Origin of the sequence: Candidatus Defluviibacterium haderslevense (assembly GCA_016712225.1) — a bacterium.
In the GTDB taxonomy this organism is placed as follows: domain Bacteria; phylum Bacteroidota; class Bacteroidia; order Chitinophagales; family Saprospiraceae; genus Vicinibacter; species Vicinibacter haderslevensis.
This window is the reverse complement of the sequence record JADJRL010000003.1, coordinates 1262398-1320068: the sequence shown is the minus strand read 5'-3', so window position 1 is coordinate 1320068 and position 57671 is coordinate 1262398. Positions and strand designations below refer to the sequence as shown.

45 protein-coding genes and 2 tRNA genes (2 of these 47 only partly in view) are annotated in these 57671 nt (G+C 31.5%); 30 read left to right on the top strand and 17 right to left on the bottom strand.

What is annotated here, in order from left to right:
- Positions 1-1076, bottom strand: partial view of a hypothetical protein gene (locus IPK88_05375; GenBank protein MBK8242835.1) — the beginning only. Its footprint begins 2404 nt before the window's first position; 1076 of the gene's 3480 nt are visible here — the first part of the coding sequence; its start codon is at positions 1074-1076; the stop codon falls past the left edge of the window.
- A gap of 111 nt (positions 1077-1187) precedes the next feature.
- Between IPK88_05375 and IPK88_05370 the strand changes: the two genes are divergently transcribed.
- Positions 1188-2171 carry an Omp28-related outer membrane protein gene (locus IPK88_05370; GenBank protein ID MBK8242834.1) on the top strand — a complete coding sequence of 328 codons (984 nt, stop codon included), beginning with the start codon at positions 1188-1190 and terminating at the stop codon, positions 2169-2171.
- A 319-nt stretch (positions 2172-2490) separates the two neighbouring features.
- Positions 2491-4350 carry a molecular chaperone HtpG gene (htpG, locus tag IPK88_05365; protein ID MBK8242833.1) on the top strand — a complete coding sequence of 620 codons (1860 nt, stop codon included), beginning with the start codon at positions 2491-2493 and terminating at the stop codon, positions 4348-4350.
- A 2-nt stretch (positions 4351-4352) separates the two neighbouring features.
- Here htpG and IPK88_05360 read toward each other — a convergent pair whose 3' ends face one another.
- From IPK88_05360 to rsmA, 6 genes are all read right to left on the bottom strand, one after another.
- Positions 4353-5402, bottom strand: coding sequence for a rhodanese-related sulfurtransferase (locus tag IPK88_05360; protein ID MBK8242832.1), 1050 nt, complete (start codon positions 5400-5402; stop codon positions 4353-4355).
- A gap of 28 nt (positions 5403-5430) precedes the next feature.
- Positions 5431-7158 carry a S8 family serine peptidase gene (locus IPK88_05355; protein MBK8242831.1) on the bottom strand — a complete coding sequence of 576 codons (1728 nt, stop codon included), beginning with the start codon at positions 7156-7158 and terminating at the stop codon, positions 5431-5433.
- A gap of 238 nt (positions 7159-7396) precedes the next feature.
- Positions 7397-10948, bottom strand: coding sequence for a T9SS type A sorting domain-containing protein (locus tag IPK88_05350; GenBank protein ID MBK8242830.1), 3552 nt, complete (start codon positions 10946-10948; stop codon positions 7397-7399).
- Positions 10949-11116: 168 nt separating this feature from the next.
- Complete coding sequence (locus IPK88_05345) at positions 11117-13150, bottom strand: oligopeptide transporter, OPT family (GenBank protein MBK8242829.1); 2034 nt, start codon at positions 13148-13150, stop codon at positions 11117-11119.
- Between the two features lie 60 nt (positions 13151-13210).
- On the bottom strand, positions 13211-13666 hold the full coding sequence (locus tag IPK88_05340; GenBank protein ID MBK8242828.1) for a GatB/YqeY domain-containing protein: 456 nt from the start codon (positions 13664-13666) through the stop codon (positions 13211-13213).
- Positions 13667-13693: 27 nt separating this feature from the next.
- Positions 13694-14482, bottom strand: coding sequence for a ribosomal RNA small subunit methyltransferase A (gene rsmA, locus IPK88_05335; protein ID MBK8242827.1), 789 nt, complete (start codon positions 14480-14482; stop codon positions 13694-13696).
- 149 nt (positions 14483-14631) lie between these two features.
- Between rsmA and IPK88_05330 the strand changes: the two genes are divergently transcribed.
- The 4 genes from IPK88_05330 to IPK88_05315 all read left to right on the top strand — a co-directional run bounded on the left by IPK88_05330 (position 14632) and on the right by IPK88_05315 (position 18814).
- A complete protein-coding gene (locus tag IPK88_05330) occupies positions 14632-15633 on the top strand; it encodes a T9SS type A sorting domain-containing protein (protein ID MBK8242826.1) in 1002 nt (333 codons plus the stop codon).
- A 134-nt stretch (positions 15634-15767) separates the two neighbouring features.
- Positions 15768-15841, top strand: a tRNA-Asn gene (locus IPK88_05325).
- 63 nt (positions 15842-15904) lie between these two features.
- Positions 15905-16840, top strand: coding sequence for a sugar kinase (locus tag IPK88_05320; protein ID MBK8242825.1), 936 nt, complete (start codon positions 15905-15907; stop codon positions 16838-16840).
- Positions 16841-17047: 207 nt separating this feature from the next.
- Positions 17048-18814, top strand: coding sequence for a sulfatase-like hydrolase/transferase (locus IPK88_05315; protein ID MBK8242824.1), 1767 nt, complete (start codon positions 17048-17050; stop codon positions 18812-18814).
- Between the two features lies 1 nt (position 18815).
- On the opposite strand, the gene IPK88_05310 is transcribed toward IPK88_05315, so the two are convergent.
- Positions 18816-19616 carry a hypothetical protein gene (locus tag IPK88_05310; GenBank protein MBK8242823.1) on the bottom strand — a complete coding sequence of 267 codons (801 nt, stop codon included), beginning with the start codon at positions 19614-19616 and terminating at the stop codon, positions 18816-18818.
- 91 nt (positions 19617-19707) lie between these two features.
- On the opposite strand from IPK88_05310, the gene IPK88_05305 reads away from it, so the two are divergent.
- Positions 19708-19780, top strand: a tRNA-Phe gene (locus IPK88_05305).
- Positions 19781-19852: 72 nt separating this feature from the next.
- Here IPK88_05305 and IPK88_05300 read toward each other — a convergent pair.
- Positions 19853-20500 (bottom strand): protein-L-isoaspartate(D-aspartate) O-methyltransferase, encoded by a 648-nt coding sequence (locus tag IPK88_05300; GenBank protein MBK8242822.1) that lies wholly within the window; start codon positions 20498-20500, stop codon positions 19853-19855.
- A 189-nt stretch (positions 20501-20689) separates the two neighbouring features.
- Here IPK88_05300 and IPK88_05295 point away from each other — a divergent pair, with 189 nt between their 5' ends.
- Positions 20690-22084, top strand: a complete 1395-nt coding sequence (locus tag IPK88_05295; GenBank protein MBK8242821.1) for a phosphoglucomutase/phosphomannomutase family protein — start codon at positions 20690-20692, stop codon at positions 22082-22084.
- Here the strand turns inward: IPK88_05295 and IPK88_05290 are convergent.
- Positions 22041-22520, bottom strand: a complete 480-nt coding sequence (locus tag IPK88_05290; GenBank protein ID MBK8242820.1) for a GNAT family N-acetyltransferase — start codon at positions 22518-22520, stop codon at positions 22041-22043. The two genes, IPK88_05295 and IPK88_05290, sit on opposite strands and share 44 nt — an antisense overlap.
- 138 nt (positions 22521-22658) lie before the next feature.
- Between IPK88_05290 and IPK88_05285 the strand changes: the two genes are divergently transcribed.
- Positions 22659-25559: an ATP-dependent helicase gene (locus IPK88_05285; protein MBK8242819.1), complete on the top strand. Its 2901-nt coding sequence runs from the start codon at positions 22659-22661 to the stop codon at positions 25557-25559.
- A 63-nt stretch (positions 25560-25622) separates the two neighbouring features.
- Here IPK88_05285 and IPK88_05280 read toward each other — a convergent pair whose 3' ends face one another.
- Positions 25623-26774, bottom strand: a complete 1152-nt coding sequence (locus IPK88_05280; GenBank protein MBK8242818.1) for an FAD-dependent oxidoreductase — start codon at positions 26772-26774, stop codon at positions 25623-25625.
- A 113-nt stretch (positions 26775-26887) separates the two neighbouring features.
- Between IPK88_05280 and IPK88_05275 the strand changes: the two genes are divergently transcribed.
- The 8 genes from IPK88_05275 (at position 26888) to IPK88_05240 (ending at position 36195) form a co-directional block, all read left to right on the top strand.
- Positions 26888-27760: an ABC transporter ATP-binding protein gene (locus tag IPK88_05275; protein MBK8242817.1), complete on the top strand. Its 873-nt coding sequence runs from the start codon at positions 26888-26890 to the stop codon at positions 27758-27760.
- A gap of 20 nt (positions 27761-27780) precedes the next feature.
- Entirely contained in the window at positions 27781-31356 is a 3576-nt protein-coding gene (locus IPK88_05270) for an ABC transporter permease subunit (protein ID MBK8242816.1), read from the top strand.
- A gap of 37 nt (positions 31357-31393) precedes the next feature.
- Positions 31394-31879 (top strand): hypothetical protein, encoded by a 486-nt coding sequence (locus IPK88_05265; GenBank protein ID MBK8242815.1) that lies wholly within the window; start codon positions 31394-31396, stop codon positions 31877-31879.
- A gap of 98 nt (positions 31880-31977) precedes the next feature.
- Positions 31978-34026 carry a S9 family peptidase gene (locus IPK88_05260; protein MBK8242814.1) on the top strand — a complete coding sequence of 683 codons (2049 nt, stop codon included), beginning with the start codon at positions 31978-31980 and terminating at the stop codon, positions 34024-34026.
- Positions 34027-34129: 103 nt separating this feature from the next.
- Complete coding sequence (locus tag IPK88_05255) at positions 34130-34471, top strand: DUF1801 domain-containing protein (protein ID MBK8242813.1); 342 nt, start codon at positions 34130-34132, stop codon at positions 34469-34471.
- A 64-nt stretch (positions 34472-34535) separates the two neighbouring features.
- Entirely contained in the window at positions 34536-34886 is a 351-nt protein-coding gene (locus tag IPK88_05250; GenBank protein ID MBK8242812.1) for a DHCW motif cupin fold protein, read from the top strand.
- A 56-nt stretch (positions 34887-34942) separates the two neighbouring features.
- Positions 34943-35353, top strand: a complete 411-nt coding sequence (locus IPK88_05245; GenBank protein ID MBK8242811.1) for an SRPBCC domain-containing protein — start codon at positions 34943-34945, stop codon at positions 35351-35353.
- A gap of 98 nt (positions 35354-35451) precedes the next feature.
- Positions 35452-36195 (top strand): carbon-nitrogen hydrolase family protein, encoded by a 744-nt coding sequence (locus IPK88_05240; protein MBK8242810.1) that lies wholly within the window; start codon positions 35452-35454, stop codon positions 36193-36195.
- 101 nt (positions 36196-36296) lie between these two features.
- Here the strand turns inward: IPK88_05240 and IPK88_05235 are convergent, their stop codons facing one another.
- Positions 36297-37586 carry an MFS transporter gene (locus IPK88_05235; protein ID MBK8242809.1) on the bottom strand — a complete coding sequence of 430 codons (1290 nt, stop codon included), beginning with the start codon at positions 37584-37586 and terminating at the stop codon, positions 36297-36299.
- A gap of 198 nt (positions 37587-37784) precedes the next feature.
- On the opposite strand from IPK88_05235, the gene IPK88_05230 reads away from it, so the two are divergent.
- The 5 genes from IPK88_05230 (at position 37785) to IPK88_05210 (ending at position 45370) form a co-directional block, all read left to right on the top strand.
- Entirely contained in the window at positions 37785-38675 is an 891-nt protein-coding gene (locus IPK88_05230; GenBank protein ID MBK8242808.1) for a RimK family alpha-L-glutamate ligase, read from the top strand.
- A complete protein-coding gene (locus IPK88_05225) occupies positions 38668-39633 on the top strand; it encodes a succinylglutamate desuccinylase/aspartoacylase family protein (protein MBK8242807.1) in 966 nt (321 codons plus the stop codon). The genes IPK88_05230 and IPK88_05225 overlap by 8 nt, the downstream gene beginning before the upstream one ends.
- The gene (dacB, locus tag IPK88_05220) at positions 39626-41068 is read left to right on the top strand and encodes a D-alanyl-D-alanine carboxypeptidase/D-alanyl-D-alanine-endopeptidase (protein MBK8242806.1); all 1443 of its coding nucleotides are present in this window, start codon (positions 39626-39628) and stop codon (positions 41066-41068) included. The genes IPK88_05225 and dacB overlap by 8 nt, the downstream gene beginning before the upstream one ends.
- A gap of 26 nt (positions 41069-41094) precedes the next feature.
- Complete coding sequence (locus IPK88_05215) at positions 41095-41787, top strand: methyltransferase domain-containing protein (GenBank protein ID MBK8242805.1); 693 nt, start codon at positions 41095-41097, stop codon at positions 41785-41787.
- A 139-nt stretch (positions 41788-41926) separates the two neighbouring features.
- Positions 41927-45370: a T9SS type A sorting domain-containing protein gene (locus IPK88_05210; GenBank protein MBK8242804.1), complete on the top strand. Its 3444-nt coding sequence runs from the start codon at positions 41927-41929 to the stop codon at positions 45368-45370.
- A 113-nt stretch (positions 45371-45483) separates the two neighbouring features.
- Here the strand turns inward: IPK88_05210 and IPK88_05205 are convergent, their stop codons facing one another.
- On the bottom strand, positions 45484-46077 hold the full coding sequence (locus IPK88_05205) for a hypothetical protein (protein MBK8242803.1): 594 nt from the start codon (positions 46075-46077) through the stop codon (positions 45484-45486).
- Positions 46078-46182: 105 nt separating this feature from the next.
- On the opposite strand from IPK88_05205, the gene IPK88_05200 reads away from it, so the two are divergent.
- From IPK88_05200 to IPK88_05190, 3 genes are all read left to right on the top strand, one after another.
- Positions 46183-46638 (top strand): low molecular weight phosphotyrosine protein phosphatase, encoded by a 456-nt coding sequence (locus IPK88_05200; GenBank protein MBK8242802.1) that lies wholly within the window; start codon positions 46183-46185, stop codon positions 46636-46638.
- 238 nt (positions 46639-46876) lie between these two features.
- A complete protein-coding gene (locus IPK88_05195; GenBank protein ID MBK8242801.1) occupies positions 46877-47335 on the top strand; it encodes a T9SS type A sorting domain-containing protein in 459 nt (152 codons plus the stop codon).
- A 17-nt stretch (positions 47336-47352) separates the two neighbouring features.
- On the top strand, positions 47353-48984 hold the full coding sequence (locus IPK88_05190) for a hypothetical protein (GenBank protein ID MBK8242800.1): 1632 nt from the start codon (positions 47353-47355) through the stop codon (positions 48982-48984).
- Positions 48985-49254: 270 nt separating this feature from the next.
- Here IPK88_05190 and IPK88_05185 read toward each other — a convergent pair whose 3' ends face one another.
- Entirely contained in the window at positions 49255-50220 is a 966-nt protein-coding gene (locus IPK88_05185) for an NAD(P)-dependent alcohol dehydrogenase (GenBank protein MBK8242799.1), read from the bottom strand.
- A gap of 1431 nt (positions 50221-51651) precedes the next feature.
- On the opposite strand from IPK88_05185, the gene IPK88_05180 reads away from it, so the two are divergent.
- The 5 genes from IPK88_05180 to IPK88_05160 all read left to right on the top strand — a co-directional run bounded on the left by IPK88_05180 (position 51652) and on the right by IPK88_05160 (position 54959).
- Positions 51652-52341, top strand: a complete 690-nt coding sequence (locus IPK88_05180; GenBank protein ID MBK8242798.1) for a 4'-phosphopantetheinyl transferase superfamily protein — start codon at positions 51652-51654, stop codon at positions 52339-52341.
- Positions 52319-52759: a hypothetical protein gene (locus IPK88_05175; GenBank protein ID MBK8242797.1), complete on the top strand. Its 441-nt coding sequence runs from the start codon at positions 52319-52321 to the stop codon at positions 52757-52759. The genes IPK88_05180 and IPK88_05175 overlap by 23 nt, the downstream gene beginning before the upstream one ends.
- 68 nt (positions 52760-52827) lie before the next feature.
- Positions 52828-53358, top strand: a complete 531-nt coding sequence (locus IPK88_05170) for a 3-hydroxyanthranilate 3,4-dioxygenase (protein MBK8242796.1) — start codon at positions 52828-52830, stop codon at positions 53356-53358.
- A gap of 10 nt (positions 53359-53368) precedes the next feature.
- Positions 53369-54142 carry a UDP-2,3-diacylglucosamine diphosphatase gene (locus IPK88_05165; GenBank protein ID MBK8242795.1) on the top strand — a complete coding sequence of 258 codons (774 nt, stop codon included), beginning with the start codon at positions 53369-53371 and terminating at the stop codon, positions 54140-54142.
- Position 54143: 1 nt separating this feature from the next.
- A complete protein-coding gene (locus IPK88_05160; protein MBK8242794.1) occupies positions 54144-54959 on the top strand; it encodes a hypothetical protein in 816 nt (271 codons plus the stop codon).
- A 58-nt stretch (positions 54960-55017) separates the two neighbouring features.
- Here the strand turns inward: IPK88_05160 and IPK88_05155 are convergent, their stop codons facing one another.
- From IPK88_05155 to IPK88_05145, 3 genes are all read right to left on the bottom strand, one after another.
- The gene (locus IPK88_05155; GenBank protein MBK8242793.1) at positions 55018-55812 is read right to left on the bottom strand and encodes a T9SS type A sorting domain-containing protein; all 795 of its coding nucleotides are present in this window, start codon (positions 55810-55812) and stop codon (positions 55018-55020) included.
- Between the two features lie 61 nt (positions 55813-55873).
- Positions 55874-56602 carry a hypothetical protein gene (locus IPK88_05150; protein ID MBK8242792.1) on the bottom strand — a complete coding sequence of 243 codons (729 nt, stop codon included), beginning with the start codon at positions 56600-56602 and terminating at the stop codon, positions 55874-55876.
- Positions 56603-56627: 25 nt separating this feature from the next.
- On the bottom strand, positions 56628-57671 hold the 3' portion of the coding sequence (locus IPK88_05145; protein ID MBK8242791.1) for a hypothetical protein. It continues 291 nt past the right edge of the window; only the last 1044 of its 1335 coding nucleotides appear in the window; its start codon lies beyond the right edge, outside the window — the gene reads right to left on this strand; it ends in the stop codon at positions 56628-56630.

The window sequence follows — 57671 nt, the reverse complement described above, 5'->3', positions numbered from 1 at the left end:
CCTTGATAGACATAAATTGATCTTAAATAATTTTGATCAGAGTATTCATATTCAATAACAATGCGAGATTGATCGGTGACCAAGCGACGTGTCGTAAATTTTATTTCACCTAGGTTGTAGTCAATAATATAATCTGCATCATCCCCTCTAATCAAGATTTGGCCATCTAGGCTAACCTTCTCAGTTCCGGCAAGAATAATAATAAATGATTCACCATCCCGACCATTGAGTCGATAAGGTCCTTGGTTACCATTCTTTACTTTCAATTCGAAACGATTGAATTTGCCTTTAGAGATTCCGATAGCTGCTTTATGTTTAAATTGGAGCGAATGCTTGGTATGTGCATATTCTAAAAGTCCACCTTTAGAACGTTTATCATAATTTTGAAAATAACCATAAGGTTTGTTGATTTCAATATCACCAGCTGTTAGGGAAAATTGATTTTTTTTAAGTTGAATAAATAACCTATCGAATTCTTGAATTTGACGGGTATTACCTTCTGGTTGAACGGGAATTTGGTTATCAGATATGGCGCCGGTTAGTTTAATACCATCACCTAAATCGCCACTTAGTTGAAGGTTCAAGGATGAATTGAGAACAAGTGATTGATTATTTCCAATTGAGAATCCACGAGAATAATTACCGGAATAATCAATATCTGAATTATCCCACCAATCTCTGCTTCTTTTTAATTCTATGCCTTGCAAAGCATACTCTGGAATTATATTAGATTGGTGAAGGTTGGAATCATATAAGAAATAGGGTTTATTTATACGAACCGGTATCGTTCTAAATTGTACACGTAAGGTATCTACATCCACTAAATTATTGAAATACAATGTATTATCAACAAATTGGTAGTTGCTTTTATTCAAAGGCAAAGTATCTGTATCTTTATAAACTTCTAAATTATCAGAATAGATCCATAGACTGTCTCCTAGAAACAATGTATCTGAAAATGGTATTTTGATGATTTTTTGTGGATTGATTTGTGAGTATACATAGGAATTTAAATTAAAGAGGCAAAGCCCAAGGCCTATCCATTGTATACTAAATTTAGTTAGAAGTCTATTCACAGCGTCAAAGATCAACAACTATTTTATATATTAATAATAAATTATATATGTTAAAATTTATTTTTGCAGATGATTAATGCATACCTTTGTAATTATAAGGAAATTCATATTATGATTAAACGTCTATCACTCCTAATTATACTTGTTTTAAGTGTTCTATTTATTAACGCACAAGCTAAGCGTTATATTTTTATGGAACACTTTACAAATACCTGGTGCAGTATTTGTGGTTCCCAAAACCCTAAGTTTTATTCTGTTTTAAAAAATTATGAAGGTAATTACCATCACATGACTATTCACCCTTCATTTCCATATAATCAGTGCCCGTTGTATAATGCCAATAAGACAGAGAATTCTTTAAGAGCAAATTACTATAGTGTTTCTTCTACGCCAACTATTGTTGTTAATGGATTAACATCAAAATCAGCAAGCTCAGTTAATGCAGCATATTTAAATAGTGAGTTAGGTAAAACTTCTCCAATTCAACTAATTGTTAAAGAAACGGGGACCAGTAATCGTTCAATTTCTGTAGAAGTCCTTACATTGGGGAATAAACCCGCTGGTACTTACAAAATTTATGCAGCTGCCCTTGAAAAGGTTCTCAATTTTAATGCTCAAAATGGAGAAAAAGTGCACCAAAATGTTTTCCGGAAGTTTGTAAGTTCAGCTGATGGAGATGTAATTAATTTGGCCGAGGCAGGTGGAGTGATCAATTTGAATTATAATTTAAACATAGATCCTACTTGGGTGGAATCTCAAATGTATGTGTTAGTATGGGTTCAAAATATTAACACTAAAGAAGTGATGAACTCTGGGAATAAATTCGACATTACAAGTTCTGTAAGTTCGCCAATTTATACTAATTTTCAAATTTTGACTAATCCAGTCAAACAAAATTTGGTGTTGCAATTAGACAGACCAATAACTGGTGAATATATAATATCCAATATTATGGGACAAACCATTGAACATGGATATTTACCTACAAATTCAAACAGACTTGATGTTTTGGTTTCTAATTATAAGAAAGGAATGTATTTAGTAAGAATCCAAAGTGGTAACCTTAAGACGACCAAACGTTGGGTCAAAGATTAGGCGATAGTATTAAGTAAAATATTAAGCCCGATTGTTTACAGTTGGGCTTTTTTTATGTTTAAAACATGGATATTGTGAATGTAGTAATATTCAATGATTTCACTTTAGTTAAGTCCTATTAGAGTCAAATTACTGAAAATCGATAAGATTAAGTCAGATTATTTTATACCAGATTCTATTACAAATCAACTAAAAAAGTAATGGAATGGTAATTATTCATGACAAACTGAGGTAATACCATTCAATCTTTGTCATTATGTCATATATTTCTAGTATGGCACATCCTTTGACTAGCCCTAATAGAATAAAATTATTAGATATGCAATCAGGTAAAATTTCAGTACAGTCAGAAAATATTTTTCCAATTATTAAAAAATTTCTTTATTCTGAACAAGAAATATTTCTAAGAGAGTTAATTTCCAATGCAGTGGATGCCACTACAAAACTCAAAACCCTTTCCAATAGAGGTGAAGTCAAGGGTGAATTGACCAATTTAAACATTGAAATTATCTCGGACACTGAAGCTAAAACATTGACAATTCGTGACCGGGGGATTGGAATGACTGAAGAGGAAGTAAACAAATATTTAAACCAGGTTGCTTTTTCTTCTGCACAAGAATTCATGGATAAATATAAAGATGAGGCTAGTATCATTGGACATTTCGGTTTGGGTTTTTACTCTGCCTTTATGGTATCAGATAAGGTAGAAGTTGTAACTAAATCGTATAAGGAAAATAGTGTTGGGGTAAAGTGGACCTGTAATGGAGAAACGGATTATACTATTGAAAATGTGGAAAAAACGGAACGAGGTACAGATATCATTTTATTCTTAAACGAAGAATGTCAAACGTATTTAGAAAATCAACGGTTGGCAACTTTACTTGAAAAATTTTGTAAATTTTTACCAATACCTATTCAACTTGGAACTACTAAAGAAAAAATAAAAGAAGGCGAGGTAGAACAAGAAATTGAAATTCCAAATATTATTAACAATCCTAATCCACTTTGGAAAAAATCACCAGCTGAAATTTCGGATCAGGAATACAAGGATTTTTATAATGAGTTATATCCATATGCTGGAGATCCGATGTTCTGGATTCATTTAAATATAGATTATCCTTTTAATTTGACAGGAATATTATATTTTCCTAAAATTAAAAATCAATTTGAAATTCAAAAAAATAAAATTCATTTATATTGTAATCAAGTTTTTGTAACTGATGATGTCAAGGAGATCGTACCAGAATTTTTGATGTTGCTCCATGGTGTAATTGACTCACCAGATATTCCTTTGAATGTATCAAGATCCTATTTACAAACCGATTCAAATGTTCGAAAAATTACTGGATACATTACTAAGAAAGTCGCAGAAAAATTAGGTGATTTATTCAAGAATGATAGAGTTGATTTTGAAAAAAAATGGGAAGATATCGGTACGTTTATTAAATATGGAATTATATCTGATGAAAAATTTGCAGAAAAAGCCATTTCATATGCATTAATAAAAAATGTTGATAATCATTTTTTTACCTTAGAAGAGTTCAAAGAAAAAACTAAAACACTTCAAGTAGATAAAAATAACCGACATATTGCTCTTTATACCAATGACCTTAAAAAATATTATTCTGCGCAAGAACAATGTAAAGAAAGATCCTATGAAGTTCTTGTTTTAGATCATATTATTGATAATCATTTCATTCAACATTTGGAGTATAAGTTTGAATTATCCTTCAAGCGAATTGATTCTGATTCTGTTGATTTACTCATTGAGAGAGACGAAAAAATAGAATCGGTTTTATCTGAAGATGACCAAAACAAACTTAAAGAATTATTTAAAGGAATACAATTGAATAAAGCCCAGGATACACAAATTAAAGCCTTGTCACCAAACGACCCACCCGTTCAATTGGTACGCCCCGAATTTATGCGAAGAATGTCTGAGATGCAGCAAATGATGCACATGATGAAGGGAGATGGTGAAGATTTGTTTAAAGAAAGTTATACTGCCATAGTGAATTCAAATAACCCATTGGTAGCCAAGAAATTAATAGATAGTAAAACTGAAGAAGAGAAAAGTGAAATGGCTTCTTATTTATTTCAATTGGCATTATTGGAACAGCACATGTTAAATGGAAACGATTTAACTCAATTTATCAAACAACGATTGAGCCAATTGTAAAATTAATCTAATATCAAGTGGTCATCCTTTCCTAAGGCTTTATATTTTCCTTTTGAAAATTGGGTGCCATTGAATATTAATTTATTTTTTAAGTTTGCTTTTTGTGTAGCATCTAACTGTTCAAATTCCAAACACTTTACAGAGCAACAATGACTATATTTTTCTGCACAAATATCACATTGGATAAATAGAATATGGCATTGATCATTTAAACAATTTACATGACGATCGCTAGGGTTACCACATTGATGGCAAGTACTAATAATGGTTTCAGAGATTCGTTCTCCTAGGCGTTCATCAAAAACAAAATTTTTACCAATAAATTTGTTTTTAATTCCAAGTGATTTTATTTGGTTTGTATACTCTATGATACCACCATCTAACTGGTAGACATTATTAAAGCCAAGATGTTTCATGTATGCCGATGCTTTTTCACATCTTATCCCACCTGTGCAATACATTACTATATGTTGATCCTTTTTATCTTCCAGTATGGCGGCAACTGTTGGTAATGCTTCTCTAAAAGTGGATACATCCGGAGTTAAGGCATTTTCAAATTTTCCCACTTCGCTTTCATAATGATTTCGCATATCAACAACAATGGTATCTAGTTGATCAGTCAATTCGTTAAATTCTATTGCATTTAAATGTTTACCTGATTTAGAGGCATCAAAATGTAAATCGGATAAGCCATCAGCAACAATCTTGTTTCTGACTTTAATTTTAAGTTTAAAAAAACTTTTACCATTGTCTTCAATTGCTATATTCAATCGAATATTTTTTAAATATTCAATTTCATTAAGTTTGTTTTTAAATTCATTGAGACGTTCAGTAGGAACTGAGATTTGACCATTTATTCCTTCATGCGCTAAATAAATTCGACCTAAAACATTTATAGAAGATAATATGGTATAAAAATGATCTCTAAACAACCACGGATTAGGGATATTTACATATCTATAAAAGGATAAAGTGGTACGAAGTTCTTTACTTTGAAGCATGTTTTGAATAAGAACTTCACGATTGATTTTATTGTAAAGAATTTCCGCCATTTTAATTTTGATCAAAAAAGTTTTATAATTATTCTTTAATCCAAACTAATTGTGCATTTGTATTTTTAATTTTAATAACATATGCTGATGGTATTAAATGGGATATATCTAAATTTGTAGTTTCATTAAAAATAGGTTTTTCATAAATTAGGGTACCTAATAAATTGAATATTTGTAATGTTTGTGATTGGTGTTCTTTGGTTGTTTTAATTAAAATATTTTGACGTGCCGGATTAGGCGAAATGCTTAAACCAAATTTAATTTTTTGTTCGTCTTCAGCTTTTAATATTATTGCCCTTCTTACTGCGGCATCAGCTTGAATTTTTCCAAATCCGTAAACATGATTGGGAATGGCGTTATTTTGAAAACTATCACAAGTTGTATTTGACTCTTGATATCTTGCGGTCATTTCTATAATATCTTCGATGACCTCAACTTTGCCTGCAAGTGAAGGATTGGCGCTAATGATTAAGGCTACTAAACCAGCCACATGCGGTCCAGCCATACTTGTACCATTCCAAGCTTGAAAACTTCCATCTAAAACTTGTGAAACTACGTCTGAACCGGGAGCAACCACATTTGGTTTTATTCGATTACTACCATCTATTTTGACCGGGCCAATACTACTAAAGTTACTGATTGTGTCATTTATGGCAAAAGAGCCAACGACAAAACTTTCTTCAAACATTGCGGGTGGATTAGCGATTGTACCACATGATTGACCATCATTTCCGGCAGAAACTACAACGACGATTCCCGCTTTTCTTAAATTGATGATTACTTGTTGCATTAATCTGAAATTTGAGGTATCGCAACCTTCATCTTTACTACAGTACCAACTGTTGTTAATTACATGAGGAGCAAGTTCTGGCTTTGGATTATTTCCATCTAAATCGGTTGGAGCCAAGAAAAATTCAAAACATTCAATATAGGTTGATGGAGCACCATTTCCTCTTTCCATATTACGACATCCAATCCATTTTGCTTTTGGAGCAATGCCATACCATTCGTCGTCTGTTCTGCCTGTCATGGTTCCCATAGTATGAGATCCATGTCCATGATCGTCACACGGCTCTTTCAAACTTAATCCACAAGGATTGAGAGAATCAGAGCTTAGGGGACTTATTTTGTGAACACCATCATGCCAATTGTAGTTGTGGTCCACACTTGTTCCGTTCCAGCCACGATATTTTGATTTTATACCAGGCAAATCCCAGCGATATCCGGTATCTTCTCCAGCAACGGTAACACCTTGACCTTCGTATCCTAAATTCCATACTAAATCTGCACCAATTCTTTGGATCCCCCAAGTAACATTTGGTCCTCTGCTTTGGAGTTGTAAAGCGGTTTGATCCAGAGTAGGTTCAACAGTATAATTTTCATCATATAGTATTCGATCAATTTCGTTCATCCTTGCAAGTTCAATTATCTGTTCTTTATTCAATTGAGTATGTATTGCATTGATAATATAGAATGATTTAAAACTTACACCTAAACTTTTGAGTTTTTCTATAATATTGATTTGATAGGTTTGAGCAGTTTGAATCAATTGTTGATGAACATATTGACCTTTTTGTTCTTTGGACCATTCTGCATTTAGACCTGAAAGATTGGATTGATGCTTTAAATACAACAAAACATCTACTGCATTTTCATTTTTAAGTTTTTCTAAAATTTTTGTAGAAATTTTATGTTCTTGGGCATTTAGTAAAACTAAACTAAAAATAAATATTAGGGGATATTTAAGGACTTTCATGAATTTTTATATTTGATGCAAAGGTATAAATACTATAGAATTATAAAGACTTTTGACTGATTATCTTTTATTCAAAGTAATAGTCTACGGGATCAACCAATTCGCATTCAGAACTTTTATATAAAAAAAGCAGATGGGCCATTTATTCAAAAAAATACGATCTAATCATTAATTGATGTGTCCAGTTAATCCAAAACAAATTTACAGTTTCTATTAAATCTTTACATTTCTAAATCAATTAATTTATTTTCACAATTCTTTTTTGACTAATGAGTTGATTATTTTCATCACTCAATACAATCATATATACCCCTGAATTCAAATGTTCTAAATTGATATTTTTAGTTTTATTACTCAGAATTATAAATTCATGGCTTACTAAATTTCCATTTATATTATAAATTTTGTAAGATATATTTTGAACCAAAGTAGAATAAATACTCAAGTTGTTTTGGAATGGGTTAGGATAAATTTGGATTGTATTTGCATATAATTCTTGATTATTTACAATATTTTCATCAATTAGACCATTGCAATCATTATCAATACTATCTAATTTTTCCTTAGCACCCGGATGTATAGCAGGATTTAAATCATCACAGTCAAGTTCATTTTCAACATATCCATAAATGCCATCTTCAAAACATGTATCAATGAAACTATTTTGAGCACCAAAACCATCTCTATCTTTATCTTGATAATATCTAATTTTTTTCAATAATTCATCAATTGATCCATCACAATCATTATCAAAGCCATCACACAATTCAGATGCTTTAGGAAATATAAATGGATTTAAATCATTGCAATCAGTGCTGTCGTTAACATATCCCGTAATTGGTGAGCTGTTACAAACATCTACAAAATGAATGACATCACCATATCCGTCTTTATCGACATCTTGATAATATCTATAATGCAAAAAAGTTTCATCAACTTCCCCATCACAATTATTGTCCATTCCATCACAAATTTCTGTTGCAATTGGGTTGATGTTTTTGTTTGAATCATCACAATCTGTAAAATCCATAACAAAACCTTGTATAGGTGTATTTACGCAGACATCAAAAAAGATATTTATATTCCCAAACCCATCTCCATCTTTGTCTTGATAAAATCTAAACTGCTGTAAGTTATTGTCTATTTTACGATCACAATTATTATCTATTCCATCACATACTTCAGGACTTCCAGGATTTATTTTGGAATCATTGTCATTACAGTCTAAATCATTTTCAACATATTGTCCAAAAGTATTTGGAGCACAAGTATCAATCAAGAGCATTGGATTTCCATACCCGTCTCCATCTGCATCTAAATAATATCTAAATATTTGCAGTGAATCATCAATCAATCCATCACAATCATTATCAATTAAATCACATTTTTCAATTGCCAATGGGTTAATTAAACTATTATTGTCATCACAATCTGAATGGTCAAAAACAAAACCTTCGAATGGGGGTATTACGCAAGTGTCAAAACCTAATGTGCCATCTCCAAAACCATCATGATCCAAATCTGGATAATAATGGTATATTTTAAGACTATCATCGATCATACCATCGCAATCGTTATCTATACCATCGCAAACTTCAATTGCACCTGGATTAGAATTTGGATTGTTGTCATTACAATCTAAATAGTTTATAACATATCCTGCTAATACCATATTACGACAAGTGTCTACAAATTGACTCAAATCTCCAAATCCATCACCATCAGCATCTTTGAAATATCTATAAAGAGATAAACTATCATCAATCATACCATCGCAATCATTATCTAAGCCGTCACAAATCTCAATAACACCCGGATGAATCTGATCATTATGATCATCACAATCTTCATAACTGTAATATCCATCTTGATCATCATCATTATAAAATAAGTTTTTTGCTTTGATGAATGATTCTTTACTAATTTCCATACCTATAAATCTTCCAGGAATATCATCAACTGGTGGATGAATCCCTCCCCAAATTCTAGAAAGGCTGCATTGGTCAGAGGCATCCCGGTATGTAGCCCATTGCAGTGTTAAATCAACACTAGGGCCATCTTCAAAAACTAAAAATTCATTTTTCTTAACTTGGAATTGGGACATTCCTCCTGGGAAAAAAGGATCACCGGTAAATTCGGTCAAAATTTCAGCTGATGTTCTTGAAAACGTAGAATGTCCTGAAATATAACCTGCAAAAGGTGGTGTTACGAAGGTTGGGCGCTGATATGGGACCCAGTTTTCTGCTAAAATCCAACCCGTTCCAGCTTCATCTGTTAATGGATTAGTTATGAAATTAGATCCTCTCCAAGCATATAACTTTATTTTATTGACATTAATATTATTCGGACCTGCCAAAGAATCTCCTATTTGTACAAGTTCAATGTGGCCAGGGACTAATTTTATTCCACCAGGATGGTACCTAGGCAATAAAGTATCAGAACTTTGACCTAAATCAGACATTTTTCTAATGGAGGAGATGGGTCTAACGTAATCATACCAACCTTTTAAAGCCCAAGCAGTTATTGCGGCATCATGTACGGACCCACCTAAAGTTAAATATCCTTTGATGTCCCATTCTAAATCGGATAAAATTGGCCCTTTACCATTGAAATGTTTTTTAGTGTCCGGATGATCAGATACATAATTGAAGACTGTAAACCAATGACCAGGAGGTGTTTCAGAATTTGGCCCATCTGCCCAGAATTCAGCTAATGCGCGAGTATAGTCTCCTCTTGGAACAATTTGTGGTGTGTATGGCAATCCCGTTTTTGGATTTACTGAATAACCTTTGCCAGGATCTCCTCCTTCGTTAAAATTATAAAAATCTTTATATTCAGAAGGATTGGTAGGATAATGTTGAATATTTCCTGAAGATGCAGGTGAAATATCCCACATTACACTATCCTTGGGGTCCAAGTGGCCTGACCAGGATGCAACCAATCCAAAATTCCATTGATATTCTTCAGATTTAGGAGTTATCATAGATGTGTCGAGGTAAGGAGGAGCTCCAGGATCATGGTAAACGAAATAACCACTGTTATTTCTAACATAACGTTTTCTGGTGTTTAAATCCAATGCAAAAGGGTTTACTTTTCCCCATTCTGGACTTAAAAATCCTGGAGTGTTTCCAGGAATTACATTTCCATTTTGGTCGATGAAAATTTCCAAAGTAAGTGGTTGCCACCTATTTGGATTAGAAATTCTTGGGTTTCCCGGCTGTGCAACGATCAAAGGTGGGTTAGAAACTTGATAGAAAGAATTTGCATAATTATTGACTTCATTAGCACCGTCTTGCATACCGTAATCAATTAGACATTGAGCTATATAATTGCCAAGTGCTGCTGCTGAACCTGTCGAATAGTCCATTGATGTATAAGTAGTATCATAACCTAGGCTATTAAACAAGGCATTGAACTTAAATTTAGTTTCTGTTAAATAATTTGGAGAGCGTTTATATTTTTGGTGTAATAGTTTGTAAGCTGCATAGCTTATAGCTTCATCCCGAGCTTTGTTTATGTCAGTAGGAATGGTGAATCCATTAAAGGGACACTCAAAACCTTGTACATTTTTGCCTAAAAGGTAGGTTTCTGCAATGGTATCAAATACTGCCCATGCATCATACATAGCTACTGAAACATGAAATAAATTTCTTGCCTGAACGGTTGGTCTTCCTAAATCTTTTCTGATGGCAGATAATTGAGCTTCATTCCAAATTCTTGCAACTGAATGTTGAGAATAAAGAGATGATACAAATATCAGTAAGCAAAAAAAACTAATTGTTAGTCTCATTTTTAAAGAAATTTAAATTAATAATCCAGAAATTCAATAAACAATGGAATAATTCATGTGGTAGGTTATACAAAGTTAAACCAAAAACATGAATTTTTATAGAATTACGGATATTGATTTAGTTCGGCTAAATCAAAGGATTATCATGCATTAATAGTTTCTAAAATATTATTTGTCTCTTGTAGCAATCTTATACAAGATCCATCCCATAAATGCAAAAAACAACACGCCTAAAATATGATAACCATTCTGACCAAACGTGTCTACGATACCATGTTCTGCGCTCCAAGGTGCAATAGCGTTAGCAATGCCTTCATTTACCGTTAAAAGTGCTACAATGACTCCAGCTAAAGCCCCACCAGCAACCAATCCAGTTGCGAATAGACTTCCTTTTCCTAATTCAGCATCCTCTGCAGAAACGTTTTTTCGACTAGCTCTCCAATCCACAAGACCCTTTATAGCGCCACCTATAAAAATTGGAAGGGTAGTCGACAATGGTAAGTATAAACCGACTGCAAATGATAACGCTTTGACTTGGCACAATTCAACCACAATAGCAATAAAAACGCCACATAAAACAAAAGTCCAATCCAAGTTAAAAGATAGCAGACCTTTAATTAAAGTTGCCATCAAAGTAGCTTGGGGTGCTGCATATTTTTCACCAATTGCATGTGTAATTCCTCTTGCGGCCATTTCAGCAGTTGGTGTATCAAGGTATTTAACTGTAAAGCCAATAACTATGGATGAAAAAATAGCACCTATAAATAGTGCTAGTTGTTGATAGCGAGGAGTCGCTCCAATTAAATAACCCGTTTTGAGATCTTGTGAAGTAGCTCCGGCATTAGCTGCTGCAATACAAATCATACCTCCAATAACTAAAGCCATTGGTTCATAAACTTTACCGGTCCAACCAACGGCTATGAAGATTAGTGCAGTTCCCATAATTGTTGCAATGGTCATCCCTGAAATTGGATTATTACTTGAACCAATTATTCCTACAATTCTGCTTGATACGGTAACAAAGAAAAATCCGAAAACTATTATTAAAATGCCAATTAGCAGTTTGCTTATGATAGAAGTTCCTGGAATTTGAGGAAGAACAGCCATTAATAAAACAAGCGCTAGCGAACCAAAAAGTACTACTTTGAAGGACAAATCATCTTCGGTTCTAAGCACACCTCCAACCGTTTTTTCTTTCATGGAACTTATGCTTTCTTTAAAAGATGAAACAATTGTTGGTATTGTTTTTAATAGCGTTATAAATCCTCCAGCGGCAACTGCGCCAGCACCAATTTGTCGAATATAGGCGCGGTATACAGCTTCAGCTGTATTTCCCATAGTGTGAGTTACTGGATCCCAACCAAAACGAGCACTTGGTAGTGAAGTATCTAATAAATTTAATTTTGCCAGTTGAGCTGCAATGACATCGGGTGCTACTAAATAAGAAAGCAAAGGAATCAAACCTAAAGAAGCCATAATCCCACCAGCAACAAGAACACCAGCTATTTTTGGACCAATAATATAGCCTACACCCAGATATTCAGGAGTGATTTCACTACTAACTACAGCTGAAGGAAAATATTTATTCATTTGTTGGGTACCCCAAGAAGGAAGTTCGGAAATGATATGAAATACCTTTTGAAAAATAGCATATATCATGGCGAACCCTAATCCATAAAAGGCACTTTTCGCAAAGTCGCCACCTTTTTCCCCGGCAATAAGGACTTGGGCACAGGCTGTTCCTTCGGGATAAGGCAGTGTATCGTGTTCTTTAACAATTAACGACCGCCTTAAAGGAATCATCATTAAAGTTCCAAGAACTCCTCCAAATACAGCTAATGTGAAAATAGTCCAATATTGAAAATGAACAGCGCCAGAATTTGGATCTGAAAGGAATAGAAATGCCGGCAAGGTAAAAACTACTCCCGCGGCAATAGATTCACCTGCAGACCCTGTAGTTTGAATAATATTATTTTCTAGAATGGTAGTTCCTAAGAATCTTTTTCCTAAAGAAATAGCTAAAACAGCTATTGGAATTGAAGCAGATACCGTTAAACCTGCTTTTAAGGCAAGATAGACTGTTGATGCACCAAAAATCACCCCAAAAAGTACACCCAATATGATTGCCTTAACTGTAAATTCAGGCATTGAGATATTAGGATCTACAAAAGGCTTAAACTGTTTAACTGATTGGTTTTCCATATTTTTCTATTGGTCTGTCCGATAAAGATAAAACGAAATAGAAATTTTGGAAATTATTTTTTAGGAGGCAGTTGCTAGTATTTCCTTTACTAATGCTGAAATAGCCTTTCCATCTGCTTTCCCAGCAAGTTTTTGTGTAGCTGCACCCATAACTTTTCCCATATCAGAAGGACTTTTAGCACCTAATTGGTTTATAATTTCTGTAATAACAGTTCTTAATTCTGCTTCGGAAAGTTGGGCAGGAAGATATTTACTAATAACATCAATTTCATCTCGTTCAATTTGAGCTAAATCCTGTCGACCTTGCTTTTCATAAATTTCGAGGGATTCCCGACGCTGTTTGACCAGCTTTTGAACAATCTGAATACCTCTTTCTTCAGTTAAATCCAACCCTGATCCATCAGTATTAGCTAACAAGATGGCAGCTTTGATGGCACGTATACCCCTAAGTCCTGTCTCATTTTTGGCTTTCATGGCCTCTTTTAAATCATTGTTTATGATATCTATAAAACCCATATAAACTTTATTTTATCATTTAAAATATTATTCCAGAATAAGAGAAGAATTCAAATAGGGCTTAATTTGTTCAACCAGTACAAGATAATCTTGGGGTAAAAGGTTTTCAGCACGTTGGTCAAAGAAAGCATCTTCCAGGATGCTTGGGTCTGATATGATTGTTTTTAAGTTATTTCTAAGTGTTTTTCTCCGAGAATGAAATGCAATTTTTACTAAGGTTTTTGTTTTATTAAATAAATCATCACTTATTGATTTTGTATTTCTATGAAGAATTAGAAAGGATGATAGTACTCTTGGCGGAGGTGAAAAATTATTAGGTCCAATATCAAATAATATTTTTCCATGGTACCTTAAGGAAGTTAGAACAGATATAATTCCGTAATCTTTGCTGCCCGGTACAGCCAGTATTCTTTTTGCCATTTCTTTTTGGAACATACCAAGCATAATTGGGATTTGATCAGTATTGTCCAACATTTTGAAGACGATTTGCGACGATATATTGTAAGGAAAATTACCACATAATAAAAAGGCTTGTTGATCAAAAAATTGTTTTAAATCAACTTGAAGAAAATCTGATTGAATAATTTGATCTCTATTATTGGGATAGTTTTGATGTAAATAATCGACCATATCGTGATCCGCATCAATAGCAATAAAATGATCTGTTTTATTCAACAATTGTGATGTAATCGCTCCTTTACCAGGACCAATTTCCATAATTCGTTCAGGTGATTCAGCTAATATAGCAGAGGCTATTCTATCAATTACCTTTTTTTGAATCAGGAAATGTTGCCCATAGGATTTTTTAGCTTTCAATAAGATGCATTTGGAAGTAAAGGTATAAATTGTCCAATGAGTTTTGGCTTTAAAATCAAAATGTGCCTATTTGGCATTTGTTAAATTAAGCTAATTTGTTTTAAAAAACTTGAAATGGTTATATATTGCACCATCTAAAACAAGATATTATGAATAAATTTATACCCTTAATCATTTTATTTGCAGCTATTTCGTTGAAAGCTCAGGTTACATATAACAATTTTCCAAAAATCGGAGATGCTCAAATTTATAAGCAATTAGATCATCAATTGCTTGATTTAAATATGGTCTCTGATACTGGTGCTAATAAAACCTGGGACTTTAGTTTAGCTGATGTTTTTACATTTGGAGCAGATACCAGTTTTGTAATTGATCCAGCTAATGCCCCCCATTCCAATTTATTTAAAAACGCTACATATGCAATCCAAGAAGGATATGAAGAGTTTGCAACATTTGATTTTTTTGAAGTAAAAAATGATAGAATTAATCTTTTAGGAGAAAGTGATTATTCTAATGATCCGCCACTAAAATTTAATTCAGGGTACCTAAGTTTGAAATTGCCACTTATTTATGGAACTTCAGAAGAAGATACAGCGAACTTAAGTTCCTCAAAACAAGATGCAGAATTTAAAGAAGTGCATCACGTTAAAGGTTGGGGAACTATGAAAACACCTACGGGCAGCTTTCCTTGCATTCAGGTCATTAAAAATTCTTTTTATATAATTAGTGAGTCAGGGATACCCGTTATAAATCAAACAGATGTAACTTATGAGTGGTATACTCCTCAGTATAGTTCTCCGATTGCATTTTATAGTAGTACTGAATCCGAAGATTTTTTTGGTAATGTTTCAAATGATACTGTAGCTTTCTTTCTTGAAAAAACCGTAGTTGGAGTAAATAAGGTAGATTTTGTAAATATTGGATTGAGTCCCAATCCAGTGACAGATCGGCTAACAATTACACTAGATAATCCAAGTAAAATTGGGTATAACTGGATGATAATCAATTCAGAAGGTAAAATTACTCAGGAAGGTGTTATGCATTCAGAACAAGAAAGAATTAATCTCGTTTCAAAGGTGAAGGGAGCATATTTGGTTTATATTTATTCCAAGGACAAAACTTGGGGAATTGAAAAATTTGTGATTCAATAACATAATTAAGAAGGTTTAGAAATAATGATAAAGTTATGATTTGCAATTAAATCTTGCTTTTGTAAAAGAAAATTTGGAATTTACTTGTTCATTTCTTTAGGCTTTATATCTTTGCCCTCCGAAATTAAATAGACGCCTCTTTAGCTCAGTTGGTTAGAGCGTCGGACTGTTAATCCGCAGGTCCTTGGTTCGAGCCCAAGAAGAGGCGCATAAAAAGTGAAAGTCTTGCATATTGCAAGACTTTTTTATTGTCATCTAAAAATTTTTATTAATGAGTATACTTACTGTTGGAACCATGGCTTTTGATACCATAGAAACGCCATACGGAAGGGTTGAAAAGGTCATTGGTGGTGCTTGTACCTATATTAGTTGGGCTGCTTCCTATTGGTGTAACAATATAAATTTAGTGTCCATAGTTGGAGATGATTTTCCGGAGTCTGAGGTAAATCAATTACAAAATAGAGGAGTATCTATGGATGGATTGGTTAGAATTCCTGGTAAAAAGTCTTTTTACTGGTCAGGAAGATATCATCACGACATGAATGGTCGTGATACTTTAACCACAGATCTTAATGTTTTAGCAGATTTTAACCCAATATTGCCGGATGCTTATAAATCAAGTCAATATATCATGTTAGGCAATCTTACACCGGATATTCAACTTTCAGTTTTGGATCAATTAACAACTAAACCCAAATTGGTTGTTTTAGATACTATGAATTTTTGGATGGACATTGCACTAGAAAAATTGATGGAAGTTATTGCCAAGGTAGATGTATTAACCATTAATGATGAAGAAGCACGACAATTATCAGGTGAACGATCTTTGGTAAAAGCAGCAGCAAAAATTCATAGTTTTGGCCCGAGATTTTTGATTATTAAGAAAGGAGAACATGGTGCTTTATTATTTCATGATGATAAAATATTTTTTGCTCCAGGTTTGCCTGTTGCAGATGTCATTGACCCAACTGGCGCAGGAGATAGTTTTGCAGGGGGTATGGTAGGATATTTGGCCAGAACAGATGATATTAGTTTTCAAAATATGAAAACTGCAATTATTTACGGATCTACTATGGCTTCATTTTGTGTAGAAGATTTTAGTTTATCCAGACTCAGATCGTTAAGTCAAAATGAAATTCATACACGCATTCGGCAATTCGAATCTATGAGTACATATGATGTTAGAGAATTAGATATCATTTCATAAAAAATAATTTGATTCAGTATTTATGAATTGAATCACTTTGGTAAGGTAAAATCAATTAAAAATTTTTAGATTCATAAAATATTATACATTATTTTATGAATAGAGAATGCTAAAATTATATTGAATTGTTTCGTATAAATTTTTATTGCTAAAATTGTTACAGTGCCTATATATTTATTAAGGTATTCAGCATTGATTTTATTCTACATGAGTTTGTGTAGATTGGTATTTGGTTTTATTCAAATATTGAACACCCAAACAATAACCCCAATACTTTTTTTAAAATCCATCTTTTATGGATTGTATATGGATTTATCTATCTATGGATATTTAATGGTCCCATTATGTTTGATTATTTTAATGGGTCATTTATTAAAATGGATAAATATTAAGAAATGCATTTCATTTTACACCTATTTTGTTATTTTCTTAATGGCTACCATTTATGGAATAGATTCAATTTTATATCAGGAATGGGGATTTAGGATTGACGATACATTTTTTAATTATATAGATAAAAGTAATGAGGCTGGAAAATTTATTTCATCAAATGCAGTTGTTTACTTTTTATTTTATTTTACAATTTTTATTGTAATTGGAATATATATTATTAAGTGGATAAGTGCTTTGAAACCATTTAATCTGTCAATAAAAAATGGATTGATAATCTTGTTATTAATCCCAATGATGATTATTCCAATTAGGGGAGGATTTGGATTGGCCCCAATGAATCCCGGAAAAGTCTATTACAGTAATAACATGTTTGCAAATCATCTGGCAATACATCCATTATGGAATATAATGTACATGTCATTGCAAAATAGAAAAATGGCCACCATACCAAATCATATGACTGAATTGGAAGCAAAAGCTCATTTTGATACCCTTTTATTAAAAAACAGTAACCATACATTTCAATGGCTAAAAACTCAGGAACCGGATATTTTGCTCATTATTTTAGAAAGTTTCACAGCAAATATGTTAGATGCTAAGTACAAAGGAATTGAAATCTTACCAAACCTAAATGTATTAAAGGCACATGGCATTTTTATGAAAAACGCTTATGCAAGTGGTGACAGAACGGATAAGGGATTAGCCGCTATTATAAGTTCATATCCAGCACAGCCTCAAAGTTCGATCATTAAGTACCCATCAAAAGCAGAACAACTTCCATCCATTTATAAACAATTAAAAATGAAAAAATATCGATCATCATTTTATTATGGTGGCGATATTTCATTTGCTAGTATGAAATCATATTTGTTGGGAGCATCAGTGGATCGAATCATTGATAAATACGATTTTGATGCTTCGACTTACAATGCTAAATGGGGTGTGCACGACCACATTTTATTTGAGAAGATGACACAAGATTTGTTGAAAGAGCCTAGACCATTTATTATGACTGGACTATCTTTGAGTAGTCACCCACCCTATGATATTCCGGATGCTGATGTCTGGAATGAAAAGGATGAAACAACACTTTTTGTCAACGCCGCACATTATACAGATAAGGCATTAGGGAAAATGGTTGAACAATTAAAACAATCTGAAAGATGGGATTCCTTGCTAATTATTATTGTTGCAGATCATGGTGGAAGATATCCAGATAAAGTAAGCTATTGTGAACCTAAAAAATTTTCAATACCCATCTTATTTACAGGCGGGGCAGTATCATTAGACACGGTAATACAAAGTTATTGTTCTCAGACAGATATTTCAGCAACTCTTTTACGACAAATGAATATTTCATTTGAGCCTTTTAAATATAGTCAGGATATTTTTTCACCTCAATATTCAGCATTTGCTTATTATGCTTTTAACAATGGAATGGGTTGGATGGACTCAGGTGGTTATAGAATTTATTCCAATGATAAAAAAGATTTTATAGAACAACAAGGTTCGTGTTATTTTACAGAAGCATATATAAAAGCCTATTCACAAATAGTACAAAAAGATTTTACAGAAAAATAATTTATAAATTATACAGTTTTGTCAATTTAGCTAATTCAGGAAACAATTTCAGAGTAGAAACTGGATCCATTAATAAAGCATAAATGGCAATAGACGGAAAATGGATACTTTTAGCCCCCAACCAATGCAAGGTTTTTTCAATAGTTGTTTCATGAAGTTTATTCAAAAGCAATTCGCATTGATTTATATCTATGTCAATATCAATCTTCAATATATTAACAAATACTTTGCTCCATTCATATAAGGCAGGGTTAAAATATAATTTAGAATTAGCATAAGCAGCTTGAAGATGCTCTGCTGAATATATCATGACACTATCTTCTTCGTAAGTTTCTGAAATGTGGATCCAATCTTGATTTGGCGTTATAAAAGGATGTGGATAAAATACAGTTCTGATGTATTCATCATATAACTTTGGGTGATTGTAGATTTTTAAGCGTACAGCAGGGCTAAGCGCCATCCATTTAAGTTCTTCTGGAAGTTTTTCAAGTCCCATTTTAATGAATTCATGTTTTTCAAGCATTTTAGCCAATTCCTGAAAAAATTCATTTTTATCATTTTGTGTCAGATCACTAATAAATGGCACAAATTGATCAAGCCACAACATTTCTTTATGTTCCAATTTTGGAGTAAATTTTGAAAACCACCAATCATTAATTACATTTTGGAAGCTTATAATAGCCGCACATAGACCAATTAATATAATGATAATAATGGGATTAGGCTCTGAATTGAGATAAGTGATCCCAAAATAAAGGAGCGTTATAAAAATAGTGGGTATAAGAAAATATCTATAAGGCATAGTTTAGCGAAAATATTAATGAAGGAGTAAAAATAATCCAAATAATATTATATTTGCGTCCCTTTTCAAAGCTTTGATAATCTTAATAAAAGGTACCTTAGCTCAGTTGGTAGAGCACAGGACTGAAAATCCTGGTGTCCCTGGTTCGATTCCTGGAGGTACCACTTGAATAAAATCCTGTTCATAATGGACAGGATTTTGTATTTATAACGCTTATTCGGTGGTTTTTAGAGATATTATTCTACTCCCTGAAGCATGGGGACAAATCTAAATTGGCCGAAGCTTTCTTTTTTCAATCTCCCATCTTGAAGTTTATAAATTCTCATCATTGTTTGAGATTGTTTGTGATCATCTAAAGGAATTACTAAAATCCCACCTGGTTTTAGTTGATCTATTAATGTTGTAGGAATTTCCGGTACAGCTGCTGTAATCAATATTTTGTCGAATGGGGCAAATCTTGGCAAACCAAGGTAGCCATCTCCGAAAAAGGTACGGATCGATTTATAACCAATTTTGGTTAATAGTTTTTCTGTTTTATCATAAAGGGTTTTGTGCCGTTCAATAGTATATACCTTGACTCCCATTTCCAAGAGAACACAAGCTTGATAGCCTGACCCGGTGCCAATTTCTAAGACTTTATCTTTAGGTTGTAAGTCTAATAACGAGGTTTGAAAGGCCACAGTATAGGGTTGAGAGATGGTTTGATCACAATCTATTGGAAACGCATTGTCTTTATATGCCCATTCCTCAAATGCTTTATCTAAAAATAAATGACGGGGAACTGCCATTATAGCTTCAAGGACTTGTTTGTTTTGAATTCCTTTTTGACTAAGTTCTAAAACGAGTTGTTTTCGTAAACCTCTTTGTCTGTAATTATCTTCCACTATATTAATTTCGAGGCAAATATATAATAAAAATATTTAATATATATTATTATTTAATCATTAATTAATACCTTTCACAAAATAATAAGTTGTAGATACTAGTTGGAATTAGTTTTGTATCTATTTGTTAAATATGAGCTAAGGATAGTATTGTTTTGATTAATTTTCGGTTTAATTTAAAAAATGAGTATGTCTAAAATAAAATTTGGAACTGATGGTTGGAGAGCTATAATTGGAGATGAATATACATTATCAAACCTCAGGCGGATTACTTACGGTACGGCCCAATGGATGTTAGAACATGGACTGAAGAGTGTTTTAATAGGGCATGATTGTCGCTTTGGAGGAAGAATGTTTCTTGAAGAAGTCTCCAAAATAATGTGCAACGAAGGTATTCGGGTCTACATTTCAGAAGGAATAACCAGTACGCCAATGATATCTTATGGTGTTTTAAATCATCATATAGACTTGGGAATTGTTATTACAGCAAGTCATAACCCAGCATTGTACAATGGATTTAAACTTAAATCTGCGTTTGGTGGTCCCACTAGTCCTTCAGATATTGCGAAGATAGAGGTTCTTATTCCTGATGTTTGCGATTATGCAGGTAAGTCTTTTAAAGATTGGTTTATAGATGGTTCAATTCAATTATTGCCAATAAAAGATGACTATATCAAGCATATTCAAAGAAACTTTGATTTATCAGCTATTCAAAATAATACAATGATAGCTTATGATGCCATGTATGGGGCCGGTCAAGAAGTTATGAAAGAGTTGTTTCCATCTCTTAAAGCGTTTCATTGTGAGTGGAATCCGGGTTTTAACAATACCCCGCCTGAACCTATTACAAAAAATCTGAAAGAAATAAGTCAATTTTTAGAATCAAATCCAGGAAAATATATAGCAATTGCTAATGATGGTGACGCCGATCGACTTGCAATGCTAGATTCATATGGAAATGTAATCGATTCTCATCATATATTGATGTTATTACTCCACTATCTTGCAGGGTTTAAAAAATTAAAGGGTAAAATCGTGGTTAGTTTTTCAGTAACTAATAAACTTAAAAAGTTAGCAGATTATTATGGCTTAGAAACAATAGTAACAAAAATAGGATTTAAATATATTGCTGAGTACATGGTATCAGATGATGTATTAGTGGCGGGAGAAGAATCAGGAGGACTTGCAATAAAAGGTCATATTCCAGAACGAGATGGGATTTGGATTGGATTAACTATTTTGGAATTTATTGCTAAAACTGGTAAATCTATAACTGAATTAATTCAGGAGATTTATGAAATTACAGGCCAATTTGCTTACGACCGATTGGATTTACATCTCTTGCCAGAGCAAATGATAGCGGTGAGTCATACATTAAATCAAAAGAAATTTGATACCTGGGAACAATTTAAAGTAATAAATACGGAATCATTAGATGGTTTAAAATATTATTTCGAACATGATGCATGGCTTATGTTTAGACTTTCCGGCACAGAGCCTGTTTTACGAATTTATGCCCAAGGACGGGACATGATGGAAGTTAATGCGATTTTAACTGCTGCTCAAAAGGTATTAAATATTTAATCATTGCAGTATGAGGAATATTATCTTCCAAGTATTCATCTCCAATTGTTTGGAAAGAAAATGATTCATAAAATTTTATAAGATAAGATTGTGCAGAAATTTTAATATTATATTGAGGAAATAAATTTTCAATATACAATATTGATTTTTGCATTATGCTTTTTCCAAGTCCTTTAGAACGAAAACCAGGATGACTAACAACCCTGCCAATGGATGAGTAATTCTTGTAGGAAATATCTGGTGGAAGTAAACGAGTATATGCTAATAATAGATTATCTTGGTTGTGGAGCATTAAGTGAAATGCATCTTGATCTTTGGAATCCAAATCTTGATATACACATTGTTGTTCTACAATAAAGACCTCTGCTCTAAGTTGAAGTATTTGATATAATTCATCTATGTTAAGTTCATTATATTTTTTTAATGTATAATTCATTGTTCATACCAATAAGTGGGCTCAATATAATATGTTTAAATTAAATAATGAATATATATATAAATATTTTTTTATAAAAATATTTATGAATATAAAATATTTAATGAGATGATTACCTTCGCGCCTTAATTTTTACTTTTGAATTATCAAATCGTATATAACTTATCATATTCAGAAGAGTTAGGTACTTATCTACCAGCTGCATTTATTTGCTCAGCTACTGATGATGGACTTTTAGAATATATGCAAAAACAAGCTTCAATTGAAATTTGTAAAAGTTATGATTTGAATATTAATGATCATGAAACACTCATTAATCTCTGTCAAGAACTTTCAATATCTAATATTGAAAATAAATATTCTAAAAATTTAAAAAAGAAAGTAAGTTTAGTTAAGCTTCTAGAAGATGAACTCGTTAAAACACAGGTTAATAAATGGATAGATAACAAAAAAAATGAATTTTTACTATTAATTAAGAAATATCAATTCCCAATTTGTAAAAAAATTGAACGCAAAAGTTATGTTCAAAATTTATTATTAGAAAAGACTGATATTGTATTAACTCCTAAAATGTTTTTTAGAAAAACGAATGAGGGAATTAATTATAAATTATCATTGGAATATAATAATGAATACATACCATTGCGCCAGGATGATATTGATTTGGTCTGTGATTTTCCAGCATGGATTATTTTCCAGAAAAAATTGTATCAAATTGTTACGATCAATACAAAAAAATTATTACCATTTTTAAATAAGACTGAAATTAATATTCCTGAAAGGATGGTAAAAAATTATTTTGAGAAATTCATTATGGAAGTCATTTCAAAAGTAGATTGCGAAGTTGAAGGTTTTGAAATCAAGACAAGTAACGCTATTACAGAAGTTCAACTTAAAACAACTTTTGATTTTATTCAAGAAATTTGGATTTTAGAAATTTATTATAATTATGATGGAGTTGTTTTTAATTATGCGGATTTAACTTCTAAAAATAATAAATTGTTTTTTGATAGTAACGATCAGATAAGAGTTCGATCAACTATTAGAAATAGGGACAGGGAGATGAAATATGTAAATATTTTGTTGTCATTAAAATTAAATGAAGGGCTTAATAAACGGTTTTACATTGAAGGAAATCAATTTCAGATATTTGAATGGATCAGGACCAATAGAGGATATTTAGAAAAGGAATTTAATCTTAATTATATACAAATGGACGAAGGGAAAGTGTGTACTTTTCCACTGAATATTTCATTTGATACCATTACAAGAAATGATTGGTTTGATATTTTTGGTACGGTTACTATTGGGATACATGAGATCCCTTTTTCAGAATTTATAAATCATATAAGGGACAGGAATAGACTATATAAATTACCCGATCAAACTATTTTTATTCTTCCTGAAGAATGGTTCACCAAGTATGATGCCTTATCTCATTATGGAATTATAGAAGACAATCATATAAGAATTGACAAAAGTCAGTATACATTGATAGAAAAGTTTAATAACATAGAAACTTCAGATATTGACAATGATTCAATCAAGGTAATGGAAGATTATAAACCCTCCAAAAACTTAAAGGCTGAATTAAGGCCATATCAACTAGTTGGAGTTAATTGGCTTATTTCGCATTATTACAACGGCCTTGGAGCATGTCTTGCAGATGATATGGGATTGGGTAAAACCCTGCAAACTATTGCATTATTACTTTTTGTCAAAGAGTCACTTGAGGCAAATTCTAGTGCATTAATTAATGTAGATAAACCTAGAGATTTGTTTAGTGATGTTGATCAGCAAAGGAATAATGATTTTTGTAGTTTATTTATATTGCCAGCATCGCTCCTATTTAATTGGGAACAGGAATTAAGAAAATTTGCTCCAAGTTTTAGAGTTCTAAATTATAGTGGCGTAAATCGAAAAGGTATACAATTAAATCGTAGAAATTACAATATTATATTGACCAGTTACCAAGTTATTATTAGAGATTTTGATTTATTTAACAAAATTAATTTCGACTACGTAATTTGTGATGAAAGCCAACAATTTAAAAACAAAGACTCGAAGACATTTAAAATACTGCATCAATTAAAAGCAAATAATAGAATCTCACTCAGTGGAACTCCAATTGAAAATAGCCTCAAAGACCTATGGTCTCAAATGGAATTTATTAATCCTGGTATATTGGGAACCTATCATTTTTTTAATAAAAGGTATATTCAGTCAACTTCAAAAAAGCATGACGGAGGAAATTTAGATGAATTAAAAGAATTAATAAAACCCTATATCTTAAGAAGAAAAAAAGAAGAGGTACTCAAAGAATTACCAGAATTGACAGAACAAATATTTTATTCTGAAATGTCTGAGGAGCAAAATAATTTGTACGAAGAAGAAAAATCTGCAGCAAGAAATTGTATTTTGAATATAGAAAATAATGAATCAAAAAACAAGTTTATTATTTTAAATTCATTATTAAAACTTCGACAAATTGCAAATCACCCAAATTTATTAGATAAAGTAGGCACGTATACATCTGGTAAATTTGAAGATATTAAAGCATACCTTTCTGTATTAATTCAAGGAGACCATAAAGTGTTGATTTTTAGTTCTTTTACTTCACACCTTGAATTATTAGCTAATTGGTTAAAGTCAGAACAAATTAAATATTTAAGTTTGACAGGCAACACAAAAGTTTCAGACCGAGAACATATTGTAGATCAATTTCAAAATCAATTGGATATTAAATTATTCTTAATTTCTATAAAAGCAGGTGGAGTAGGTTTGAATTTAACCTCAGCAAGTTATATTGTAATAATGGATCCTTGGTGGAATCCCTATACTGAAAAACAAGCCATTTCAAGAGCACATAGAATGGGACAATCAAAACCTGTTCATGTAACGCGTTTTATCACTAAGAATAGTATTGAACAAAAGATCATTTTGATTCAAAACGATAAATTAAGTATTTCTGAAGAATTATTAGAAATGGATGAAATGCCAGCATGGATATCTGAACACTTAACAGAGTTGATTGATTAAATGATTTTTATGGAAATTTTTATTTGTGAACTAATAAAATAAATAGACATGCTTGGTTAAATGTTAATTAAAAGATGTTGAATTTATGATCATTTCTGCGCCTTCTATGCCTACACTTGTCCCTATAGCTACACCCATACCTCCCAATCTGACAGCTAAGCCAATTTGATTATTAACTAATTTGATGATGGGTGATTTAATGGGACCTAAACCCATAATTCCACTCCAATGGTCAGTAATTTCAAATTTCTGATCAAACAAAATATGGTTCTTTACAAAATTAATTAGATAATTAGTTATCTGTGGATTTTTATCTACTGATATTGTATTTTCTGATTCAATATCTAGGTTTCTTCCACCGCCTATTAAAAGATGTTCATTGATTGTTCTAAAGTAAACGTATCCTTTGTTGAAATGAAAACATCCATTCAGTGAAATGGTCCGTTCGGGTTTAATTACTAACACTTGGTTTCTGGCTGGAATTACATCAATATTTGGGAAGAAATGTTTTGTAAATCCATTAACTGCAATTAGTACTTTTGATGTTTGCAAAGTAATTTCTGGTTTACAATTTAGTTTTATTTTATTTTCTGTTTGTTCTATTGAATTTACATAAAGACCATTTAATATTTTTCCACCTAAAGTTGTAAAGCGGATTGCTAACTGATTTATGAGTTTCATTGGATTGATAACTCCTTCATGTGGCGTAGCTATTAAATTAGTAAAACCTTTGAGAGGAAAATGTTTCAGGCGTTGATTATCAAGCTGAAAATAATTTGGAATGTGAATCCTTTTTTCTATTTCTGAATTTAAATAGGCTATGTTTTGATAGATTTGATTAAAATCTAAACTAGTGTCATCAAATACTTCATATCCACCGGATTTTTGGTAATCGATATCATTTGAATGGTTTCTTTTTAATAAATCATGAATACCAGTATATCTTTTTTCAAATAAATTAAATACCTGTTCAGGTGGATTTACTGTTAGGTCTTCAATCAACTCAGAAGGACTTCCAAAACATGCAAATCCGGCATTCTTTGTGCTTGCTCCTGATGAAATTAGACCTTGTTCAATAATCAGAACATCAGCTCCAGGTTCCAACTCTAGTATTCTAATCCCGGCATTCAAGCCAACTATCCCACTACCAATTATTATGTAGTTACTTTGGTTAAAGTAATGATCTCGCTCCCAATAACTTAAATTCGAAAACATGATAGTTAATTAAAAAATAAGAATTTGAAACAAAGATCAAGAATATCTTAGATATTTATACAATAATTGTAATTTTATATACTTTTAAAAATTAATCGATAAATAGATAAAACATGATATTACAAATCAAAAACCTCAACAAACAATATAGTAACGGCGTACATGCTTTAAATGATATTAACTTAACCATTAATACCGGAATGTTTGGCTTACTTGGGCCAAATGGTGCTGGAAAGTCATCTCTGATGAGGACATTGGCAACGCTTCAAGATGCAGATAGTGGTTCTGTAAGGCTTGGAGATATTGATGTTTTAAACAATAAAGAGGAAGTCAGAAAAGTGCTGGGTTATTTACCTCAAGAATTCGGAGTTTATCCTAGAACATCAGCTATTGATTTATTGGATCATCTCGCATTACTCAAAGGTATTATCTATACTCGAGAGAGAAAGGAAATGGTTATGCATTTACTAGAAAAAGTCAATCTATTTGAGCACAGAAAAAAATCTGTAAGTAGTTACAGTGGTGGTATGCGACAACGTTTTGGAATAGCACAATCTCTTATAGGAAACCCAAAATTAGTTATTGTGGATGAACCAACTGCTGGTTTAGATCCGGGAGAACGAAACCGTTTTTATAATATTCTGAGTGAGATTGGTGAAAACATAATTGTGATTTTGTCCACTCATATTGTCCAAGATGTTAGAGAGCTGTGTACTCAAATGGCTATAATGGATAAAGGAAAATTATTATTTAGTGGGAATACGGACGAAGCTTTAAATCAAATAAAAGGAAAGGTATGGGAAAGAAAAGTAAATAAAAATGAATTGGAACAATATCAAACGAATTATAAAATTATCTCAAATAAATTAGTAGGTGGTAAACCATTAATTCATGCTTTTTCAAATACGGAATTACAAGATGATTTTGTACAAGTGGAAGAAAGCTTAGAAGATGTATTTTTTGCCAAATTAAACGAACTAGTTTAACATCTAATTATTAAGGATTTATGTGGAAATTTATACGACACGAATGGAAGTATTGGATTTATTCACCCATGACTTGGATATTCTTTATCATAATTACTTTATTAGTCATGGGAGCAGTGTCATCAGACAGTATTACCATAGGTGGAGGAGTAGGTAGTGTACACAAAAATGCACCTTTTGTAATTCAAACATATTATGGTGTCATGTCGCTCATTTGTCTCTTAATGACAACAGCATTTATTAATGCTTCTGCAAATAGGGATTTTGAACATGGTATGTATCAATTTGTGTTTTCTTCTCCGATTAAAAAACGAGATTACTATTTTGGAAAATTTATTGGAGCTTCTACCATAGCTATCTTTCCATTATTGGGTGTATCATTAGGAAGTTTAATTGGACCATTAATGCCGTGGGCTCAAGCTGAAAGATATGGAGATGTAATTTGGAGTGGTCATATACAAGGATTAATCTCGTTCGGCATTCCAAATACTATTATTACAGCAGTTTTATTATACACTTTAGCCATAATTTTTAGGAGTAATATGGTTTCATTCATAGGTGCGATGTTGATTTTAATATTTTATATAGTATCTTCTGGATTCACACAAGACCTTGAGAAGGAATGGTTAGCTAATATTCTTGATCCATTTGGATTTAGACCAGAAGGCATCATTGCCAAATACATGACAGTAGATGAAAAAAATATCAATGCTGTACCACTTATTGGCGCATTTCTATTCAACAGAATATTATGGTTAGGTATTAGTTTATTTATATTATTAATTACGTATACCAAATTTTCATTTAGTACAAAAAGCCAGAAACCTAAAAAAGAAATTAAAGAAATAAAAGTGACCAATTCAGCAGCAAAAGCTATTAATCCTGTTTTGCTTACCTATGATAATACGTTTTCATTTTTTAAATTATGGTATTTAATTAAATTCGAGACAAAAGCCATTTTGAAAAACCCAACTTTTATTATTATTGTTATAATAGGTTTATTGAATTTGATTGCGTCCTTAACAAGTTTTACCGGAAGGTACGGAACAGATCAATATCCTGTAACATACGATATCATTGATACTATAAAGGGTTCATTTTATTTATTTCTAATAGCTATTATAACATTTTATACAGGAGTCTTGGTTTGGAAAGAACGTGATGTTAAAATAAATGAAATTCAAGATGCCACTCCAATACAAGCTTCCATCTTTTTTGTTTCAAAAATAATTGCACTCATTGCTGCAGTAGCTTTTATTCTTATGACTACAATGATTATTGGTATCATTGCTCAGACTGCATTTGGATATTACAGGTATCAGCTTGATGTTTATATTAATTCTTTATTAATTATGGATTTGTTATCATTTTCATTTTTAATTATTATTGCTTTATTATTTCATTACATGATCAATAATAGATATATAGCTTATTTTGCATTTGTATCATTTATCATATTAAACCAATTTATTTGGGGTGTTTTAAAAATTAGCACCAATATGGTAAAATTTGGATCTACACCAACCGTTACTTATTCTGACATGAATGGTTTTGGTCCATTTATACCATCTACAATATGGTTTAATATTTATTGGATAATTTTTTCTATAATTTTAGTTTATATAGTTCTATCATTTTATGTTCGTGGTAAGGAAACAGATTTTAGACAAAGATTAAGATATTCAAATTTTGTATTATCAAAAAATAAAATGTCCATTATTTTATGGGCTGTTGTTTTTACTTTGTGTTGTGGATTTGTATTTTATAACACAAAAGTTTTGAATACATATGACTCCGAAAAAGAACTGGAAACCAAGCAGGTGGATTATGAGAAAACTTATAAAAAATATGAAAATTTAATACAACCTCGTTTTTACAAATTTAATTATACCATTGATATACTTCCTTATGAAAGAAGCATGACAGCTTCAATAGATGCTTGGGCTATAAATAAATCAAATCAACCCATACAAGAGTTACATTTTAGCATGCCTCAAATACCAGATAGTGTCGACATTATCATTAGTGGAGGTAACTTAAAGCTCAATGATACCAGATTGAATTATAGAATATATACTTTGAATAAACCGCTGCAACCATCTGATTCTATTTTAATTCAATTTGAAGTTTCTAGATTAACAAAGGGATTTGAGAATGAAGTTAGTTTTACTCAACTAACACAAAATGGTACTTTTTTCAATAATGGCGATATAACTCCGTCCCTTGGATATGATGCAAATTCTGAAATCAGGGACAAAAACAAGCGAATTAAACTAAAGTTACCAAAGCGGATAAGGATGCCTGGACTGGATGAAAATGATCTAAATGCGAGGGCAAATAATTACATAAGTAATGATGCCGATTGGGTTGAAGTTAATACAACCATTAGTACATCGTTGGATCAAATTGCAATAGCCCCAGGCAGTTTAATAAAATCCTGGGAAGCCAATGGCAAGAAATATTTCAATTATAAATTAGATGAAAAATCATTGGCTTTCTATTCTTTCATTTCTGCAAAATATAAAGTAGCACGAAAAGTTTGGTCTGGGATAGATTTAGAAGTATATTATATTCCCGAACATGAATATAATGTTCCAAATATGTTAAAATCAATGGAAAAATCATTGGAATATTATACTCAAAATTTTGGAAAATACCACCATAAGCAATGTCGAATCATTGAATTTCCAAGATATTCTAGTTTTGCACAGGCTTTTCCAGGAACGATGCCTTATAGTGAAAGTGTTGGATTTATTGCTGATTTGCGTCAAGTAACAAATGATGATATTGATCAAGTATTTTATATTGTTGCTCATGAAATGGGTCACCAATATTGGGCTCATCAGCTTTGTGGAGCGAATATGCAAGGTAGTGAAATGATGAGTGAAGGATTTGCCCAATATTCAGCATTGATGGTTATGGAAAAGGAATATGGAAAGAACAAAATGAAAAAATTTCTTAAATATGAAATGGATGGATATTTGCGTGGTAGAAGTAGTGAATTTGAAGCTGAAAGACCATTAATGTATACTGAACATCAACAATATATCCATTATCAAAAAGCAAGTGTAATCATGTATGGTTTAAAAGAAATGATCGGAGAAAATAAAGTAAATGAAGCACTTCGAAGTTTACTCGATACTTTTGCATATCGGGATCCACCCTATGCAACTTCTGTTTCTGCAATTAGAGCATTTAGAAAAGTTACTCCAGATAGTTTGCAATATTTAATAAATGATATGTTTGAAAGAATTACTTTATTCTCCAATCGAATGGTTGAAGCCAAATATAAGAAAGTCGGTAACGAATATGAAGTTAACCTTATAACAAACTCTGAAAAATTTTATGCAGATACACTTGGGAAGGAGGTTTCCACACCAATATCTGACTATATAGATATTGGGATATTTGCAAAATCAGATAATAAGAAGAACCTTGGTGAACCATTATTGATGCAAAGATTAAAATTAGATAAAAAGGAAAATAAATTTACCTTTAGAACAAACAAACTTCCATATAATGCTGGTATTGATCCATATAATTATTTGATTGATAGAATTCCAGATGATAATGTGAAAGTACTTAAAGAAGAATAATTTAAACTTAGATCATATAATATAATAAAAATTGGATATGCAAAAACTAAAATATATGATATTACTTGCTTCATTAAGCATCTTTTTTGGAGCATGTCCATATGAATCTACAATTCCTATTGATTCACCACAAATAAGAATTGATTCTCAATTGTTAGGTGATTGGAAGGATTCAAAGGATGAAAAAGAACATTATCAAATCAAGTCATTGGATTCGTTTATTTATGAAATTATAAAATATAACAAAGATGAAAGAGAGGAAACCAAATACAATGCTTATATTTCAGTCATAAATACAACAAAATTTCTCAATTTATGGGAAATCAAGTCAGATCAATCTAATTCAACGTATAATCTGTATAAGATTGAAAAAATGGACTCTAAATTATTAATTATTTCTGAAGTTACAGAAAATATAATCGAAAAATTTACAACTAGTGAAGCATTGAAAATTTTTATTAGTGAAAATATGCATCATAGTTTTTTTTATAACAAAGAAAAAATGAAACTGATACATTACTAAGTTGATTTATTTTTTGAATTCAAATAAATTGCACCATGCTTTTTTATAAATTAAATAAACTAATTGTAACTTGCTTCTTCAAATTAAAACCTAGATCCATGAAATATTCTATATCTTTTTTACTTATAATATTCATTTATTTTAATGGAAATACACAAGATAAAAAACCCATTACCCATGAAGATATGTGGTCACTTAAAAGAGTAGGTTCACCAGAATTAAGCCCTGATGGAAAATGGGTTGTTTTTAATGTGACAGAACCTTCTTATGATGAAAAGGAACAAATTAATGATTTATGGATAGTCTCCAGCGATGGAAAGTCCTCACCTAGAAAAATTACTAGTGGCAAAGCCGGAGAAGGAGGGTATACTTGGAATCCTGATGGAACAAAAATTGCCTTTTCTGCTAAAAGAGATGGAGATGAAGAGTCTCAAATTTATATTTTGAATATTAAAGAAGGTGGTGAAGCTCAAAAAATTACAAAACTTTCAAGCGGTGCAAATTCACCTAAATGGAGTCCTGATGGTAATAAAATTATTTTTACAAGTAGTATATATCCAAAATGCTATGAAGACTCAACGAATAAAAAAATGGTGGAGGAGAAAAAGAAAATTAAATATAAGGCACGGGTTTACACCACATTTCCAATACGCAGTTGGGATAAATGGAATGATGAAAAGCAGAATCATATTTATGTCCAAAGTGCTTCACCAGACAGTGCTGCTAGAAATATTTTTAGAGATGTCCAAATAAGTCAACTTTCTGGATTCAATGCTGCATCAGCAAATTGGAATTTTGATAGCCAATCAATCATTTTTTCAGCCAGCACTGAATTTAACACGAGTGCTTATCAGGAACCCTCCTCGAATCTGTATGTTGTGTCCATTTATGGAGGTGATGCTAAAGTATTAACAAGTGAAATGTATTCATATAGCAATTCTATTATAAGTTCTGATGGAAAATATTTGTTCTGTTTTGGAAATAAGATAAACAATAACAAAGTTTATAATATGAATCATCTCATTCGATTTGATTTTCCCGAAATGAAGAATAAAACGATTTTAACTCAAAAACTGGACAGACAGACAAACAACTTGACAATACAAAAAGATAATATTTATCTAAGTGTTGAAAGTCAGGGAAAAGATTTCATATATTCATTATCATTACAAGATTCAGCTCTTAAACAATTCAGTAATAGTGTATATGGTTGTTTTACTAATGTTCGTGTTTCGACAACCGGCACTACTACAATTGTTGCTAATTATGAATCTGGGACTATGCCTCCTGAGATTGTAAAACTTAACCCAGATGGTAGTTTTATTTTTTTAACAAAATTTAATACAGACAAATTATCAACACTTGATTTGGATAATGGTGAAACATTTTGGTTTACCTCTTCACAAGGAAAAAAGATTAGAAATTTATTAATAAAACCTGCAGGCTTTAATCCTCAAAAGAAGTACCCGTTATTTGTTGTAATGCATGGAGGACCAGCTGGTTCCTGGAAAGAAAATTGGTCTTATCGGTGGAATTACCAATTACTTGCAAAACCAGGATATATATTACTTTTAACTGATTACACGGGTTCAACAGGCTATGGAGAAAAATTTTCTCAAGATATACAATATGATCCTTTTAAAGGGCCGGGTTTAGAAATTAATGAAGCTGCAGTTGAGGCTATAAAGCGTTATCCATTTATTGATGGATCAAAACAAGCTGCAGGTGGTGCCAGCTATGGAGGACATCTTGCCAATTGGTTACAAGCTACCACAACTCATTATAAATGTTTAATTAGTCATGCAGGTTTAGTAAACAGTGTTTCTCAATGGGGAACAAGCGATGATATTATTGGTCGTGAACGTATGAATGCGGGAGTGCCATGGTCTCAATCAAAAATCTGGAGAGAACAGAATCCTTTTACTTATGCTAATCAATTTAGAACTCCAATGTTAGTTACTGTAGGTGAACTTGATTACAGAGTTCCTGTTAATAATTCTATTGAGAATTGGCATATACTCCAAAGACAAAAAATACCAAGCAAATTAATAGTTTTTCCAGAGGAAAATCACTGGGTTTTAAAAGCTGAAAATAGTCGATTTTTCTATCAGGAATTGCATTCATGGTTAGAAACCTATTTAAAATGATGGTTCATTGTATATAAACCATATTAATGCAAATTATTTTTATTGATATTATTGTAAGTATTATGGCAAATAGATATTTAAAAATGCTATTGAATTAAATTGGATGCAAGAAAACTTAGATCGATTTTATTTATGTAAAGATGAACCGATTAAAGGTTGTTTAATTGCTCTAAGAGATATTATTCTTTCTTATGATAGCCAAATTGTGAATTCATGGAAATATGGAATGCCATTCTTTTGTTACAATGATAAAATGATTTGTTATTTATGGATTCATAGAAAATATGGCAAACCTTATTTAGGTATTGTAGATGGTAAATATTTTGATGAATGCTATCTATTATCTGAAAATAGATCAAGAATGAAAATTCTATTAATTGATCCTAATGAAGATTTACCAATGGTAATTATTAAAAATATTTTGAAAAAATTATTGAAATTTTAATAAATTAGATTTAATTTATAAAATATTATTTTTAGTTTGTTAATTAAAAAGAAACGAAATTATCATGTATAACATTACATTTCAAGCAATAAATTGGGATCAAGTAGAAAAAATACAGCATCATGGTGAAATGGGTATAGCCACTTGGCAGACCTTAGATTTCGATGGTCTTAGAATCAGGATAGTTGAATATTCACCCAATTACATAGCAGATCATTGGTGCCAAAAAGGACACATTGTACATTGTTTAGAAGGTAGCTTTATATGTAGACATCAAGAACAAAAAATATTTGAACTTAATCGTGGAATGACATATATAGTTTCTGATAGTTTAAGTTCTCATCTGTCTATTTCAAAAAATGGTGCCAAATTATTAATTATTGATGGTGAATTCCTGAAATTAAGAATGGAATAAATCATATAATATAATCTTAAATGAAATCTATTAATTCTTTAATAAAAAAATCGTAAATGACCAAAACCATAGTACAAAAAATCACATTTAAAAATACCACCACCGATGAGCTATATAAGCTATATATGGATGAACAAAAGCATTCTGAAGTCACAGGAAGTAAAGCCAATATAAAACAAAAGGAGGGTACTAACTTTGTTGTATACGATGGATACATTATCGGTAGAAATCTCCAACTTATTAATAATTCATTAATTGTCCAATCCTGGAGAGCAAGCGATTGGGATAATTCAGACATAGACTCTACATTTATTATCTATTTCCTTCAACATAATGAAGATGTTGTGATCAATGTTGTACATGCCAATCTCCCAATACAACATGCAGAAAGTATTAGTAAAGGTTGGCATGAATTTTATTGGAAGCCATGGAAATTATATTTAAAAAATGCAAGCATGTATAAATAATTACTTTGGTCTTTAAATCCAGCAATACTAGAAATATACATTTATGGCTAGAATGTTATCATAATTATTCAATTGACGCAATAAAACTATATTATAAGATGGGACTCATTATATGTGCAGCTCAAACGCGACCGGTGCGGGGAGATATTCATAAAAATTTACTAGATCATTACCATTGGATAGAATTGGGAGCCTCTAACGGAGCACAACTGATCGTATTTCCTGAAATGTCTATTACAGGTTATGAGCGAGAAGATGCCCATAAATTTTCCTTTTCGACAGATGACAAAAGGCTTGACACATTTAAGAAATTGTCTACAGAAAATAAATTAATCATTATTGCAGGAGCTCCGATTCAAATTAATAATTCCTTGTTTATTGGGTCATTTATTTTTCAACCCAATTCACCAACACTTATATATACAAAGCAATTTCTTCATGATGGAGAAGAACAGTGCTTTTCTGCTTCGCATCATTTTAATCCTACCATTAAATTGGAATCGGAAAACATTCAACTTGCTATTTGTGCGGATATTGATCATTCTATTCACCCTGAGAATGCAGCAAAGAATCATAGTACTTTATATATTCCCAGTATTTTTTTCTCACCACAAGGAATTCCCAAAGCATACCAATCTTTAGCACTATATTCCAAGAATTATCAAATGAATATTCTAATGTCAAATTATGTTGGTGAATCTTATGGAATGTCAGCGGGTGGGCAAAGCGGATTTTGGAATAACGATGGACATTGTATTTCTTCTTTAAATGATGTCAACGCTGGATTATTACTAATAGAAAAAAATGGAGAATCGTGCGGCTCAAAAATCATATATGAATAGATTATTATTCATGGTTATATTAAATAGGTTTGAAAGATTAAAGAGCTATTAAATTCAATGAGAATTTTGAATATTAAATAAATAAAATAAGTTTAGATAAGTTAGTCAACCGCAATAGCATTTAATTTTACCTTTTTTAGAAGAATTAAACCACCAATAAAAAATACAGCAAGTGACAGTACACTATATCTCATATTACCAGTAAGATGATCTACTATTCCAAAGATAAATGTTCCACTGACAATTGAAGTATAATATACGGTATCATAAAAACTAAAAAGACAATTTACATCTTTACTTTCCTGTGGGATAATTTTAGAATATGTTGATCTAGAAATTGCTTGAATTCCTCCTAGGACCATTCCTACCAAAGCAGCAATAAAGTAAAACATCATGTGACTTTGAACAAAGTAAGCCATCACACAAATTACAATCCAAACCATTAACATGTATCTCATGCTTAATAAATTATTACTTAGTTTTGAGATATGAGCAAACAAATATGCACCGCCTATAGCTACTAATTGTAAAATGAGTATAACTAAAATTAATTCTGAGGATTCAAAATGTAATTCCTTTTCTGCAAATGCAGATGCTAAATAGATTACAGTTTGAACTCCAGCACTATAACAGAAAAAAGCTACTAAATAGTAATAGATACTAGGATGATGCTTTATTTGTTTCCAAGCTTTACGAAGTTCATTAAGTCCTTTATTTAATTGTATTTTCTCTTTTGGTTTTACAATATCATCTGGTAATCGTGAAAATGAAAATTGTGAAAAGCCGAACCACCATATGCCTACACTTAGGAATGCTAATCTGATAGGTATATGTTGTTGTATGGATATATTGCTAAACCCAAACATTTCAGGTTTTTGAATTACAATTATATTTATAATTAATAGTATTACACTCCCTATATAACCATAAGCATAACCCCTTGCACTTAATTTATCCCTGCGATTTGGAGGAACTAGTTCTGGAAGAAAAGCATCGTAAAATACTAAAGAACCAGCATGACTGGAAGTCGCAATAATAAATGCTAAAACACCCAACCAAATGTGATTCATGCCATCAAAAAAAAATAATGCTGCACATGCAGCAGATCCTGTAGTAGTAAATAATCGCATAAACAGTTTTCGACTGCCACTATAATCAGCAATACCGGAAAGGATGGGCGAAATTAGACATATCATTAAATAAGCTATAGAAACTGAAAATGCGTAGATAGAGGAATTTGATATATTTAAGCCAAAGACTGGTATATATGAATCAGTAACAGCAATAAAAAAAGTGGGAAATATGGCAGTTGAAATAACCAATGAATAGGATGAATTCGCCCAGTCAAACATAACCCATCCTAATTCAGCTTTCTTGTTACTCTCGTTCATCTGAACTTTTATTTAGTTAGTCTGCAAGATTACAAAAATTGTAACTAAAGTCATGAATTTCTTTGAATTAAAAAATACATATGCTATTTATATAATCAACGGTTTCAAAAAAAAAATTCATTAATATGTTAGGCTGATTTATCTTTATTCGAAAGTTTAATGTCAATGTACCAATTAATAATTATTATCTCATAGACTATGAAAATTTTGATTTTATCAAGGAATGCTTCATTGTATAGTACTCAAAGTCTCATGAATGCAGCAATTAAAAGAAATCATGAAGTACAGATATATGATCATCTGATGTGCAATATCATCGTCGAAAAATCTAAACCCCAACTTATGATTGGTCAAGATTTCATCGGACACTTTGATGCCGTTATTCCAAGAATTGGGGCATCCGCAACTACCTATGGAGCTTCGATTGTAAGGCAATTAGAACATATGGGAATATTTACAACTGTAACAGCAGACGCATTGTTAAAGGCGCGAGATAAATTGCATTGCATGCAAATACTAAGTAATAAAGGTCTTGATGTACCTAAAACAGGAATTTCGGCAGGTGATTATTGTATTCCAATGGTTTATGATCAAATTTCAAGAGACAAAGCAGTAGTTAAATTAATTTCTAGTACGCAAGGACTTGGGGTTATTTTAGCTCAATCTAAAAATCAGGGAATTTCTATTGTAGAGGGATTTCATAGAGTAAGAGAAGATGTATTAATCCAAGAATTCATCCAGGATGCCAAAGGTTCTGATGTTAGAGTTTTTATAGTGGATGGAAAAATTGTTGGTGCAATGGTTAGACAAGCCGTTCCAGGTGAATTTAGATCTAATATACATCGCGGAGCAAGTTCAACCATCGCCATATTAAGCCCTGAAGAAGAAGATTTGGCACTCCAAGCCACATCAATTCTTGGTCTATCTATAGCTGGTGTAGATATCTTAAGATCTAGTCGTGGTCCTTTGATTCTTGAAGTAAATGCTTCACCTGGTTTAGAAGGCATTGAAGGCACTACAAAAGTCAATATTGCTGAAAAAATAATTCAATTTATAGAAAGGGAAGTTAAGGAAGAAAAACATGGATAATATTACTATACAAGGTCAAGACTTTCCACCAGGCAGTTCTGGAATGGTTAGAATTAATGCCGGGAGATTACCATCAGGTAATAGAATTTCTATATTTACTTACATATTCAGAAGCAAGAACCCTGGACCAACGGCATTAATATTGGGTGGAATGCACGGGGATGAAATTAATGGCGTAGAAATCGTTAGTAGAACGATTTCAGATAACTTTTTTGGCAATTTATCTTCAGGGTCTGTTATTGTTATTCCGCTTTTAAATATTTTCGGGTTTATTAATTATTCTAGAGACGTGCCAGACGGAAAGGATGTAAATCGAAGTTTCCCAGGTAACATGAATGGGTCCTTGGCTTCTCGGGTTGCCAGAATGATTACCAAAAAAATATTGCCACTGATTGATTTTGGAATAGATTTCCACACAGGTGCAAAAGATCATTGGAACTATCCACAAATAAGATATTCACCAAAATTTTTGCCCTCAAAAGAATTGGCTCTTAAATGCAAATATGATTTATTGGTTGAAAAATCTGTACTTTCTAAATCGTTTAGAAAAATAGCTAAAGACTATAAAAAGCCTATTATCATTTTTGAAGGTGGCGAAGCGTTGAGGTTGGATCCATTTGTTATCGACAAAGGCTTAAAAATTATTAAAAATTTATTGTCTTCGTATTCTATGATTTCAAATGTACCCATTCAAGCACAGAAATGTAAAATTTATCAAAAAACTGTTTGGCAACGAGCTCCGGATAGTGGCATTTGTTCTTATCATCGGATGTCTGGAGAATATGTTAAAAAAGGAGAATTATTAGCTTTAATTCATGATCCATTTGCACAACGGGAAATTAAAATGTTAGCAACCAGAGATGCTTTTATATTAGGACATAACAATGCTTCAGTTGTAAATAGTGGTGATGGTATGTTTCACTTAGCCTATGAGGAAGAAATTATTCAATATGCGTAATTGGTATTTTATATTAATTATTATTTTACATTTGAATTTGTGTTTTAGTCAATCTAATTCCAAATATCAAAAAGCAATTTCGACTTTTGTTAATGATCCAGAATTGGCTAATGCATCCATTAGTATTAGTGTGATCAATACCAAAAATAAAGAATTAGTGGTTGGTTACCAGGAAAATAAATCGCTCTGTCCAGCTTCTTCATTAAAAATTTTAACCTGTGCGGCTGCTCTTGAAGTTTTGGGGCCTAATTTTACAATCTCTACGCCGTTTGTTTTAGAAGGAAAAAAAATCAATGACACCAGTTTCTTTGGGGATCTTAATATTATTGGGAAGGGAGATCCAACTTTTGCATCACAACAAATGGATGGAGCATCAAATATTGAAAAAATCATTGATTCAGTTTATTATTTTTTAAAATTAAGAAATATTAAATTAATTTCCGGACGCATACATGTAAATTCAGATTATATACAAGATATTCCGGAAAATCCAGAATGGTTATGGTATGATCTTGGTAATTATTATGGGGCTGGTTGTTTTGGATTGAATTTGATGGAAAATACAGCATGGATAACTCTACTGGGTTCTTATCAAAATGGTGCCTTGTGTAACATCATTAAAGTCTATCCCCCTTGTTTAGAATCTACTTTTTGTTCTGAAGTGACTACTTCTTTGAATGATGATGGAGAGGAGGTGTTTATATTAGGTAGTTCAAAAGATCCAAATCATAATGTTATTGGTTCCATATTATGTTGTGGGAACGATACCTTGAACTTAAAAACATCTATATCGAACCCTCCAGCCACATTTGAAATTTTGTTAAAGGAAGGATTAGAAAAAAGAGGTATTCAATTTCAATTGCTTAAACATTTAGACGCAGATCATATCGAAGTATTATGGGAACATAAATCTCCTGAATTAATTTATATTATTGAACGTGCATTAAAAAGAAGCGTTAATCTATATGTAGAAAGCCTTGTACATATTTTAGGAGATAAATGGTATGGTACTACAAACAGAAAGCAAGCACTATTAGGAATTGTAAATTTTTGGAAGAATAGGGGTATTATTGATCGTGGAATAGTTTTAAAAGATGGAAGTGGCTTATCACCAAAAAATGCCATTTCAAGTTATCAATTGGCATCTACTTTATTAAATATCAATGAAAATAAACAATTTCAGGATTTTTGTAAATTATTACCTGATGCATCCACTGAAGGAGCTTTATCCAAGTATTTTGATACTAAAAAAGATAATAATAAATTCAGATTAAAAAGCGGTAGTATGGAATATATTAGAAGTTGGTCCGGGTACATCATGGATGATAATGTACCTCAGTATGCTTTTAGCGCAATAATAAATCATTATTCCTGTTCATCGGAATATCTTCGTAAAAAAATGGCAAGTTTATTAAATAATTTGTCTAAAATTTAGAGTTAATTTGAACCAGCGATACCAATATGTATAAATTATTTTTGTATCTAATATTATTATTTGGATTCTTTTTTGAATCATGCAAAGAAATGACTCAAACTAAACTGAAGTCTCTAGCTAACACTACCGACACATTACAAACCAATTCATCATACCAAAATATAATATTGGATGATTCTAGTTTTCAGGATCGAACTATTTGGCAAAAACCATATCAAATTATTGATTTACTGGGACCATTATCAGGAAAAGTTGTTGCTGATATTGGGGCAGGAAGTGGTTATTTTTCATTTCGATTTGTTAATCAAGCTTCCAAAGTAATAGCCATTGATATTGATAAGGAACTCATTGATTTAATGAATGTTGAAAAAGCATATTATAAGAAGGAAATTCAGGATAAGTTTGAAGCTAGATTAGCTACTCCATCTGATCCTTCAATTAATGTGAATGAAGTAGATATTGTGTTTTTATCAAACACTTATATGTATATTAATAATCGTGTTAAATATTTATCACAACTAAAAGACAAATTTAAATCTGGTGGTAGAATCATGATTGTTGATTTTAAAAAGAAACTAACTCCAATAGGACCGTCTCAGAAATTACGATTAGCCCAATCTGAAGTTGAACAGGAGTTAATTGATTCGGGTTATACCATTACACTTTCCGATGATTCTAAATTAGAATACCAATACATTATCATTGCAGAATTGAAGTAAGTATTAATTTAGAAGTCTTTATTGTTTATATTATCTAATTCATTTTTCTTTATTCTAAAATTTCGATGATCAATTTCTACTAAATTATATCCTAATGTATCGTATTTTTGCTGTAAATAAGTCAATTTAAATATCTTTTATGAATTGTAGAATAGTCATGTCTTTTGTAACCCTAGTCTTCTTTGGAATATTTCAAGTTGGTCAAACCCAAATACTAAGTCCACTTGAAACAATAATCCAGGAAGCAAAAACGAAAGGACAAAAGTTCGTAATAGTTAATCCATTTATACCTATTATTTCTGAGGATTTCGCAAATTTTTCCAATATTGCCAATGCCAAATTATTTGATGTAGATAAACCAACTTTATCAGCAATAAGTAATTCAAAACCAAAGTATGTCGAATTAAACTTAGCATTGAATTCTGGTGAACAATTAGATATTTTATTGGAATCTCAACAACTATTTGATGCTTCAAGCAGATTGTTAACTACTGATGAAAAATCTGGCGACCCATTGACAGGAGGAGCATATTATCGAGGAATTATAAATGGAGTTAGTGGTTCGTTTGCGGCAATAAGTTTTTTTGATGATCAAGTTATTGGCGTGTTATCATCTCCTTTACATGGAAATATCATTCTTGGTAAAACGACAAATATGAATATGGAGTCAGGATCCATTCATGCGTTGTATTTGGAAAATGAATTACCAATTCGATCTCCTTTCAAATGCGGTGTTTTAGAAAACGCAGAAACTTTTTTAAATTTAAATCAACCATCCCAATCAGCCGCAACTATTAGTCCAAATAAATGCAGAACTGTTAAAGTGTTTTTAGAATGTGATTACAGAATGTATTTGGATAAAAATGGACAGGTAAATCAGGTAACTGCTTATATTACCGGATTGTTTAACGTTGTAAAAGCTCTATATTTTAATGAATCCATTAATTTAGAAATATCTGATATTAAAGTTTGGACCACACAGGACCCTTTTTTACATACCAATCTTTCAGATATTTTGTATAATTATGCTGGATATCGCAATTCTAATTTTAATGGCAACCTTGCGCAATTAGTTACTACTCAGGCACCACAACAACAAGGGGGAATTGCTTTTGTAAATGGACTTTGTAATCCTTGGAATGGGAATATTGGGCCTTTATCTTTTGCATTCATTTATAACAATTATAGCCAGTTACCTACTTATTCCTGGAGTGTCGAAGTGATGACACATGAAATGGGACATAATTTTGGAAGTTGGCACACACATTCTTGCGTCTGGGGACCATTCAAAAATATGCAATTGGATAATTGTCAAACACCTGATATAGGTTCTTGCAATCCTGGTCCCACTCCTGTTGGAGGGGGTACAATAATGAGTTATTGTCATCTAACCGGAATAGGAATCAATTTTTCAAAAGGATTTGGACAAGAACCCGGAGATTTGCTAAGAAATGCAGTTAATACTAAACCATGTTTGGTTTCAAGCTTTGTGGCTTCTCAAAAAATTTCTGTTGGAGGACCTTATTATTTAGGGGATACTATAAAACTTATTGCAAAACCTTATAAATCTACTTATACGTATGATTGGTTTCATTATGATTACAGAATTCCCGGAAAAAATGACACTTTTTTAGATATCAAATATTCTGGAATATTTACAGCTGCAATATCAAATAAATGTTCTGAATATGCTGATCCTGATACTATAACATTAAACGACTTTCAAGTCAACTTAGGCTGTCCTGTTATAGCTGGTAAAAAGGATTCCATTGTTTATCAGATTGCATTGAATGTAGATAATTCAGAAAGCTCTGATAGTTTAACATTTCCATCAAATTTATATAATGCCATACCTTCCAATGCAAAAGATATTTTGGTAGAATATCAGACAACTATTGCACCAAAGGGAACATCTTGGCTTAGGAGCGTGAAGAGTTCCATAAGTAGTCCAGCATCAATCGATATCTCATTAGTGGACTTTCAACCCAATAAGGAGGAACCATTTCCTTTAAGAACGCCAACGAGTTATTCAAAAATTTTAGGTAAATTTGATCCTGCAGGAAAATGGTTATTTAATAGTATTGATGATCGAGTTGATTCAGGAATTGATGCAGTGGTAACGCATAAAATAGTCCTTAAATGGAGACTCCCTGATAGTGTAATTGTTTGTGATATTCCATTGTGTGAAGGAAGTGCCAAAACGTTTGATGCAGGTATTTCTAATGCAAAATACGTTTGGTCAAATGGTCTTAAAACCAAATCAATTTCTGTTAATAAACCCGGACCGTTAACACTAACTGTTACTAAAGGTAATCAGACTTCAAGTCACAGTATTCAATTGGTAAATAAAAAAGTTAACTTCCAGCAAAATTATAAATTGTGCCAGGGAGATACAGTGATTGTAGGTAAAGACAAATATTTTACAGCTGGAATTTTTGAAAACAAATTGATCGCGTCTGATGGGTGTGATAGTATTATCAATATTTCTATTGAAGTAAAACCGACCATTACAACTACAAGTCAATTGCACATTTGCTATGGAGATACAGTTAATAGTATTCCCATTTATCAAGATACCACACTCAAACTAGTATACCATAATATTATTGCTGGTTGTGACAGTATAGCGTTATTATCTGTTAAAGTAAATCCAAAAATTATCTTAGAATTATCTGCTAACCCAGCGTGTTCTAATGTTGGTGGAAAAATTGAATCTAATAGTTCTGGAGGTACAGGACAGAAATTTTTATATCAATGGTCAAATGGTGACACTAGCGCAATCATTGATCATGTTAATAGTGGAATCTATACTTTAACCATAATGGATTCTTTAGCATGTACTGTTACAAAATCAATCAACTTAAATAATTTTGATTCTATTGCTATCCAAGCTCAAGTTTCGCATGTTAAATGTTTTGGAGATAAAAATGGTAGAATTGAGATCGATATTACATCTGGCTCTGCTCCATTTTTAACAAATTGGAATACCGGTATTCCTACTAAGGATCTGTATAATTTAGATCCTGGGAAGTATAATATTTTTATTAGTGATGCAAATGGCTGTTTATTCCAAAAAGAATTCGAAATTACTTCACCTGATGTATTATTTGGAACAATAGATTCTAAATCCAGTAGTGGTACAAACGGTTCTGCTAAGGTAAATGTGTTTGGTGGAATTCCTCCATATAGATTTAAGTGGAATACTAATGATACCATTAATGAAATTAATGGACTTGCTCCTGGGGATTATCAAGTTACCATTACAGATCAGAATGGGTGTACAAATGTTCAAGCGATTACCATTTTAGAAACTGTAGGTGCTAAAGATCCAAAGAAATATCATGCCTTACATATCCAACCGAATCCTGTAATGAAGCAATTAACCATTCAATCTGAAGATTTAAAAATCAGAAAAATCACCATGTATTCATTATCAGGTTTTGAAGTATTTATAGTAAGTAATAATAAAAAGCAAGATTTGATCATGAAGGTGGACATGGATAATCTGAAACCAGGTCAATACATACTAAAAGTAATATTTGAGGACGGAAGCATTTTGCATAAGCAAATATTAAAGTTGTAATCCTATAAGTATTGGATAAAAAAACACTTTTATCCATAGAAAACAAGGATCTTATTATGAATTTATTATAAAGATAAACAATTGTTTTTATCTAATGAATTTATGGCTTTTGTTTATTTAGCTCCACTTATTCGTTGTAGCCCATTTTCTGCTTCCATAGAATAATATATATACCAGGTTTCATTTGTTGGTTTTAACATGGGTAAATCAACATTACATTGTTCTTTAAATGCACCTTCATAAATCATAACATTATGCTCATTGAAGATATAAAATGAAATAACATTTTGGTGATCTGAATGACTTCGATGAATGCTTAGGTTTGTATTTTTTAATGAAAAGTGTATATTACCTTTTTTTAAAGTAAAACTGAATTTTTGTGAAAAGGGTTTGCCGTTTAAATTGACACAGTCGACTTTATAAAAAACAGAACTTTGTATACTCTGATCAAATGGATCTATAATCATATAATGATTATTGGAATCAACAAATGCTTTTACAGAACAGAAATGTACATTATCTGGTGATCGAAATATTTCGACTTCTTTCATTAATTCTGGAAGACTTAAATTAAGTTCTGCATAATCTGTTCCAATTTGAGTGAGTTCAAGTTTAAATTCCATATCACTTGCCTGGACCGTTAAGGTGTTAATCCAAAAAATGTTGGATAAACATACCCATACTAGAACTCCTGAAAATTTATTCATATTATATTATTTAATAATGTATATATATCAAAAATAGTGCCGTTTATACATATTTTTTGTTATTGTACTAAGCTGTGTTTACCTTGTGTCAAATACTTTATAATTATGAAAATACTTATGGTATGTCTTGGAAATATTTGTAGATCACCTATGGCTCAGGGTATCATGGAGGCTTTGATCCGTGAAAAAGGATTAGATTGGGTGGTCGATTCGGCAGGAACCAACGGGTTTCATGATGGAGAAACACCTGATCCTAGGGCTATTCGAGAATCAATGACTAGAGGCATTTCAATCAAAAACCAAATATCCAGAAAAATAAAATTACATGATTTTGAATATTTTGACTTGATCCTAACTATGGATCTTTCTAATAGGAATCATTGTTTAAGTCTCGTCAGTGACCCTAAATTGAAGGACAAAATCCAATTAATTATGGATTATGCTCTTGATACAAATTTTAGTTTCGTGCCAGACCCATACTATGACAATCGTTTCGATTTAGCCTTTGAATTGATAGAAAAAGCATGTCATGGAGTTATTGATAAGTTTAACAAATCATAACATATTACCAAATAGTAACGGTTTGATTTGTTGAGAATTGTAAATGACAATTTGTAAAAGCCTTCTGAACAATTAACTTTTTAAGTCAATATATACTAAAAATATATATTTTATTAATTAATAATCAGTATATTACACATTAGTTAATATTTTATTTATGTTTGAAAAATCAGCTTTCTCGTTATTCATTAAAAAATTAGTATTTTTAGACTTAATTAAGACTATTATGATACAAAAAATGAGCTTTTTACTATGTTTTTTATGTGGTGGATTCATTTCTGCACAAAAAATTACCCCTCAAGTTATTGCCAGCGCCGGTGACGTACAGAAGGCTAATAATATTTCCATAGAATGGACTTTAGGTGAATTGGCAACGGAGACATTGAATGCCAATAATCTTAAAATTACTCAAGGTTTTCATCAAGCAAATCTTACCGTTGTTTCTACTGAAAATCCAACTCTTGAAGGAATCAGCGTTTATCCAAGTCCTGTTAGTTCAATTCTTACAGTTAAAAATGCTTATCTTAAATCACTTCAACTGACCCTAACCAATATTCAGGGTGTTGAGATTTCGAAAAATTCATCTAATCAGAATATAATAGACCTGGACTTAGATCAACTACCTGCTGGACATTATATTCTTATAGCTAAAGACAAAAATGCCCAACAATCTTTTAAAATTGAAAAAATTAATTAATCTGTAAATATCAATCAATGAAACAAATCATTTTTACACTTTTCATACTCGGTAGCTTAGTAAGTAGCCTGATGGCTCAGGTTTCTTTCAAATACCAAGGTGTGGCACGTAATGCACAAAATGCCCCATTAGTCAATCAAAACATTGCGCTTCGATTATCTATTCTAAACGCAGCTAACACTCCGGTATATTCAGAAACCCATGCTACTAAAACTTCAGATTTGGGTATTTTTAATGTCAATGTTTGCGGTGGTGCTAATCCATCAGGGAGCTGTGCAACGATTGATTGGAGTGCAGCAGGTTACCAACTAAAAGTAGAATTAGATCCTACGGGAGGTTCAACTTTTGTAAATATGGGCAATTCACCCATTCTACAAGTTCCTATTGCTTCTTATGCAACAAAAGCTGGTTCAGTTGTTGGCGACAACGATGGTAATCCACAAAATGAAATTCAATCCCTTAGTTTTAATAAAGCGACAAATGAATTATCTATTTCCCAAGGGAATAAAGTTGACTTGACTTTGCCAAAAGATGATGTTGATACCACAAATGAAATTCAAAAAATATCTCTTGATACCACAAACAATGAAGTGATATTAAGCAAAGGTGGCGGAAGCTTTATACTTCCTTCTAGTGGTGCAAGTCTTTGGAAAAAAGTTGGAAATGACTTAGTTTACCAACACACTGCAAATACAGGTATTACTTTTAATCAAGGAAAATTTGCGATAAACTTTAGTCCTACTACTATTAAATCCTATTTATCAAGTACAATTGGCTGGTCTGAAGAATATTCTGCAAAACCAACAAATACCGGTATACCACAAAAAACGGTAACCTATGGAAGCGAGATCATTGAATATCCAGTTACTTTAACCCGACATTTTACGAGATTTAATACGGACACGATGTGGAAGGCCACTACATTTAATTATGTATTCCAACCAGGTTCCTCACCCGGTTATGTGACTCAAACAGATGCATACAGTCAGGCGGCAAATGGCACTACACCAGTTAGAGTTTTATCTGCTAGACAAGAAGGAAGTGGTGGATTAGGTAATTTTCACGCTTATATTGGTAATAGATTAGGTGCTACTGCGGGTGTTATTGGTATTAATATCAGTGGTAATACAGTAATTACTCCTTTTGTTGGGATTTATAATGCATCAAATAATGTTTTCGGATTGTTCTTTAATGCATCAGGACAAGCAACTTTTTCAGCTCAAGTTAAAAACTTTGTTGAAGATCATCCAAGAGATGCTAGCAAACAAATATGGTATGCTTGTGTAGAAGGTCCTGAAGCAGCAGCTTTCAATAGAGGTACTGGCCAATTGGTTAATGGAGAAGGAGAAGTTAAATTTCCGGAACACTTTGAGTTAACCATTAATCCAAATACACTTACTATCCAAATCACACCATTGTCTGCAGAATCTGAAGGAATTGCTGTTATAGAAAAAACAGCAACTGGTTTTAAAGTTAAAGAACTTAGAAAAGGAACTGGTACATACCAATTTGATTGGGAAGCAAAAGGTGTTCGCAAAGGTTACGAAAACTACGAACCCGTTAGAGATCGCATGAAAGTTCAAGATGTTTCCAAAGAAGTTATTGATGTAAATAATCCTTTACCTTACCAAGTCATCAATAAAAAATAATTCATAATTTTAATTTAAGTTAAAAAAAGATGCCTGGCAAAATTGCCGGGCATTTTTTATTTTTTGAAGGAGAACTTAATAATTATTAAATAATAGAAATTTTTTATATTTAATTTTTTTCGGAAAAATAAAATGATGTCACACTAAATAAATTATGTAGCTAACATCTATTGTGATTCAATATATTAAGTATACAAACTGTTTAATATTACAATATTTAAATTGAATTTTGGTCTAATATTTTGTATAATTATAATTCAAGCGTAATGTTTATTCTGCGATTTGTATAACCACATTTCCAGTTTTTTGCCCGGATTCAACATATTTGTAGGCTTCAATTATTTGGTCTAATTGGTATTGTCGATCAATAACGGGTTTGAATTCTCCTTTTTGAGCCAATTCTTTTAAAAATATTACATCTTGTTTAGAAATGCTTGGAATTGGAAATAATAATTTTTTTCTTCCTAAAAATGGTGTTGTCAATGCAAAGAAAATATTTTCACCATTCTTGCCCAATTCTGTTGAAATATAAATTCCATGTTCGGTTAACAAGGGTTTACATTGACCAAATGAACTTTTTCCTACAGCATCAAAAATAAATTCAAATCGTTCTAAAGTTTTTGTGAAATCCTGAGTTTGATAGTCTATAACACAATCAGCTCCTAATGATTTTACCAATGTTATGTTTTTTGTATTTGATATTGCAGTAACCCTCGCACCAAAATGTTTTAATAGTTGAACTGCCGCAGATCCAATAGCACCAGTTGCTCCATAAACTAAAACGTTCTGCCCTGACTTAACTTTTGCTGCTCTAATATCAACTAATGCATAATGTGCTCCTTCAGTTAGGGCAGCTGCTTCATTAAAGGTAAATCCTTCAGGCATACAGGTCACTGCGTCCGTTTCAGCGATAGTTAAATACTCGCTGTGCCCACCACAAGTTTTATCATTAAATCCAAAAACTTGATCACCTTTTTGGAATGTTGTTACTCCTTTCCCAATTTCTTCAATAACACCTGCAAATTCGCACCCCAAAATTTGATATTTCGGTCGAAAGATACCGGTCCAAAATCGTGAAATAAAATATTCGGCACTTCGAAAACCACAATCAGTTCGGTTTACTGTTGATGCATAAACCTTTACCAATATTTCATTTTCTTTTGGTAATGGTTTAGCAACTTCCATTAATTGAGCTACTTCTGGTGGTCCATATTTGGTATATATTATTGCCTTCATGTTTTGAATATTTTTTTAATTTAGTTCAAGTATGTAATACTTAATTGATTAATACTTTATGTCACCCAGCTTATGATTGCCAAAACTAAATAATAAAGTTGTCTTCAACCTAAAAAATATAAAATAAAGATTTATCTAATTATGCTTTATAACATTTTTTATCATGCTAAGGAATATCTTTCTGGAAATAATTTCTAATGAAATGTAGAATGTTGCCATATTTTATGTTACAATTGTTTTTTGTATAATGCTCAATCCAAAATGATCCTAATTCAGATTTTTAAAAGAAATACAAACCATCAGAAGTTATTTTTAATTCGAGGGGGTGTATTATAATTCAAAATTTCATATTATTGATTTTGTTATATAATCTTTATGACTTTGTCTGGTATTTTATGCAAAACAAAAACAAATTGAATATAGAATAACCCTTTTATAAATGTGATCAATCTACTTATTTTAATAGACTTAACAGCACTTAAAACTATAGTAGGGTACTTAGAATACATAAGTGAATGATATATAATATATCTAAAATTATTGCAAACCAAGACTTAGAAAAATTATTGGTTAAGATTTGCATGTTTTGTTAGTTGAATAGAAGGAAATATTTCAACAAGGAATCTCGAGGAAATGTAGATTCAATGTAAAAGGGCAAATTCAATTCAGTTAAATATAACAAAGATGAATTATTTAACTAACAATAAAATATCTTGTAATTATCAGTTAAAAGAAATCCCCTGGTCTTAAAATGTTTCACATTAGAATGAAAATTGACCAGGGGATAAGGAGCAAAAACATAATATTCAACCAACTTAATTAGATCAATAAAGTTTTAAGGTTTCATTGAATCAAGTTTCTAATTCATATTGAATCTGAACCATTGAATCAATTGAGTTATTGATCTTAAACTTGTTTATTTCATATCAGTCTGTCCCATTTTGTCAAAACTACGAATAGAGAAATCAATATAATTATTATTATCATTAGATTGTTGTCATTGTAAATCATTGAGTTGAAATGTCAAAATTTGTTTCATGTAGCGGGCAGTGCAGTATTCTCGGCTGTTATTGGGTTTATTACCTAACGTAATGAAGAACCAGCACCGCCCGCATCACATGATCCCATAAGCCTTGGGATATTTGAAAATAACGAAGCATTAAATATCTAATATTAAAAAACCAAACTCAAAGAAGTAGTCGGACGTATCAAATTCTATTTTCTAAATGTATAAAAATTAATTAGAATAATATGATACTTTTGTTCAGAAGGACAATGCAATGTTACAGCGGTTTTTATTTATGTGCAATTATTTTTAAATATTTCGTTAAAAATTCAGGGTTTACCCATACAAAATTGACCTTTTTCTAGGTGTTTACCCTGAGTTTTTGAAAGTGGACTTTTTATGTATTTTATGCTTAATTTGGCTAAATGAAACTTATCCAACAACAAAAAATCTCAGATCATTTAGAATTTATGATCTATGAGATCAACCAAGGTATTGATTATTTTATGGATTTAGATATATGGTCGTTCAGCGAACTTGAATATATCAAGAAATTGTACCCTAAAAGACAATTGGAATATTTGGCATCTCGATTTATGCTTAAACAACGATTTATTATCAATGATGAATGGCCTTTGGTTAAAAACGAGTTTGGAAAATTATCTTTAACGAATCATCCTATTGAATTTTCATTATCACATTCTGATCGATACACTGGATATGCCTTTGGTAATCATGAAGTTGGATTCGATCTTCAAGTTTATCAAAATAAAGTACTTCGGATCCTACAAAAATTTCTAAACGAGGCAGAATTAGAGATTTTAAATCAAATTCAGGATTCAGAGAATTTTCTTAAAAGTGCTACTTTACTTTGGTCAGCAAAGGAAGCCATTTATAAGTCGTTTGGGAAGAAAGGTTTGGCTTTTAAGCATCAAATTCTTCTAAATTGCTACTATGAAAATAAATCCATTACTATTTCATCAGCTCGGTTAATTTTGCCAGACGAATCATTAAAATATAAACTCTTTTATGGACTTGAAGCATCGTTTGGTTGGGCTATCGCCACTTTGGATGAGCTTGATAGCTCTGATCATGATTGGGTTGCTGTCATGTAGACCGAAAGCAGATACCCAACATGGACCTGAAACTGAATTTAAAGAAGGTCAAAATGAATTTGACCTTTTACCTGAAAGTTTTAAGCATTTTTATTCTGAATTTCATAAAGATAGCCTTTTCCAGATTGCTCATGTAACATTTCCGCTAGAAGGGTTACCCGATCTAACTGATCCTGAGTATATTGGAGATGAAAAGTTTTTTTGGTCTGCAGATCAATGGCGATTCCATAATGCCATGAATAGCGATAACCCAAAATTTAAAGTAAGTTATACCAACATGGGAAATGTACTTATAATTGAAACGGTAATTGATATAAAGTATGATTTGACCATGATCCGAAGATTTGCCTTCTCAAATGGACAATGGGCCTTAATTTATTACGCAGGTTTGAATAAATATAGTGTAAAAGAAAAATGACCAGAGTATGAATAATCCCATGTAATTTTATGATTATATTGACCGTTTATTATTAAAAAAATCAGTTTATGTCTATACGTCGTCCGTTTAATATTTATAAGTGGGTTGAAGAGCACAGAGATGAATTAAAACCCCCAGTTGGAAATCGAAATTTATATATCGATTCAGATGATTACATAGTAATGATCGTAGCAGGACCAAATGCTAGAAAGGATTACCATTTCAATGAAACTGAAGAATGGTATTTTCAATTAGAAGGGGATGTGAATGTAAGAATTCAGGAAGATGGAAAAGCAGTAGATATTCCAATCAAAGAAGGTGAAATGTTTCTTTTGCCGGCTCGGACACCCCATTCACCAATGCGGCCTGCTGGTACTATTGGATTGGTCATCGAATGCAAACGAAAACAAGGTGAGCAAGATGGATTATTATGGTACTGCGACTCGTGTAATACTAAGTTGCATGAAAACTATTTTCCATTAACCAATATTGAAAAAGATTTCTTTCCAAGATTTAAGGAATATTATGGATCAGAGACTTTAAGAACATGTAAAAATTGTGGTAAAGTCATGGAGACTGATGTTAGGTTTGTCGATTAGTTTCTCCTAAATGAATCAAGGAAAGAAAGTTTATTTTGCTTCTGACTTCCACCTAGGTGTGTCTGGAAAGTTATCTTCAAAAACACGGGAATCCCTTCTTGTACAATGGATGGATGAAATATCCCTAGATGCAAGTCATTTGTTCTTAGTAGGAGATGTATTTGATTTTTGGTTTGACTACAAATATGTTGTTCCTAAGGGACATATACGATTATTAGGAAAGATAGCAGAATTAAAAGACAAAGGAATAGATGTTAGGTTTTTTACTGGAAATCATGATATGTGGATGAAGTCTTATTTTAAAGATGAATTAGATATTCCAATATATCATGAACCCATTATCGAGGAACTATTTGGACAAATATTTTTTATTGGGCATGGAGATGGCTTAGGGCCAGGGGACCATGGATACAAAACATTAAAATATGTTTTTAGAAATCCACTAGCACAATTTTTATTTAAATGGTTACACCCAGATATTGGAATGGCCTTAGCACATTTTTTTTCAAATAAAAGCAGGTATTCACAAAATTTAGTGCAACAATATTTAGGAGATAAAGAAGAATGGCTGATTCAATTTGTTGAAGAAGAGTATACCCATACAAAACCAGATTTTTTTATTTTTGGGCACAGACATTTACCTATAGATTATACATTGAAGAATGGAAAATCTAGATATATTAATTTAGGTGATTGGCTGAGTTTTCAGTCTTTTGCGGTTTTTGATGGGCAAAAATTAGAATTAAAGTTTTATAAGAATGAGAATGCCAACATATTTTCTTAATATGAACAATAATAGTTTACTAATATATTTACGTATTGGTATTAATTTTATCTTTTCATGTATTTTCATAAATTATGTTTCAGCTCAGGATTTCAACATTAAGATCTTGGACTCTTTTAAAATAAAAAGTGACCAAATTTATCTGGATCATCTCAATCAGCTTTATGTCATTCAATCTCAAGATCATCTCATTCTTAAATTTGATGATCAATTTCAAATAAAAAAGGAAAGCTCAAGCTCATTTTATGCTGAACCCCTATTTATGAGTGTCGTTGATCCTATGAAAATTATTTTGTTTATTCCTTCTTTTTCCAACGTCCAAATATTGAATTCAGATCTAACCCTACTATCTGATGAATATTATCAGGAGTTTAATTCAGAAAGCGCTATTATACATTATTCCAATCAATCTTTGTGTTATTTTGCAAATGGAAAAATAACGCTTAAAAATACGATAGATAATCGATTATTAGAAAGTGAAAATATCTATTACAATCGATCCAAAGAATTAAAACTAACAGAAATTAAAAGTAATGGAAAAGATATCTATTTATTGATTCCTGGCGTAGGCTTATGGCATTTTAATGAGTTCTTAAAGTTGGAACATTTTATAAACGATCCAATTATTGAACACATAGATTTATATGAGAATAAATTGTTTATATCAAAACAAGAACAAATCGAAATCTTAAATTTAAATTTGAAATCACCATTACAAAAAATAAAATTCTCTTTTCCTATTTTATCATTTTCAGTAAATAAAAATTATTTACTACTTGCCGATAAAAATAAAATTTTTCGTTATAAAATTTTCTAAAATACCTATTTGAATTAATGTATTTCAATAGAAACAACACCAATATAACTAGGTGATATTAGTTTTTTATAATATTTTTTACAACGGAATTTGTTTTAGATTGAATAAAAAGCGAATAGGAGCCAGTTTGTAATAGTTCAAGATTTATTTTAGTATTCGTCTTTGTATGTACTGTAGATATCAATTGACCACCAACGCTATAAATGGAACATTCAATAGGATAATCCTTTTCATCTGATATGGTGATGAATTGATTTGTTGGGTTGGGAAATATTTGTAAGTTGAATTTTTCTACTTCATTATTGCTTACTACGTTTCGAAAAAATGCTTTTTTTACACCAGTAATAGCATTGTCCTTTGTCGCATTTCCTGTATTATCTCCACATAGACTCGCAAAATAAAATGCAACACTGTCACCTGTTATACTTGCCGGAGCTTGCCAAGTAAATTGCCATGAAATCTCGCCATTGACTAATAGTTTGGAAATGGATTGTCTGATATATTGCCTTCCAAAAGTTTTACCTGTGGCGACACTTGTACCTGAACCTGTTGTTAGTATTCCACATTTTTTATTTAACGGGTCCAAGCTTGTTAATTCAAAACCTGCAACAACAGCATTGCTTTTGTGCAATAAAGTAATGGTATATTTTTTATTAGCTTCAACAGTATCAGGAATTCCTGAAATTGAAACAACACCTTTAAAATTTCCTCCAGAATGACAACCAGATTTCTGACAAGTCAATTCGCCTGGCGCCCCGGTTACTTCAGTTTCAGGATTTCTAGGTTCTGAAACCGAAAAAATATTTACCATACATATAAAAAGAACCGAAATTCCTAAATAAATAAATTTCATATATTAAATTTTGCGGGACAAATGTAAGTTTTTTTTTAATTATTGATTGCCATTTAAAATGTTAATTTTCAATTGATTTTGGTAATGATTGAGATTTGCATCTATTTTTTAGACAACAGTGCGGTTTTTTATTAAATATACCAACTTTAATTCCACATGTGATAGAAAGTCCATCAAGATCTGATTTTGACAACAATCCAGACGCATTAATGGAATCAAAGTGTAATCCTGTACGATAATTTGCACCTAAAAATAGTTTAGAACATTTGGTCACATTTGCTTCTGCATTTATACCAAATTGTATAAATTTAATTTCACTTTGAGTTGATGATGCTTTATGTCTATTGAATTCATCATCTTTAAATGAGTGGTGTCTATAATTTTGATTTTGTTTGAATGAATCTAAATTTATTGTTGCCATCCCAAGATCAATTGGAATGCTAAAATGAATTTTAGAAGCTGGAAATACCGTATACTCCAATTTGATCGTTTTTAAATATGATGAGAGATAAAGTGGATTCACAGCAATCGGAGAAAAATCTGGATCAACATTCTTAAACATACTTCCACCAATAGCAAATCGATTATTAAACAATATCATCAATGATATTCCCGCAAAACTTGTATTTGTATTTTGAATTTCTCCATATTGGAAATCTGGAGCTGCATAAATGCCAATGGAATGCAAGCGCGAATTATCGAATAGTGTTTTAATAGTATCTTGACCAAAACTTGAACTTTGGAAAAGAAATACCAAAAAGGAAATTATTAAAAATAGTCTAATTTTCATAAAATGAATTTAATTAATTGGTAAATTATAATATTTTGTATTGCAATGAAAGTGCATATCTCCATTGGTTTATAAAATTATTGGATGCATTAAAGTCTTTATTGTATTCTGCACCGAAATCGATTTTAAATTTATTTATTTTTCTTTGAATGTGAATTCCAACATTCCAGAATGAATTAATTCGTTGACGTTCTGTAAAAGCAAAGGTATTGAAACGCTCATGGGATTTGAAATCATAAATTTCATAGTAGATGGGTTGCCGAGTACTATTAATCCAAGAATGACCTAATTGCAATGAAAGTATATTTTTCTTTTGATTGAATATTTCGTAATTTATACCTAAATTCCAATAAACATCTTTTGTAACACCATGAATTTGACGAACTTCCTGGTCTTTTTTAATGGGTGGATCTTTAGGAAAGTGATGATCCATTTGAATTGGTTTCATGTCAAAATTATAGTTTTCATGAACCCATTCTGCTCTTATATTCATACCAAATTTTCGGTATAAATGGGATTCAAAAGAAATATTTTTACCAAATGCCAACTTGGATGAATAGGGTTGATTCATTTTTTTTATTATTGAACCACCTATTGAAGCATATAAATCTGGATAATTATTTTTTCTTATTAGTGGACGAACTACTCTGGGAATTATTGTATTAGGTAGGATTGCCATACTATTCCATTTTATAATTGCAGACGCAGTAGGTATAAAATCTATGTTTAAGGATTCAATGATTGGAAGATCGTTTTGCAAGGGTCCAAATTCATTTAGCTCATTTGACAAAGGTTTAAGAGAATTTATTGTATAATCCTTATTACTACTGTGATTAGATTGGTTTAGTGTATTAAAAAACTTTTTTGAATGATTTGTAGTTGGCTGACCTGAATTATTATTTTTTCTTTCGATACTTATTCGTTCTTTATTTTGATTAGTGTTAATGGTATGTAGAAGATTACTCTTATGTTCTAAAGTAGAATTTGATTTTACGGAATTAATTGCTAGGTTATTCTTTGCATTAGAAGTATTTTGGATGTTTGTTTCTAACGGATACTCCGCCTCTGA

What these genes read in the sequence shown, in the direction of transcription:
- IPK88_05370 (MBK8242834.1), top strand. Translation starts at nt 1,188, where the DNA reads ATGATTAAACGTCTATCACTCCTAATTATACTTGTTTTAAGTGTTCTA.
- htpG (MBK8242833.1), top strand. Translation starts at nt 2,491, where the DNA reads ATGCAATCAGGTAAAATTTCAGTACAGTCAGAAAATATTTTTCCAATT.
- IPK88_05360 (MBK8242832.1), bottom strand. Translation starts at nt 5,402, where the DNA reads ATGGCGGAAATTCTTTACAATAAAATCAATCGTGAAGTTCTTATTCAA.
- IPK88_05355 (MBK8242831.1), bottom strand. Translation starts at nt 7,158, where the DNA reads ATGAAAGTCCTTAAATATCCCCTAATATTTATTTTTAGTTTAGTTTTA.
- IPK88_05350 (MBK8242830.1), bottom strand. Translation starts at nt 10,948, where the DNA reads ATGAGACTAACAATTAGTTTTTTTTGCTTACTGATATTTGTATCATCT.
- IPK88_05345 (MBK8242829.1), bottom strand. Translation starts at nt 13,150, where the DNA reads ATGGAAAACCAATCAGTTAAACAGTTTAAGCCTTTTGTAGATCCTAAT.
- IPK88_05340 (MBK8242828.1), bottom strand. Translation starts at nt 13,666, where the DNA reads ATGGGTTTTATAGATATCATAAACAATGATTTAAAAGAGGCCATGAAA.
- IPK88_05330 (MBK8242826.1), top strand. Translation starts at nt 14,632, where the DNA reads ATGAATAAATTTATACCCTTAATCATTTTATTTGCAGCTATTTCGTTG.
- IPK88_05320 (MBK8242825.1), top strand. Translation starts at nt 15,905, where the DNA reads ATGAGTATACTTACTGTTGGAACCATGGCTTTTGATACCATAGAAACG.
- IPK88_05315 (MBK8242824.1), top strand. Translation starts at nt 17,048, where the DNA reads ATGAGTTTGTGTAGATTGGTATTTGGTTTTATTCAAATATTGAACACC.
- IPK88_05310 (MBK8242823.1), bottom strand. Translation starts at nt 19,616, where the DNA reads ATGCCTTATAGATATTTTCTTATACCCACTATTTTTATAACGCTCCTT.
- IPK88_05295 (MBK8242821.1), top strand. Translation starts at nt 20,690, where the DNA reads ATGTCTAAAATAAAATTTGGAACTGATGGTTGGAGAGCTATAATTGGA.
- IPK88_05290 (MBK8242820.1), bottom strand. Translation starts at nt 22,520, where the DNA reads ATGAATTATACATTAAAAAAATATAATGAACTTAACATAGATGAATTA.
- IPK88_05280 (MBK8242818.1), bottom strand. Translation starts at nt 26,774, where the DNA reads ATGTTTTCGAATTTAAGTTATTGGGAGCGAGATCATTACTTTAACCAA.
- IPK88_05275 (MBK8242817.1), top strand. Translation starts at nt 26,888, where the DNA reads ATGATATTACAAATCAAAAACCTCAACAAACAATATAGTAACGGCGTA.
- IPK88_05270 (MBK8242816.1), top strand. Translation starts at nt 27,781, where the DNA reads ATGTGGAAATTTATACGACACGAATGGAAGTATTGGATTTATTCACCC.
- IPK88_05265 (MBK8242815.1), top strand. Translation starts at nt 31,394, where the DNA reads ATGCAAAAACTAAAATATATGATATTACTTGCTTCATTAAGCATCTTT.
- IPK88_05260 (MBK8242814.1), top strand. Translation starts at nt 31,978, where the DNA reads ATGAAATATTCTATATCTTTTTTACTTATAATATTCATTTATTTTAAT.
- IPK88_05255 (MBK8242813.1), top strand. Translation starts at nt 34,130, where the DNA reads ATGCAAGAAAACTTAGATCGATTTTATTTATGTAAAGATGAACCGATT.
- IPK88_05250 (MBK8242812.1), top strand. Translation starts at nt 34,536, where the DNA reads ATGTATAACATTACATTTCAAGCAATAAATTGGGATCAAGTAGAAAAA.
- IPK88_05245 (MBK8242811.1), top strand. Translation starts at nt 34,943, where the DNA reads ATGACCAAAACCATAGTACAAAAAATCACATTTAAAAATACCACCACC.
- IPK88_05240 (MBK8242810.1), top strand. Translation starts at nt 35,452, where the DNA reads ATGGGACTCATTATATGTGCAGCTCAAACGCGACCGGTGCGGGGAGAT.
- IPK88_05235 (MBK8242809.1), bottom strand. Translation starts at nt 37,586, where the DNA reads ATGAACGAGAGTAACAAGAAAGCTGAATTAGGATGGGTTATGTTTGAC.
- IPK88_05230 (MBK8242808.1), top strand. Translation starts at nt 37,785, where the DNA reads ATGAAAATTTTGATTTTATCAAGGAATGCTTCATTGTATAGTACTCAA.
- IPK88_05225 (MBK8242807.1), top strand. Translation starts at nt 38,668, where the DNA reads ATGGATAATATTACTATACAAGGTCAAGACTTTCCACCAGGCAGTTCT.
- dacB (MBK8242806.1), top strand. Translation starts at nt 39,626, where the DNA reads ATGCGTAATTGGTATTTTATATTAATTATTATTTTACATTTGAATTTG.
- IPK88_05215 (MBK8242805.1), top strand. Translation starts at nt 41,095, where the DNA reads ATGTATAAATTATTTTTGTATCTAATATTATTATTTGGATTCTTTTTT.
- IPK88_05210 (MBK8242804.1), top strand. Translation starts at nt 41,927, where the DNA reads ATGAATTGTAGAATAGTCATGTCTTTTGTAACCCTAGTCTTCTTTGGA.
- IPK88_05205 (MBK8242803.1), bottom strand. Translation starts at nt 46,077, where the DNA reads ATGAATAAATTTTCAGGAGTTCTAGTATGGGTATGTTTATCCAACATT.
- IPK88_05200 (MBK8242802.1), top strand. Translation starts at nt 46,183, where the DNA reads ATGAAAATACTTATGGTATGTCTTGGAAATATTTGTAGATCACCTATG.
- IPK88_05195 (MBK8242801.1), top strand. Translation starts at nt 46,877, where the DNA reads ATGAGCTTTTTACTATGTTTTTTATGTGGTGGATTCATTTCTGCACAA.
- IPK88_05190 (MBK8242800.1), top strand. Translation starts at nt 47,353, where the DNA reads ATGAAACAAATCATTTTTACACTTTTCATACTCGGTAGCTTAGTAAGT.
- IPK88_05185 (MBK8242799.1), bottom strand. Translation starts at nt 50,220, where the DNA reads ATGAAGGCAATAATATATACCAAATATGGACCACCAGAAGTAGCTCAA.
- IPK88_05180 (MBK8242798.1), top strand. Translation starts at nt 51,652, where the DNA reads ATGAAACTTATCCAACAACAAAAAATCTCAGATCATTTAGAATTTATG.
- IPK88_05175 (MBK8242797.1), top strand. Translation starts at nt 52,319, where the DNA reads ATGATTGGGTTGCTGTCATGTAGACCGAAAGCAGATACCCAACATGGA.
- IPK88_05170 (MBK8242796.1), top strand. Translation starts at nt 52,828, where the DNA reads ATGTCTATACGTCGTCCGTTTAATATTTATAAGTGGGTTGAAGAGCAC.
- IPK88_05165 (MBK8242795.1), top strand. Translation starts at nt 53,369, where the DNA reads ATGAATCAAGGAAAGAAAGTTTATTTTGCTTCTGACTTCCACCTAGGT.
- IPK88_05160 (MBK8242794.1), top strand. Translation starts at nt 54,144, where the DNA reads ATGAACAATAATAGTTTACTAATATATTTACGTATTGGTATTAATTTT.
- IPK88_05155 (MBK8242793.1), bottom strand. Translation starts at nt 55,812, where the DNA reads ATGAAATTTATTTATTTAGGAATTTCGGTTCTTTTTATATGTATGGTA.
- IPK88_05150 (MBK8242792.1), bottom strand. Translation starts at nt 56,602, where the DNA reads ATGAAAATTAGACTATTTTTAATAATTTCCTTTTTGGTATTTCTTTTC.